At 70.6% G+C, this 56870-nt stretch carries 48 protein-coding genes, 1 tRNA gene and 1 CRISPR repeat array (1 of these 50 only partly in view); of the genes, 18 read left to right on the top strand and 31 right to left on the bottom strand.

Going from position 1 to position 56870, the window contains the following annotated elements; all coding sequences use genetic code 11:
• Positions 1-1977: 1977 nt before the first annotated feature.
• On the top strand, positions 1978-3486 hold the full coding sequence (locus WMF44_RS32895) for a hypothetical protein (protein WP_437294004.1): 1509 nt from the start codon (positions 1978-1980) through the stop codon (positions 3484-3486).
• A 12-nt stretch (positions 3487-3498) separates the two neighbouring features.
• On the opposite strand, the gene WMF44_RS32890 is transcribed toward WMF44_RS32895, so the two are convergent.
• The gene (locus WMF44_RS32890) at positions 3499-4590 is read right to left on the bottom strand and encodes a peroxiredoxin-like family protein (RefSeq protein WP_437294003.1); all 1092 of its coding nucleotides are present in this window, start codon (positions 4588-4590) and stop codon (positions 3499-3501) included.
• A gap of 88 nt (positions 4591-4678) precedes the next feature.
• Between WMF44_RS32890 and WMF44_RS32885 the strand changes: the two genes are divergently transcribed.
• Together WMF44_RS32885 and WMF44_RS32880 are read left to right on the top strand one after the other, a co-directional pair.
• Positions 4679-5593: a LysR substrate-binding domain-containing protein gene (locus tag WMF44_RS32885; protein WP_437294002.1), complete on the top strand. Its 915-nt coding sequence runs from the start codon at positions 4679-4681 to the stop codon at positions 5591-5593.
• 104 nt (positions 5594-5697) lie between these two features.
• Positions 5698-6174: a hypothetical protein gene (locus tag WMF44_RS32880; protein ID WP_437294001.1), complete on the top strand. Its 477-nt coding sequence runs from the start codon at positions 5698-5700 to the stop codon at positions 6172-6174.
• Between the two features lie 566 nt (positions 6175-6740).
• Here the strand turns inward: WMF44_RS32880 and WMF44_RS32875 are convergent.
• Positions 6741-6926: a hypothetical protein gene (locus tag WMF44_RS32875; protein WP_437294000.1), complete on the bottom strand. Its 186-nt coding sequence runs from the start codon at positions 6924-6926 to the stop codon at positions 6741-6743.
• 51 nt (positions 6927-6977) lie between these two features.
• Entirely contained in the window at positions 6978-7193 is a 216-nt protein-coding gene (locus WMF44_RS32870) for a hypothetical protein (RefSeq protein ID WP_437293999.1), read from the bottom strand.
• Positions 7194-7530: 337 nt separating this feature from the next.
• Between WMF44_RS32870 and WMF44_RS32865 the strand changes: the two genes are divergently transcribed.
• Positions 7531-8769, top strand: coding sequence for a tectonin domain-containing protein (locus WMF44_RS32865; protein ID WP_437293998.1), 1239 nt, complete (start codon positions 7531-7533; stop codon positions 8767-8769).
• Positions 8770-8907: 138 nt separating this feature from the next.
• Here WMF44_RS32865 and WMF44_RS32860 read toward each other — a convergent pair whose 3' ends face one another.
• The 14 genes from WMF44_RS32860 to WMF44_RS32795 form a co-directional block, all read right to left on the bottom strand.
• Positions 8908-9561 (bottom strand): FkbM family methyltransferase, encoded by a 654-nt coding sequence (locus WMF44_RS32860; protein ID WP_437293997.1) that lies wholly within the window; start codon positions 9559-9561, stop codon positions 8908-8910.
• A 12-nt stretch (positions 9562-9573) separates the two neighbouring features.
• Positions 9574-10038, bottom strand: a complete 465-nt coding sequence (locus WMF44_RS32855) for a PASTA domain-containing protein (RefSeq protein ID WP_437293996.1) — start codon at positions 10036-10038, stop codon at positions 9574-9576.
• Positions 10035-10622, bottom strand: a complete 588-nt coding sequence (locus tag WMF44_RS32850) for a PASTA domain-containing protein (RefSeq protein WP_437293995.1) — start codon at positions 10620-10622, stop codon at positions 10035-10037. Before WMF44_RS32850 ends, WMF44_RS32855 begins: the two co-directional genes overlap by 4 nt.
• Positions 10622-11530 (bottom strand): PASTA domain-containing protein, encoded by a 909-nt coding sequence (locus WMF44_RS32845; protein ID WP_437293994.1) that lies wholly within the window; start codon positions 11528-11530, stop codon positions 10622-10624. Before WMF44_RS32845 ends, WMF44_RS32850 begins: the two co-directional genes overlap by 1 nt.
• A complete protein-coding gene (locus tag WMF44_RS32840) occupies positions 11527-12207 on the bottom strand; it encodes a hypothetical protein (RefSeq protein ID WP_437293993.1) in 681 nt (226 codons plus the stop codon). The genes WMF44_RS32845 and WMF44_RS32840 overlap by 4 nt, the downstream gene beginning before the upstream one ends.
• Before the next feature lie 4 nt (positions 12208-12211).
• Positions 12212-12886 carry a hypothetical protein gene (locus tag WMF44_RS32835; RefSeq protein WP_437293992.1) on the bottom strand — a complete coding sequence of 225 codons (675 nt, stop codon included), beginning with the start codon at positions 12884-12886 and terminating at the stop codon, positions 12212-12214.
• Positions 12887-12889: 3 nt separating this feature from the next.
• Positions 12890-13402, bottom strand: a complete 513-nt coding sequence (locus tag WMF44_RS32830) for a hypothetical protein (RefSeq protein ID WP_437293991.1) — start codon at positions 13400-13402, stop codon at positions 12890-12892.
• Positions 13403-13419: 17 nt separating this feature from the next.
• The gene (locus tag WMF44_RS32825; protein ID WP_437293990.1) at positions 13420-13917 is read right to left on the bottom strand and encodes a hypothetical protein; all 498 of its coding nucleotides are present in this window, start codon (positions 13915-13917) and stop codon (positions 13420-13422) included.
• Positions 13918-13973: 56 nt separating this feature from the next.
• On the bottom strand, positions 13974-14423 hold the full coding sequence (locus WMF44_RS32820; RefSeq protein ID WP_437293989.1) for a hypothetical protein: 450 nt from the start codon (positions 14421-14423) through the stop codon (positions 13974-13976).
• Between the two features lie 6 nt (positions 14424-14429).
• Complete coding sequence (locus tag WMF44_RS32815) at positions 14430-15065, bottom strand: hypothetical protein (RefSeq protein ID WP_437293988.1); 636 nt, start codon at positions 15063-15065, stop codon at positions 14430-14432.
• Between the two features lie 19 nt (positions 15066-15084).
• Positions 15085-15624: a peptidylprolyl isomerase gene (locus WMF44_RS32810; protein ID WP_437293987.1), complete on the bottom strand. Its 540-nt coding sequence runs from the start codon at positions 15622-15624 to the stop codon at positions 15085-15087.
• Complete coding sequence (locus tag WMF44_RS32805; protein WP_437293986.1) at positions 15621-16727, bottom strand: hypothetical protein; 1107 nt, start codon at positions 16725-16727, stop codon at positions 15621-15623. Before WMF44_RS32805 ends, WMF44_RS32810 begins: the two co-directional genes overlap by 4 nt.
• 35 nt (positions 16728-16762) lie before the next feature.
• Complete coding sequence (locus WMF44_RS32800; protein WP_437293985.1) at positions 16763-18769, bottom strand: tetratricopeptide repeat protein; 2007 nt, start codon at positions 18767-18769, stop codon at positions 16763-16765.
• 493 nt (positions 18770-19262) lie between these two features.
• On the bottom strand, positions 19263-20042 hold the full coding sequence (locus tag WMF44_RS32795) for a hypothetical protein (protein WP_437293984.1): 780 nt from the start codon (positions 20040-20042) through the stop codon (positions 19263-19265).
• Between the two features lie 172 nt (positions 20043-20214).
• Between WMF44_RS32795 and WMF44_RS32790 the strand changes: the two genes are divergently transcribed.
• Together WMF44_RS32790 and WMF44_RS32785 are read left to right on the top strand one after the other, a co-directional pair.
• Positions 20215-20300 (top strand) — tRNA-Leu (locus tag WMF44_RS32790).
• A 705-nt stretch (positions 20301-21005) separates the two neighbouring features.
• Complete coding sequence (locus WMF44_RS32785; protein WP_272095040.1) at positions 21006-21206, top strand: hypothetical protein; 201 nt, start codon at positions 21006-21008, stop codon at positions 21204-21206.
• 82 nt (positions 21207-21288) lie between these two features.
• On the opposite strand, the gene WMF44_RS32780 is transcribed toward WMF44_RS32785, so the two are convergent.
• Both WMF44_RS32780 and hutH read right to left on the bottom strand, forming a co-directional pair.
• Positions 21289-21636: a hypothetical protein gene (locus tag WMF44_RS32780; protein ID WP_231864341.1), complete on the bottom strand. Its 348-nt coding sequence runs from the start codon at positions 21634-21636 to the stop codon at positions 21289-21291.
• Positions 21637-21743: 107 nt separating this feature from the next.
• Positions 21744-23288 (bottom strand): histidine ammonia-lyase, encoded by a 1545-nt coding sequence (gene hutH, locus WMF44_RS32775; protein ID WP_437293983.1) that lies wholly within the window; start codon positions 23286-23288, stop codon positions 21744-21746.
• Positions 23289-23525: 237 nt separating this feature from the next.
• Here hutH and WMF44_RS32770 point away from each other — a divergent pair, with 237 nt between their 5' ends.
• Both WMF44_RS32770 and WMF44_RS32765 read left to right on the top strand, forming a co-directional pair.
• Entirely contained in the window at positions 23526-25307 is a 1782-nt protein-coding gene (locus WMF44_RS32770; protein ID WP_437293982.1) for a hypothetical protein, read from the top strand.
• A gap of 142 nt (positions 25308-25449) precedes the next feature.
• Complete coding sequence (locus WMF44_RS32765; RefSeq protein WP_437293981.1) at positions 25450-26439, top strand: D-cysteine desulfhydrase family protein; 990 nt, start codon at positions 25450-25452, stop codon at positions 26437-26439.
• A gap of 14 nt (positions 26440-26453) precedes the next feature.
• On the opposite strand, the gene WMF44_RS32760 is transcribed toward WMF44_RS32765, so the two are convergent.
• Positions 26454-27230 (bottom strand): NTP transferase domain-containing protein, encoded by a 777-nt coding sequence (locus tag WMF44_RS32760; RefSeq protein WP_437293980.1) that lies wholly within the window; start codon positions 27228-27230, stop codon positions 26454-26456.
• Positions 27231-27400: 170 nt separating this feature from the next.
• Here WMF44_RS32760 and WMF44_RS32755 point away from each other — a divergent pair, with 170 nt between their 5' ends.
• Entirely contained in the window at positions 27401-28174 is a 774-nt protein-coding gene (locus tag WMF44_RS32755) for an acyl-CoA desaturase (protein WP_437293979.1), read from the top strand.
• A 93-nt stretch (positions 28175-28267) separates the two neighbouring features.
• Here the strand turns inward: WMF44_RS32755 and WMF44_RS32750 are convergent, their stop codons facing one another.
• Positions 28268-29362 (bottom strand): hypothetical protein, encoded by a 1095-nt coding sequence (locus WMF44_RS32750; protein WP_437293978.1) that lies wholly within the window; start codon positions 29360-29362, stop codon positions 28268-28270.
• A 128-nt stretch (positions 29363-29490) separates the two neighbouring features.
• Here WMF44_RS32750 and WMF44_RS32745 point away from each other — a divergent pair, with 128 nt between their 5' ends.
• Complete coding sequence (locus WMF44_RS32745) at positions 29491-30408, top strand: TIGR01777 family oxidoreductase (protein WP_437293977.1); 918 nt, start codon at positions 29491-29493, stop codon at positions 30406-30408.
• 581 nt (positions 30409-30989) lie between these two features.
• Here WMF44_RS32745 and WMF44_RS32740 read toward each other — a convergent pair.
• Complete coding sequence (locus WMF44_RS32740; RefSeq protein ID WP_437293976.1) at positions 30990-32846, bottom strand: HEAT repeat domain-containing protein; 1857 nt, start codon at positions 32844-32846, stop codon at positions 30990-30992.
• Between the two features lie 190 nt (positions 32847-33036).
• Between WMF44_RS32740 and WMF44_RS32735 the strand changes: the two genes are divergently transcribed.
• The 4 genes from WMF44_RS32735 (at position 33037) to WMF44_RS32720 (ending at position 37082) form a co-directional block, all read left to right on the top strand.
• Positions 33037-34287: a glycosyl hydrolase family 18 protein gene (locus tag WMF44_RS32735; RefSeq protein ID WP_437293975.1), complete on the top strand. Its 1251-nt coding sequence runs from the start codon at positions 33037-33039 to the stop codon at positions 34285-34287.
• A gap of 108 nt (positions 34288-34395) precedes the next feature.
• Positions 34396-34983, top strand: coding sequence for a thioredoxin family protein (locus WMF44_RS32730; RefSeq protein ID WP_437293974.1), 588 nt, complete (start codon positions 34396-34398; stop codon positions 34981-34983).
• Positions 34984-35418: 435 nt separating this feature from the next.
• Positions 35419-36291, top strand: a complete 873-nt coding sequence (locus tag WMF44_RS32725) for an STAS domain-containing protein (RefSeq protein WP_437293973.1) — start codon at positions 35419-35421, stop codon at positions 36289-36291.
• Between the two features lie 35 nt (positions 36292-36326).
• Entirely contained in the window at positions 36327-37082 is a 756-nt protein-coding gene (locus tag WMF44_RS32720) for an SAM-dependent methyltransferase (RefSeq protein ID WP_437293972.1), read from the top strand.
• A gap of 207 nt (positions 37083-37289) precedes the next feature.
• Here the strand turns inward: WMF44_RS32720 and WMF44_RS32715 are convergent, their stop codons facing one another.
• Positions 37290-38789, bottom strand: coding sequence for a hypothetical protein (locus tag WMF44_RS32715; protein WP_437293971.1), 1500 nt, complete (start codon positions 38787-38789; stop codon positions 37290-37292).
• 2 nt (positions 38790-38791) lie between these two features.
• Positions 38792-40993: an SUMF1/EgtB/PvdO family nonheme iron enzyme gene (locus WMF44_RS32710; RefSeq protein WP_437293970.1), complete on the bottom strand. Its 2202-nt coding sequence runs from the start codon at positions 40991-40993 to the stop codon at positions 38792-38794.
• Between the two features lie 487 nt (positions 40994-41480).
• Here WMF44_RS32710 and WMF44_RS32705 point away from each other — a divergent pair, with 487 nt between their 5' ends.
• The gene (locus WMF44_RS32705; protein ID WP_437293969.1) at positions 41481-42905 is read left to right on the top strand and encodes a porin; all 1425 of its coding nucleotides are present in this window, start codon (positions 41481-41483) and stop codon (positions 42903-42905) included.
• Positions 42906-43181: 276 nt separating this feature from the next.
• Entirely contained in the window at positions 43182-44018 is an 837-nt protein-coding gene (locus WMF44_RS32700) for a hypothetical protein (protein WP_437293968.1), read from the top strand.
• 263 nt (positions 44019-44281) lie between these two features.
• Here WMF44_RS32700 and WMF44_RS32695 read toward each other — a convergent pair whose 3' ends face one another.
• From WMF44_RS32695 to WMF44_RS32665, 7 genes are all read right to left on the bottom strand, one after another.
• Entirely contained in the window at positions 44282-45355 is a 1074-nt protein-coding gene (locus WMF44_RS32695; protein ID WP_437301640.1) for a hypothetical protein, read from the bottom strand.
• Between the two features lie 179 nt (positions 45356-45534).
• On the bottom strand, positions 45535-46617 hold the full coding sequence (locus tag WMF44_RS32690) for a hypothetical protein (protein ID WP_437293967.1): 1083 nt from the start codon (positions 46615-46617) through the stop codon (positions 45535-45537).
• Between the two features lie 83 nt (positions 46618-46700).
• The gene (locus tag WMF44_RS32685) at positions 46701-48053 is read right to left on the bottom strand and encodes an RNA polymerase sigma factor (RefSeq protein ID WP_437293966.1); all 1353 of its coding nucleotides are present in this window, start codon (positions 48051-48053) and stop codon (positions 46701-46703) included.
• A gap of 1259 nt (positions 48054-49312) precedes the next feature.
• Positions 49313-52793: direct repeats of the CRISPR family, unit length 36 nt; unit sequence CTCTCCGCCGCTGAAAGGCGGCGGCCCCATTGAAGC.
• A gap of 19 nt (positions 52794-52812) precedes the next feature.
• Positions 52813-53274 carry a PIN domain-containing protein gene (locus tag WMF44_RS32680; RefSeq protein ID WP_437293965.1) on the bottom strand — a complete coding sequence of 154 codons (462 nt, stop codon included), beginning with the start codon at positions 53272-53274 and terminating at the stop codon, positions 52813-52815.
• Between the two features lie 141 nt (positions 53275-53415).
• Positions 53416-54366, bottom strand: a complete 951-nt coding sequence (locus tag WMF44_RS32675) for an epimerase (RefSeq protein ID WP_437293964.1) — start codon at positions 54364-54366, stop codon at positions 53416-53418.
• 137 nt (positions 54367-54503) lie between these two features.
• Complete coding sequence (locus tag WMF44_RS32670; protein WP_437293963.1) at positions 54504-55007, bottom strand: SRPBCC family protein; 504 nt, start codon at positions 55005-55007, stop codon at positions 54504-54506.
• Positions 55004-55381 (bottom strand): ArsR/SmtB family transcription factor, encoded by a 378-nt coding sequence (locus WMF44_RS32665; protein WP_437293962.1) that lies wholly within the window; start codon positions 55379-55381, stop codon positions 55004-55006. The genes WMF44_RS32670 and WMF44_RS32665 overlap by 4 nt, the downstream gene beginning before the upstream one ends.
• Positions 55382-55640: 259 nt before the next feature.
• Here WMF44_RS32665 and WMF44_RS32660 point away from each other — a divergent pair, with 259 nt between their 5' ends.
• Together WMF44_RS32660 and rsmG are read left to right on the top strand one after the other, a co-directional pair.
• Positions 55641-56099: a VOC family protein gene (locus WMF44_RS32660; RefSeq protein WP_437293961.1), complete on the top strand. Its 459-nt coding sequence runs from the start codon at positions 55641-55643 to the stop codon at positions 56097-56099.
• 97 nt (positions 56100-56196) lie between these two features.
• Positions 56197-56870 carry the 5' portion of a 16S rRNA (guanine(527)-N(7))-methyltransferase RsmG gene (gene rsmG / locus WMF44_RS32655; RefSeq protein WP_437293960.1) on the top strand. It continues 46 nt past the right edge of the window, so 674 of the gene's 720 nt are visible here — the first part of the coding sequence; it begins with the start codon at positions 56197-56199; its stop codon lies off the right edge, out of view.

Genomic DNA, 56870 nt, shown 5'->3' with positions numbered 1-56870 from the left:
CACAGACATGTTCGTTGATTGCCAAGAGATCGGCGGCATGTGCATCACGGGATATCCGGGTTGCGACAGATGGCGCCATGCATCGTGCAGTAGTCGCCTTGAAGAATGCCAGTCGGGTACACCATACCCACCAGCGTGCAAGTGTAGATCATGCGGATTCGGATGATGAATGATCCGATGCAGGGCGCAGTCTACGTTGCCATGGGCAGGGTTGCCGGAGCGGCTCTAGCCAAGGTGGCATCCCCCGTCGTGGTCGACGATGACGAGCTCCTGCTGGGGCCATCAAGAATCGATCCGAAACGTCATCGTGCTGCGCGCGTTAGATACTTGGGTGGAGAGCCGTCTGCCGATCTCAATGAAGAGCTTGCGCGTTCTGATGGGCCGCCGATCTGCGTGGCGCTTCCGCCGACACCAGGCGGCCTGATGAACCTCTGTCGGATCTGTGCCTCCGTAATCGAGCGCGGGCGTACCGTGTTCGTCGTTGACCTCAGCCCAGAGACCGCCGGAACATTTCCGCAAGGGCCCGGCCCAGGCATGGCTATATCCATCTATGTCGCGGATGCTCTGCTACGCAAGCCCCCCGTGGTCCAATGGTCGAAGCTCGAGACAGCTCTCGCGGCTACGCTCTGGAAATTGTGGTGCCGCCGCTCGCCCGTTGCCTTTTCTAGGTTCTGTGCATCTGGGAGCATGTTCCACCCGCAGCTGGCCAACCTTGGGCGTTATCATGCTGGACTCTTTCCCCGACGGGCAGGCAATGGGCTATTACCGTCGCTCTTTGACGAGCTCCTCCTGCGACAGCTATCGCAAGAGTGGCTCTCGCCAGTTAAAGTGTATGCCAACGCACTCAACGCTGGATCTGAGCTCGCCGCATGGTTTCCACACACGGGAGATCTGTACATAGCCAAGCGGCTCAATGAGTGGTATCGCCATTCGCGAGGCCGCATCATCGAACGTCGGGACGCGCATCACCCGAGACCTTCCGAGATGACGAGATGGTTCTTTCGATGGCGTGCGGGGAGCGAGGAGCTCCTCGACGCGCTGCCGAGTGTGCAAGCGGCCCCACCTGTATCTATTGGCGGTGCTACCGCGTATGATCCCGACCACGTATGGGTATGCCGATTCGATGCACGAGGCACACCTTACCTGAGCCGATTTGACACCGCATCATCGGGCGACAGGCTGGAATAGGGCGTATCGGATAGCGCCTGTGACGACGCGAAGTCCTTCGCCAGTGCGTCCGTTGCTGCTGGAACGCTTCTCCCCCTGGCTGTTCGTCAACCAAAACGGTCGGCGAACGGCCAGTCACCAGAACCCGACGTGTCCCCTCGACCTCCGCGACCCACTTCGCACCCCCGGCCAGCTGGACATCGACGATGGCGGCGAGCTCGCCGGCGAGGGAAACTGACGTCGCCTGACGTCGCCTGACGTCGCGTGCGAGCGCAGCCCGTCGCGCGGCGACGTGAACAGGCAGGCGCGAGCGGGCGCCGAGGGTGGCACGCTGCTCTGCATCTCCCGGAACCTGACGGCCAGCCCGCCGTGTTACGCACGGGGAAGGAGCCCGTCGATGCCGCAACGAACCCGTCTGGGCTATCCTCGGCGGGATGACGGTCCAGGAGCTCCACGTCGCGGGATACCGCTCGATCCGCGAGCTGACCCTCCCCCTCGCGCAGGTCAACGTCATCGTCGGACCGAACGGCGTCGGCAAGACCAACTGGCAGAGCGGATCCGGAAGGCGACGCCCTGCCGGCTCATCGAGCTTGACAAGAACGGCGGAGAGACGGTGCTGGCGCACGGCGCGGCGGAGAAGGAATGACGTCCGCCCCCGAGTGAGCCCTGCGAGCGGAGCCGGCGCGGGGGGACGAGATCTCTTTTCCTGGTCAAGCGGAGGGCAGCGACGTGGCCGAGCTCGATCACGTGGCCCGCGGCCGCTCCCCGTTGAACGGTCCTGTACCCGCGGCGTAACATCGACGGAGAACCATGCGAAGCCCGAACCTTACGTACCTGTCCTCTGCGCTGTTGCTCGTCGCGGCCGGCTGCAGCGCCGCGCCGCCAGCGGGCGAGCCGTCGGAGTCCTCCTGTCTCGAGCGCCTCGCCGCCGGTATTCCGGAGGTTGGCTGCGGGGTGTTCGTCGCTGGCTACACCCTGGGGGCGGATGACGAGAACCCCGGCACGAGGTCCAGGCCGGTGCAGAGCCTGGACCGCGGCATCGAGCTCGCGAGTACCGGGCGAGGACGCGTCTTCGCGTGCAACCAGGCGTTCCGTGCTCCCATCTCGCTGCCGTCCGGCGTGGATCTCGTCGGGGGATTCAACTGCACGACGTGGGAGCGTGAGAACGGCGATCCCACGCGGATTACATCGCTGAACTCGAGCTCCCGCTCCTTGACCATCATGCCGCCGGCCCCCGGAGAGACGGGAGCCGCGGACGGGGTATCGATGATCATGGACGTGCAGCTCTGGGCGGAGGGCTCGACCGCGATGCTCGTCCACTCCAAGACGGCGGCGGAGCTGATCCGGGGCCAGATTCACACCGGAGCCGGGAAGGCGGGCGAAGATGGCTACCCGTGGCCCTCGCCGAACCGGGGAAGACACGGACACGATGGGCAGGAGGGGGGAGACGCGTGCTCGGCGGCCACCGTTCCTGGCGGCGCAGCGGTGGAGAACCCGTGCTTCGAAGTCATCCCGAGCAGCGTCCCGAGCATCGGTGGCAAAGGAGGGGATGGGCTGCCCGACGCCGCTGGCGACGGCGAGCACGGGGAGCCGCGCGTGGCGGCCACCTCGACGGACGGACGGGGAGGCGCGGGGGAGGAAACGGACGCCCCTTGCGAAGCGGGTCGAGCCGGGCTCGATGGCGAGCCCGGTGCGCTGGGCACCGTCGATGGGGGCATCGGGGACATCACCCCGAGAGGGTGGGAAGGCGACAGAGCCAGCTACGGAGGTGATGGCACGCCAGGCCAGGGCGGCGGCGGGGGAGGCGGTCGTCGGGGCGGGCTCGCCGTCTGCGATGCGGCGTCCAAGGGAGGCGCCAGCGGCGGCTCCGGGGGCGCTGGCGGCTGCGCGGGCCGAGGCGGCCGAGGGGGCGAGAACGGACATCCGACGATCGGCATCATCGCGCTTCACGCCAAGCTGACCGTGCGCGATACCTCGATCTGGACAGGCGAAGCCGGTCCGGGCGGCAACGGTGGCGCCCCCGAGAAAGGCGGCCGAGGCGGCCGAGGCGGGCCGGGAGGCGCCCTGGGCGACGGCACCCGAGCCTGCGCCGGGGGCAACGGGGGCGACGGGGGCCCCGGCGGCTACGGCGGCCCCGGACGCGGCGGCGACTCGATCGGCATCGCCTACCTCGACGAGGATCGGCTCACGCTGGAGGGGCTCACGGTCGAGCACGGGACGCCGGGCAAGGGCGGTATCAGCTGGGACGTCGACGGCACGCTGGTGAGGGGACCGAGCGGCGAGGCCCACGAGACGCTTCGCTTCGCCGAAGCCGAATAGCCGCGGTCACGTTCACCGCGCGCACACCTCGGCGGCCGCGCGCACGCTCGGCGCCGCAGGCGCACGCGTCAGCGCGAGGACCTCGTCGACCGACCACTGATCGCCCGCGTGCTCGCCGTACTTGCTCGCGAGCACGCGGCCGTCGGGCGCGACGAGGAAGTCGGCCGGGAGCCCGAATCGACCGCCGGTCGGGATCAGCGCGGGCGGCCGCTCGCGTCCGCGCAGGATCGCGATCGCGCTCCGCGCCACCGAGCGGACGATGGTGGGCCACACGCGCGGATCGAACACCGAGAGGAGTGACGGCTCGGCGCCGAGCTCCGCATACAGCCGCTTCTCGGGATCGGGCACCACCGCGAAGGGGAGCCCATCGACGTGGAGCCGGAGCTCGTCGGCGCTCGAGTGGAACACGACCACCTCGCGGATCCCGGCCGCCGCGATCTCGTCGTGACGGACGGTGATCGAGCGGAGGTGGAGGTTGCACACCGGGCAGCCCGCGAAGCGACGGAGCTGGAGGTGCACGATCCGCGTGGGATCGGGGAGGCGGATCCGCTCGCCGTGGACGCCCACGAGCTCGCGCGCGCCGAGCACGGCCCCGGGCGCGAGCCTCGTGACACGGCGGCGCAGGTCGCCGATCAGGCCGAGGGCCGCGATCGCGGTGATCGCCGCGGGGACGATCTGCCCGACGCCGGTGATCTCGAAGAAGGCATCGCTCGGGAGCTCGTACGTGGGCGGCGGGAACATCCGGAGGAGCAGGTCGCGAGGCGCGCCCGCGAAGAAGAGGAGGTTCTTCGCGACGTGGTTGTATGCGCCCTCGAAGAGCCCGGTCGAGGTCACCGGGAACGCGAGGGCGAGCGCCGCGAGCGCGCCCCCGGAGATGCGGCCGGCGCGCGTGCCCGGGCTCCGCCGGTACCCCGCGTACGCCAGCGCGATGGGGACGCCGAGCGCGAGCGCGACGGCGGCGCCGTGGAGGCGCCACGGCGTCGCGTACCGAACGCCGCCGTAGACGTGGTGGATCGCGGTCGCGGCGAGCGTCGCGATCGCTCCGAGGATGACCGCCCTGGCGCGCGGGCTGGGAGAGGTGGCGCCGACGTTCACGGTGCTCATGCAGGGCACCGTGGCTCGTGCGCGCGGCGCAAACCATCGCCGAAGGCGAACAACTTTCGTGCATGATACGCATCAATCGAGGTGCGACATGGACCGGCTCGCAGCGATCGAAGCGTTCGTCGAGGCCGCGGAGCTCGGGAGCTTCACGCTCGCCGCGCGCCGGCTGCGCGTCACGCCGTCCGCGGTCAGCCGCCGCATCACGCAGCTCGAGGGCGAGGTCGGCGTGCGGCTCTTCCACCGCACGACGCGCGCGGTGACGCTCTCCGACGAAGGGCGCGCGTTCTTCGAGCGCGCCCGCGCCGCGCTGCGCGAGCTCGACGACGCGCAGCGCGCCACCTCGGGTCTGCGCGATCGACCGGCCGGGCTCCTCCGCGTGGAGGCGCCGACGGTGATCGGCCGTCACGTGATCGTGCCGGTGCTCGCGCGCTTCGCCGAGCGCTACCCCGACGTCGACGTCGAGCTCGTGCTGCGCGACGACCCGGCCGATCTCGCGTCGGAGCGGATCGACGTCGCGGTCCGGCTGGGCGCGCTGCCGGACTCAGGGCTGATCGCACGCCCGGTCGGCCGCTCTCGGATGCTCGTCTGCGGCGCGCCCGGCTACCTGCGCGAGCACGGCCGGCCTCGCGCGGTCGACGACCTCGAGCGCCACGTGCGCCTCGGGTACGCGCTGCACGGCCGGCTCATCCCGTGGCGCCTCCGCGACGGCGCGAAGGTGCGCGAGATCGCGCCCACGCGGCGCATTGTCGTCGACGACGGCGAGGCGCTGATCGAGCTGGCGATCGAGGGCGCCGGCCTCGCGTGGCTGTGCGACTTCATGCTGGCGCGCGCGGGCAAGGCGCGGGAGCTCGTCGAGGTGCTCCCGGAAACCGCGTGTGATGCGGTCGCGATCTCGGTCGTATCGCTGCCGACCCGCCACGTCCTGCCGAAGGTGCGCGCCTTCACCGAGCACCTCCGGCGCGCCCTCGCGCCCGACGGCGCGGCGAAGCGGCGCTCCACGCGATGATCCGGCGACCAGGTGAGCGGTGAGCGCGGTTCGGCGACCTGGGTCGTCCGGGTAGCAACGCACGCTGCATTCGGAGAGGAACGCTCCGCTTGCTACGCTGGGGCATGCGCTCCTGGCTCCTCCTCGTTGCGTTGAGTGTTTCAGCGGCCTGCGGATCCTCGAATCTCAGCGGTGAAACGACAAGCGGCGCTGGCGCAGCGGGCGGCTCCGACGGCGCGGGCGCGGCGGGCGGCGCGGGCGCGGCGGGCGGCGCGGCGGGCGGCGCGGGCGCGGCGGGTGGTTCCAGCGGCACGGGCATGACGGCCAGCTCCAGCGGCGCCGGCGGGTCGGGCGGCGCGGGCGCGGCGGGTGGTTCCGGCAGCGCGGGCGGCGCGTGGTCCTGCACGACGCCGGCAGCGTGTCAGCCCCTCGAGTGCCCCACGGACAGCGAGGAGCTGCTCATGCTGGACGGCACGGCGTGTCCGGACCACGTCGGCCTCGAGTGCCCCAAGGCGCCCGGCTGCACCTCCGTGCGCTGCACGTGCGCGCTGAATCCGGAGACGGGAACCGCCTTGTGGCAATGCCTCACGTTCCCCTGCTGAAGGAGCAGCGACGCCCCATGGAGTCATCGGCGGCTCAAGGAGCACGCCAATCGTCGCAAGCGCGTCTATCAACTCCTCGTCGCGGAGGACTCCATCCGTCTCCACCACGCAGTAAAAAGCGCGCCGCGGAGGCAGGCGGCGGAGAGAACCCGAGGCGGGCGGCGCAGGTCGAGCGGCTCGGTGGCGACGTAGATCGAGACGCGGCCCGGGATCATCGCACGCCTCCGAGTGCGTGAACGACGCGCGCCAGCGTATCCTCATCGAACGTCGGTGGCACGCGCACGACCGCCCCGGCGAGGGGTTCTACGCAGCGCAGAGGCTCCAAAAAAGCGTGCAGGTCACCGGACGGGTACGGAAGATGCGCGACCGGACGCGATCGGGACGTCGATCATTAGCGCGGCTACCCCGACCGGCGATGAGGGCGAGACGACGACCTCCGAGCGCGTGCGGCGGGGCGACCGGCTAAGCACCGTTGGCGGCGTTGCATCGCTCGCTGCTTCGCGGCGACGCGACGCCTCTCGAGCTCGCGGGTGTGTCGTTCGAGGCGCTCGCCGCCCTGTGCGAGCTCACCACCATGCGCCGAGATCCGCCCCGTCCGCGGAGCGCGTGGGCTCGCGCGGTGACGCGCGCGCGAGCTCCTCGATGCGCGGTTCACCGAATCGATCGCGCTCGACGAGCTCGCCGCCCACGCGCGACTCGACAAGTTCCGCCTCTGTCGTGTCTTCCGCGAGGAGGTCGGGCTTCCCCCGCACGCGTACGTGACCTACCGGCGCGTCGGCCTCGCAGGGGCGGCCGCGCCGCGCCTACGCCTGCCGGATCAGCCTGTCGATCTCCGGCGGGATGCAGCCGTAGCCTTCGGCGGCGGCGAGCAAGGCGGCGTTGTGAGGCAGCCCGAGCAGGAAGCTCCGCGAATAAGGGGTGCCCTTGAGGCTCTTGAGGCGGCGGAGCAAGGGGGCGATCCCGCGGGCCATGGCGTCGCGGGCGCCGCGGAGGTCGCCCGGCCGTCGCAGTGAGTGCAACGGAGGACGTCGATCGCGAACGTGCGTCGCATGAGCTCGCCCATTCGATGCGCGGCGCTGTTGCGAGCAGCAGGCCACCGAGGAGCCTGTCGAGGTGGCGGACGGAGATGCCGAAGTCGGTGATCGCCACTTCCCCGGAAGCAACGGCGGCCGCGCGAGGCGCCGATGGCGTGATCGCGACGTGCGGGCCGGACAGCGGAGCATGTCCGGATCGCCGACCGGATCCCCCCGCGGACGGAGTCAACAGCCCAAGCCCCGTAGCTCCCCACCCTGCGCTCCCGCACCACGGACCGACTACCGGCCGCATCGATATCTGCTGGACACGATGCCGTGTTCCATGAACGCGGCCCGTCTTGATATAGTCGCTGCAAAAATGAAGTCCACCACCCGCGCGACGCTCGTCCTCTGCTTCGTCTCCCTCGCCTCCTGCGGCGGCGCGGAGGGACCCCGCATCGGCGGTGGCTACCAGGAGTACGAGTGCCCCGCCCCAGTCGGCAAGATCGTCCGCGAGGACTGCTCGCAGGTTGCGCTCCGCTACGAAGGCGCATCGTTCAAGGGCACCGTCGGCGCCGGCCCCGTTTCGGCCGAGGCCTCGTACAAGCAGACCGCGATCCGGGAGGCCGACGCGCTCGTCGCGATGCTCAAGGAGAACCGCGTCGCGCTCTGCAACAACTTCAACACCTGCAAGATGAACGTCACCGAGTACAAGCAGGAGCAGGCCGCGATCGATGACTCCTACATGGCGCTCCTCGCGCTCAAGGATCGCATGGCTCAGCTCGACGCCGAGGGCGCCGCCAAGCTCCTCACGGAACTCCAGAAGATCCGGCTCCGCACGCCATCGCCCGTGACGCCGCCTGCCGGGCCGCCCTCGACGCCGCCCGACGTGCGCGTCACGCAGAGCGGGGACTGGACGCAGCTCGACGGATCCGCGTTCGACGTCGGCGTGGGCGCGGGCGGATCGGTGTGGGTCATCGGCATCAACTCGGTCCCCGGCGGATACGGCATCTACCACCGCACCGGCGCGAGCTGGACGTCGATCGACGGCGGCGCCGTGCGCATCGCCGTGGATCCCTCCGGCGAACCGTGGGTCGTGAACAGCGGCGATTTCATCTTCCGTCACACGCCGACAGGCTGGCAGCAGCTCCCCGGCAGCGCGAAGGACATCGGCGTCGGCGCTAACGGCGCTGTCTGGATCATCGGCACCGACTCCACGCCAGGAGGCTTCGGGGTTCATCGCTGGACCGGAGCGAGTTGGACCCGCGTCGAGGGCGGCGCCGTGCGCATCGCCGTGGATCCTTCCGGCGAACCGTGGGTCGTGAACAGCTCCGACGCCATCTTCCGTCACACAGCCGGCGGCTGGCAGCAGCTCCCGGGCAGCGCCAAGGATATCGGCGTCGGCGCCAACGGCGCGGTCTGGGTCATTGGCACCAACTCGGTCCCCGGCGGATTCGACATCTATCGCTGGGCCGGAGCCACGTGGGTCAGTGTTCCCGGAGGCGCGACGCAGATCTCCGTCTCTCCCGAAGGGAAGCCGTGGGTCGTCAACAGCGATCGCGCCATCTTCCGCTGGAACTGACCCGCAGCGGCCCACCCCGAGGGCTAGCACCGTTCGCGCAGGCAGACGCGCAGACACGAAGTACGGATTCACCCTGTGTCTGCCGGCTCCTATTCATCCCTCCAACACCATCACGCTGCGATCCCGCGACGCCCCACGTCAGAACACCTCGATGACGCTCCGCGCGGGCGGGATGTGCCTCTGGCACACGTCGATCAGGCGCTCCACGGTGCAATCGGGCCGCTCGTGGGCGCGGTGGAACTCGGCCGACAGGTAATCGGTGCGGGCCAGGCAATCCAGCCCCGCCGGAAGGATCTCGAACTCGGCCCCCTCGGCGTCGATCTTCAAGAGCCGCGCGCCGGCCGGCGCGCAGACCTCGTAGACCTTGCGCAGGGTCCAGCTCTCGACCTGACTGCGATGGACGAGGCTTGCGTCGCCGGCGTAGTAGAGTGACGCGCCGCCCGACATGGTGTTGGGCGCGGCGATATCGACGCGCCGCCCGTCGCCGGTGACGGCCAGGTGATGCGCGGTGACGTTACCCACCTGGTTCCGCTTCAGGTTCTCGACGAGGTGGCGGTAGCTCACCGCCAGCGGCTCGAAGGCGTGGATGGTCACCTCGGGGTGCAGCTTGGCCACGACGATCGAGAACAGTCCGATATTGGCGCCGACGTCGATGACCACGTCGTTCGCGACGAAGGGAATGCGCGCGAGACCGTAGCAATCGCGCGCCAGCTCGCCGGCGATGTAGGGCGCCGTCACCGATCCTTCGAAGTCGACGACGTCAATGGTATGTCCCAGAATCTGGAATTGCATGTCGCACGGGGATCAACGAACGATGACCTGCACCAGCGTACCCGGAAGCGCCTGCGCACCCGGCGGGGGCTGTTGCTCGCTCACGCGGCCGGCTGAGCCGGGGTGGATGGGGGTTTTCCCCCCATCGCGACCGGTGGCGTTGGCGATCGTGGTCATCGCGATGCTCAACCCGACGGCCTGCAGCTTGCGGCGCGCGAGCGCGGGCGTGTAGCCGCGCACGTCGGGCACCGCGACCGGCTCCCCCGGGTTGGTCGCGCCCCCCGCGGCGTGAAAGCTGAAGTCCATGGCGCTGCCCCCCGCCGGCGCGCTGAAGTCGAGCCCGACTGAGTTATCCACGATCGCTGCCGCGCCCTGAAGTCGAAGTGCGAGACCGGTGAGCCGGAGTTGGCTCTGGCTCGATCGCAGCACGGCGTCCGCCGACGCGAGCTGGCTGCCCACGCTGGCCGCGATCTCGCCGAGGTGCATCTTGCGGCTCAAGTCGTCCCCACCGTCGCCTTCTCGTCGGGGCCGAGCACCGCGCCGGGGGCGGGCGACTGGGTCATCAGCACCGCGGAGCTGGGAGCCTCCGGGAAGATCGCGTCGATACCCAGCATCGAGAGCCGCGCGCGCGCCTCGCCGAGCTGCAGGCCGACGAGCGACGGCATCACGCGGATCGCCTCCGCGGCAGTGCTCGGCGGGACCGGCACGATGCGGAACTTCACGCGGCTCGAGGCCGTGAGCGAGAAATTGTAGCGTGACGTGTACCCGGCATCCATCGGCGCCGCATACAGCTTGATCTTCGAGCGCGGCGCGGGTGTCGCAGCCGTCGACTCGGCGCCGCTGACCGTGAGCGCGACCTGAATCTCTCCTTCTGCCTCGGGGATGTGATACCAGGTCGGTCTGTAGCCGATCGCCTGGAGCTCGCGGAAGAACTCCTCATCGCTCTCGTAGACCTCGCGCAGCGCCGCGAGCGACGCCGAATCGAGCGCGCGCTGCGCGTCGGCGACGCCACGACCCACGGAGGCGATCAGGTCGCCGAGCGGCGCGGAGAGCGCATCATGGAGCTTGTCGTCGATTGCCATCAGGAGCCCTCCGCGGCTTTGCCGATGAAGAGTTGCACGCGCGCGTCGGGGTCGGCAGGCGTACCGGCCTTCGGCGTCTGGCGGACGACGCGGCCGACCGCGCGCGGGTCCGCGACGACCTCGCTCGCGATGGTTGCGGTGAGGCCGGCGGCCGCGAGCTTGCGTACCGCGAGCTCGCGCGTGTAGCCGGAGAGGTCGGGGAGCGCGGGCCCGGGCGGCGGTTTCGTCGGGACGATCACGCCGCTCAGCTCGGGGCGGAGCGCGAACGAGAGCTCGGACAGGCCGTTCCCGTTCTTCGCCAGCTCCGCGTCCGGAAACTGAAGGCCGAGATCCTCCCCCGAGCCCGCCGGCAGCCCGCGCACCGTGAGGGTCGCGCCGGTGAGCTTGAAATCGCGGCTGGCGGTAGCGACGCTGGAGAGCTGTTGCGCGGTGCTGCCGAAGAGCACGCTCAGGGGCACCGGCTTCGAGAAGTCGACCGCAGTCGTGAGCGGAGGCACCGTCGTTCCCCTGTCGATCAGCGGCGGGGTGACCTCCGTGTTCGCCGGCGGCTTCGCTGCCGTCTCGCGGAGCAACGCGCCCGGCGCTCCGAAGACGCGCCCCTCTTTCGCATGGAACGCGTTCCACGCGAGCCCGTTCGGCTGCATCACGATCTCGCCGAGGTTGGCGCTCTGCTCATCCGCCTTCGCGGGAAATGCCAGCACGGGCTGCCCATCGATGGTCAGCGCCCAGACCGGCGGCACCAGGTCGGGCGTGCTCAACGAGAGCGCGCCCTGGCGCACCACGCCGCTCGCGAGCACGCGGGCGGGGACTTCGAGGTCTCTCTCAACGTGACCGGGCGCGACCATGTCGACCTTGGCGCTCGCCAGCGGAGCGCCATCGGCGGTGATGACGCGTGCCGTGATCTTCACGTCTTCACCTCGTAGACGAGGGTGTCCGTGCGCGAGAGCACGTCGACCACGATCACCAAGAGCCCCGGCTCCTGCCCCTTGCCGATGGACAGCGACGCGTGCGCGACGCCGCGATCGTCGGTCGTGAGCTGGCCGCGGTCGAAGGCCGTGCCCGCCGCCACGCTGAAGGGGCGACCGGCGGCCTGATTGAGCGCGACGCTCTCCTCGCGATCGACGTTGATTTGCACCTCGACTCCCACGAGCGGCTCACCGGCGGCGTTGCTCACGGCGACGCGCACGATCGGCGCCTCCGGGGCGGTCGCGTCCACCGTGCTACGGATGAGCGGCGCGGGGAGGCCGCCGTTGGGCGGCACCGCGATGAACGCCCCCTTCACCGTCGCCGCGATCTCGAGCGTCGACGACGCCTCCTCCCCCGTCAGCGGCCTGAAGAGCAGGTGCTTGTCGCTGGGTCGTATCGGCCGCAGGGCCCGGTACCGCTGCGAGAGCGCCTGGTCCTCCACCACCGTGAGGTTCATCTTCAGCTCGAACTCGACGCGCGGGAGCTGGTAGACCACCGACGCGCCCGGGGGCCCCGAGGCGGCAGCGCGCGTGAGCTCCGCCTGGGCGTGCGAGATCCCGTCGGCGAGGCTGAGGAGGAAGTCGTCGAGCGTCGAGAACGCATCCTTCGGGTCGGCCATCGAATCAATCCTCGGTCCCGGCGCTCCGCCTGCGGCGGCCGCGCGCCGCGCGGCGATCCAGGCGCGCGTGCAGCTCGGCGCGCTCGCGGTTGCGCGCCTCCGACACCGCCGCGGCCAGCTCGCGGAAGCGCTCGCTGCGCTCGTCGAACAGCGTCCACTCCGCGCGCCGCGCGTTCTCGCGCACCTGCAGCGCAGCCCGGCGCTGGTCGGCCCAGCGCTTCTGGATCCCCTCGCTCACGCGACGTTCCCGCTCGATCTGCTCTAGCAGCTCGCGCCGCCGGCGCTCGTCGGCGATCCGCAAGAGCTCGCGCTGGACCGCGGCGCGCTCCTGCTCGTGCTTGCGATCGGCGCGCTGCTGCTCCTCGAGCATCCGCAGCCGCGCTCGCTCGAGCGCCCGCCGCCTCGCCGTGCTCGCGCGCAGCTCCTCGATGGTGATCCGCCGGTCGTCCATGCGCGATTGGGCCGTGTGGATCGGCATGGGGAAGCGCGCGTTCTCGCGCTTGTCCTCTTCGCTGACCGGCTCCTTGCCGAGCAGCCGGCCGAGCTCACGCTCGAGGCGCGCCCGCTCGGCGAGCAGCGCCGCCAGCCGCTCGTTGCGCGGCAGCGGTGGCGCGGGCGGCTCGCCGGCCTCCTCCTCCTCCTCGAGCTCGTCCCACGCGATGTAGGCGCCGTCCGACATCGGCTATCCCGCCGCCAGGAGCGCCCTGATGCGCTGCTCGAAGATCGCGGGGGTGGGCACGGGCTGGATCTTGGTGCGGATGAGGCTCGAGCCCTCCGCGCTGTAGTTGTACTTGTTCGCGTACGACGCGCTCACCGAGCTGCAGCTCGCCCCCGCCGCGAAGAGCGCGAAGTAGCTGTTGAAGCTGCCGCGGAACGTGCTCAGCGACGACGAGATCTCGTTCGAGATGGTGATCGAGATCTTCACCTCGATGATGGTGTCGACGAAGTGGTAGAACGAGGGGGTGAAGCCGAGCTCCAGCATCGAGAGTTGCTGGCCGCCGAACTCCACGAGGAGCCGCTCTGAGTGCGTCCCGTCGCCGGTGGCGTTGGGCACGTCGTAGGGCTGCCCCGCCATGATCTGCGCGATCTTCATCGAGGTCGTGTCGAGCTGAAGCTGCGCCTGCGCGATGGCCTGCCCGAGGCTCGTGACCATCTCGCCGAAAGGCACGTTCAGGAGCTCTTGGCCGATTGCCATGGTGGTCTCTCCTCTGGCTAGGTGTTGGCCGGCTCGATGAGCTTGCGAATGCGCTCTTCGAGGATCGCGGGCGGCGGCACCGGCGTGAGTTTGGTGCGGAGCAGGCTCGAGCCCTCAGCCGTGTAGTTGTACTTGGAGCTGTACGTCGCGTCGACTGGCGTCGTCGTGACCGACCAGTCGAGAGCGCCGTTACCGAAGACGAGGCGAGAAACCTTGCGCTCACCCTTGATGGTGTTGGTCGACGCGTACTCGCGGCTCATCTTGATGGCGATCTTCACCTCGATGATGGTGTCGACGAATTGATAGAACGTCGGCGTGAAGCCTAGTTCGATCATGCTGAGCTGCTCGTTGTTGAAGGAGACGCGGGTGTCGGTCACGACACCGCTCGGGGTGCCGTCCGGGTTGCGCTCCACTTTCTTGCCGCTCATCATCTCGGCCACGCGCAGGCTCGACTCGTCGAGTTGGACCTGCGCGTCCGCGATAGCGAATGCCATCTGCCGGATCATGTCTCCCATGGGGACGTTCAAGATGTCATGTCCGATAGTCATTCTGCGCCCGCTCTACTGTGGGTTCACTTGGGGAGGGTTGACCGCAAGGTCTCGTTGAAGATGGACGGCGGCGGCACCGCGACGAACTTCGCGCGGATGGAGCTCGAGGCGCTCGCATCGAACGAGTATCGGTTGGAGTAGTGCGCGTTCACGGAGGCCGCGAAGAAGTACACGTTCACGCCGATCGACCCGCCGACGCCGAACTCGGTGGTGTCGCTCGAGCTGAAGGCGACGCGCGCTTCGATCACCGCCTCGGTGATCTGAAAGAACGTCGGCGCGAACCCGAGCTCGAGGAGCGACCGCGTCCCCTGGCCGTTCAAGTCGACGCCGTTCTCCGGGTTGGCAAGCAGCTGCGCGATGGCGAGCGAGTTCTGGTCCATCGCGAGCTGCGCCTGCGAGATGGCGACGCCGAGCCGCTGCACCAGCTCGGGGAGCGGCGCCTGCATGAGCTCGGTCGTGACCTGGGTGGGCATGGCGCGCTACGGTCCCGAGCCGATGCCGAAGTTCGTGCGAAGCGCCTCGAGAAATGCGGGCGGCGCCGGCACGGCCACCATCTTGGTCGTCACCTTGGAGGCTGCGCTGCTATCGAAATCGTAGCGGCGTGTGTAGTCCGCGCTGAGCGTGAGGCCGAACATCGTCGAGCTCGCGGACGACGCTGCGGTGCTGAGGATCTGCGTGCCGAGCGGCGCCGCGTTCGCGGGGAGCCCGGAGCTGCCGCCCGAAGGCCCGGTGGGCCCCGCGGCGCCGGTGCCCGTCAGCGAGCTCGTGCTCGTGCCTGTCGCGCCGGTGCCGCTCGTGGAGGTGTTGCTCACGCTCAACGTGGCACCGACGTGAAAGGTCTCGCTCGTGCGTATCGACAACGCCACCGAGACCTCGATGGTGGTCTCGGTGAAGTGATAGAACGTCGGCAGGAACCCGAGCTCGAGCAGCGATCGGGTAACGACCGCTCCCCCTGCGTTGGTCAGGTCGAGCGTGCTCATGCCGAGCTCCATCGCCGTCTGGATGCTCATCTCGTCGAGCGAGCGCTGGGCAATGGCGATGGCGCGCCCCATGCGCTCGACGATCTGGTCCATCGGGACATCGAGCAGTGCTTGGCCGAGCTGCGTGTCGGGCATGATGTGCCTCTCGATACCCTCAGGGCTTCGGTGGTAAAGGACCGTCCTGGACGGTGTCGCGCCTTACGGAGAAATATCGCAAGCGGCGTTGCTCGTCAAGCACCCGCTCGGCGCTGATCGTGAGCCCGCGCTTGAGCCAGTCGAGCAGCCGCTCCGAGAGCGGCAACTTCGCGGGCGCGCGCGCGGCCGTCGCGACGGCGAGCTCGAGCGCGGACCGCGCCGGCCCCGTCTCCCCGAGCTTGAGGAGCACTGCCGCCTTGCGCTGATGCACCGACGCGAGATCGAGCCACGCCACCGGGTGCGCCGGGGGGTGCGATCGATAGTGCTCGATGGCGCGCTCGCAGTAGTCGAGGACGCTGTCGTGGGCGCCCATCAACTCGAGCGATTCCATCGTCGCCTCGAGGTAATGGCGGAAGAACACCTCGGGTGCGCCGGAGCTCACGGCGAGACGCATCGCTTCTCGGTAGTGGCGGAGCGCGGTCGGGTAATCCTGCCGCAGCGCGGCCTGCTTGCCCGCCTCCGCGATCGTCAGGTGCTCTCTCGCGGGGACGGGCGTCATCGCTCGACGAGGTGGCTGGAGACGCCGTACCTGCGCAGCTCGTGCTGCAGCCAGCGTGCCTGCGTCTTGGTCAATGGCCCCCGCAGCGCGGCGCAATCGGGCTTCTCGAACTCGGCGGCGGAGGACTTGCCGGCGATCGCCTCGACCCACGCGCGCGCCGCGCCCCTCTCGCCGCCGGGCTTGAGCGCGAGGCCGAAGCTCATGAGCGAGAGCAGCGTGCCAGTCGCGCGGCCTCCGCGCGCGTGAGCGGCCTCGAGCAGCTCGACCATCCGCGGCGCACGCACGTTCTCGGCGAGCACGAAAGGGAGCCTCTTGAGCGCCTTGGCCGCGGTCGCCTCTTTCAGGCCGGTCGTCGAGACGAGGAGCTCGATCATCGCGGGGGTCTCTGGTGCGGCCACGAGCTTGACGTCGAAGCGCTGGAGATCGCGGTTCAAGATGCGCACCTTCGCGGCCGTACGCGACAGCTCGCTCCACAGCTTCTGTGCGGCCTCGGCGGTGAGGCCCGCGGCGAGGAAGTGGCCGCTGGCGCCGGAGACGCTCGCGCTCGTCGCGCCCGGGAGCACCTCGGCGAGGATCCTGCTGGTCGCGTCGTCGCCCGCCTCGGCCGCGACGTCGAACGCCGCCGAGGCGACTCGCGATACGTCGACCTCGGCCCCGAGCGGGGCGAAGCGCCGCTCGAGCGCGGCGACGGTGGCGAGCGAGACGCCGCCGATCAGCACCGCCGGGATCCCGCACACCATCCGCTTTGCCGTTTCGAGATCGACGCCGAGCACGCGCGCGCCCGCCTCGATGATTCCGAGCACGTTGTCGAAGCGCTTGATCGCGATCGCGACCTCCAGATCGCCGACGCCTGCGTCGAACGGCTCCCCCATCGGCACGAGGTCGACGTCGACGCCGGTGCCGCGCAGCACCTCGACGAGCTTCGAGCCCGTCTCGCGAGTGACGTTGGCGAGCAGCTCGGAGGGGGCGCGAAAGAGGAGCGCGGCGAGCTCGGCGTCGCTCCCGCGGCCGAGCGGCCGCAGCGAGGAGATCACCGAGGCGTCCGCGGTGCCGATCGATCGCACGAGCAGGCGATACCCTTCCTCCGCCTCGATCGCCGTCATGAGGGCAGCGAGGATGCTCTCCGCCCGATCTTTTGTCAACCGGGGCTGAGCCGCAGCGAATCGAGCGCCTCGCGCCATTCGAGCTCGAGCCAGCGCGCCTCGCGGTCTTCGTAGCCGTAGGTTACGAGCAGCTTGCCGTCGCCGAGGTCGCAGAGGCCCACCGCGTACTCGATGCCGACGTGATCGAAATGGAATGGCCGGCTTGCCGCGACGATGCCATCGCGCTCGTCCACCTCGACGAAGCGGTGGGCGTATGCGTTGCCTTGCGGTCGATAGGCGACCTCGTGCGTCATCAAGAGCCAGCGCCCCGCGCGCCCTGGGATCGGCAGCGGCGGGGCGGAGCCGCGGAAGCCCGCCGCGCGAAACGACGGCGTGCTCGAGTGCGCGATCACCGTCTCGCCCGTCGCCGCGTCCACCCGGCGTACCTCGAACGGATCGTATGCATAGATGACGAAGAGCTCGCCGTCCCGCGACCAAGGGAGCCAGTTCTTCTCCTGCGGGCGCAAGACGTCGCGTCGCAGGAGCACCAGGTGCTCGACGGCGTCGAGCTCCTCGCTCATGCGGCCGAGCACCACGCGGCACTGATCGACGGCGTCGGGCGCCTGGTAGCAGGTGGCGGTGAACCAGACTCGGCCGTCGTGCCGCGTCCACCGCATGTCCTCGAGGCCGAGCTTGTTCGTGGCCGTCGGCCAGGTCGCGGGCGCGCCTCGGCTCTCGCGCGCGGCGAAGGCGCGCCCCGACGGCGCGTCCCACTCGACCGTGCAGTTGCGCGTCCGGAAAACGTCATCCCCCGCCGGCGTGTAGCACTGGCCGCGATCCTGGTCGTAGTTGACCAGGCGAACGTTGACGAGCACCCGATCGTCGATCTTCACGACGGTGGGATTCGTGCCCTTGTAGTCGATGCCTCCCGCGCGTAGCACCGCGGGGTCCAGGTCGAACGCTCCCGAGCGCAGGCGGGGGAGGGGAGAGTGATAGAACGACTCGTTGGAGGCGACGTAGTTGTAGAACTCGTCGTCGTGGCCGCGGCGCAGGAACAGCCGCTCGCACGCGGCGAAGCCGAGCTCGCAGCGGCCGCGCACGTACCAGGCGCTGATCATGATCTCTTCCCAGATCTGCCACTCGTAGACCGCCTTCTCGATGAAGAGCACGTCCTCCGACGGGAAGGGGATCTCGAGCGCCCTCTCCGCGAACAAGAGCGCCGCGTGGTTGAGGCTGCGCTCCCGCTGGTGGCGCGCGAGCGCCCAGAGCGGCTCGGCGCGCGTGGGGCGCACGTCGAACGCCTCCAGCAGAAGACCCGAGGCGCGCTGCGAATCGCCGAGGCGCAAGAGCGAGAGGCCCTGTTTGTAACGCGCGTACCAGCGCTCTTCCTCCCAGCCGCCCATCGCCCAGCGGCGCGCGTAGAGCTCGGCGGCCTCCGCGAAGCGGCCGCCGTCGAAGCACGTCTGCGCGAGATAGAACACATGGCGCGGGTTTTTGGGATCGCGTGCCACCTCCTGCTTGAGCAATCGATAATCGCGTATCAATTTGTCGCCTTTGCTCCCGCCATCCCCCAGATCGTGGATGAAGAGCGTATCGAGCCGCTCGCCCCGCCCCTCGCCCGGTGCCTGCCAGTATTCGTGCGTCGCGCCCACGGCCTGCCAGTCGTGCGACAAGCAGGCGAGCCTCGTATTCAGGTACGAGAGCGCGCCTGTGTCTTGCACGACCTGATAGTACGTCGCGTCGAGCTTCTGCTTGTCGAACTGAGGGGATGCCTCGAGCACCATGTCCGCGTCGAGGAAGAGCAGATAGGTGCGCTCCCGGGGCCAGCCGCGCTCCTCCACCCAGGCACGCGCCTCGCGCGCCGAGAGCGTGCGGTTGAAGCCGAAGTTGCGCCACGCGTGCCGCACGAGCTTGCCCGGCTTCCCCCAGCGCTCGGCGGCGGCAGTCACGAACTGCACCGTCGCGTCGGTCGAGCCGGTATCGCTGATGGCCCAGCCGTCGACGATGGGGAGCACACTGTCGAGGCAGCGCTCGATGATGCGCGCCTCGTTCTTCACGTTCATGCACAGGACGACTCGCACCTGCTCCGGCACGCCGCGAGCTTAGCAAGTCACCCGCGGTGATGGCTACATTCACGCGCGGGCGCGGGCGCGGGCGCGGGCGCGGGCGAGGCGCGGCGGACGCGGAGCGGGGCTGTGCTCAGTCCCCACGAGCAGGAACGCTTCGGTGGCCCGCTCCTCGGCAGCGCTGGCAGTCGCGTCCTTTCGTCTGCACCTTCGCGTAGCCGTCTTCGAACGCGCGCATCGCCGCTGCCGGCACGTTGGGCGCGGGGACCGCGTTCTTCACCGCGGGCACGCTCTTCAGGTACGCGAAGATCGCGTGGAGATCGTCGTCCTGACGCCGTCGGACTTGGACGCATCCTTGGACGTGCACGCGAGCGCCGTGGAAACGAGGGACACCGATGGAAAACCGACGACCGTATTTCGAATGGCCATGACTCTCTCCTTCGGACGATGAGGGGTTGGGGCGCGAGCGCGTGGCGTTCCCCGGCTCCTTTCATGGCGCTTTCCCAGGCGTGAGCGTGGTCGCGAATCGCGGTGATCGCGGTGATCGCGGTAGAAGAGGGCTGCCATGCCCCGCTCGCCTACCGGCACGCTGTTCCGCAGCGCCTGGGGAAAGCTCTACGTCCGCGTCCTCGCCGGCGACAACGACCGCGAGAGCTTTCCGCTCGATCCGAAGCTGACCACGGAGCAGGCCGAGCAGCGCAAGGAGCTCGGCGCCGACCTGGCCGCGCGGCTGCGCGCCTCGCGCAACGTCACGCGCGACGCGCTCGTCGCGCTGCTCGAACGTGCTGTGGTACGTGAGGGCAGGGCGCTCCGCGACGTCATCGAGGCGGTCGAGGTCGTCTGCAAAGGCGGCGTACAAGCGAAGCTCGTCCCCGGCGGCAGCTCGGTACCGAAGCAGGTCACCCTCCGGCAGTTCGGCGAGCTCTGGACCTCGGGCGAGCTCGCGCGCATGTACCCCGACCACGTCGAGCCGAAGCGCAGCGTGGAGCAGGACGTCTACCGGTTCGACCGCCACATCTACCCCATCGCCGGCCGCGTCCCTGTCGCGGCCTTCACGCTCGACGACGCGGAGCGCGTCATGCGCGCGCTCCCGCCGATGTCCCCCGCGTCGCGCCGTCCCATCGCGCGGCTTCTCCACCGGCTCATGGCGATGGCCGTCTTCCTCTGCCGTCTCGTCGCGACGAACCCGCTCCCCCGTGGCTTCCTCCCGAAGCTTGGTCGCCCCGGCGAACGGCCGGAGCGAGACCTGCGGGCCGACAGAACCGGCCATCGATCGAGCGTGATGATCCAGAGATGCCGCCGAGCCGCCAGGACGTTTGCAGAGCTGGGCCTTGGCGAGCTAGCTTCCCTTGCCCAGGCGATCCCCGGGCTCGCCGGAAACGGCGCAGACGAAGGCGAGCGTGGGCTCCCAAAAGTAAAAATCAGAGTAGTATCAAAATCTTGGCCCCGTGGCGAAATGGCAGACGCGGTGGATTTAAAATCCGCGGCCCTCGCGGGCGTCCCGGTTCGAGTCCGGGCGGGGCTACCAGGCGGGGGAGGTGCTCGTCGGCGGGGTCATGCTCTCCGGCGAGAGCAGCGGTCGTGCCTGAGCAGCTCGTTGCGAGGAGGGCCCGGCCAGAAGGGGCTGCTCGGCAGACCTGGGCGATAGACCGGTCCGCACGCGCCCTCTGCACCCGCTGGCAGACTCCGCCGGCATGTTGCCCCGTTCTCTCTTTGTTGGATTTTTGCTTTTGAGCCGGACTATCCCGTCGTCTCCGACCGTTCGCGGACCTATGGCCGGCCGTATTGTTGCGCATTCCGTGATCTAAATTACGTTCTAGGGCTGTCGAGAGCCTCCCCGGAGAGTTGAAACTCAACCCGGAGGCTGTCGAGAGCCTCCCCGGAGAGTTGAAACTCAACCCGGAGGCTGTCGAGAGCCTCCCCGGAGAGTTGAAACTCAACCCGGAGGCCGGCGGGAGGTTTTCCCGCGGCGTGGCGTCGTCTGCCCGTGCTCCGAGGCGCCCTTCTCCTGCCTGGGACAGTCGGCCAGGACCACGGCGGCTACACCCGCTGCGCTCCGGCCATGTCGGCTCACACGGTCCGATGCTCGCCGCGCCGGCCTGCCCTGAACGCCGCGCGCCCGTCACGGGCTGATGGAACCCTATGGCAGTGCGATGAAAGACAAGACCCCGCTCGTCTCCGCTCCTCTGGGCTCGACAAGCCGAGTGGATTCGAGTAATGGGAGCGCCACTCCATGGATCTGGACATCGACTGTTTGCGTGAGGCGAAGGTAGAGAACGTAGAACGTCTCGCACACGCTCTGGGCGTCAAGCTGCCCGAGCACAAGCGCCACGACAGGCGCGCCTACAACCGTGAGCTCATCCGCGTGGTGATGCAGGGCATCCGGCGCGACGCCGAGCGGTCGCGTGGCCGCAGGTTCTTCGGTCGCAGCTGACGATTCCAGCCCTACAGTAGGCCAATAGGCCACTGAGGGGGCTGGCCGCCTACCGCCACCGCCCATCGCCTACCGCCCCCGCCTACCGCCCCTGCGGCTTGCTCCGCAGCGTCAGCCGGCTCCCGGTCACCCGGCTCCGCGCCGCCATCAGCAGCGGCGCCGCCGGCGTCAGCGGATCCACCAGGTCGTTCACCTGGAGCATCGCCCTGTCCGCCACCTTCCACGCCGCCGACAGCCCCGACGCCCCCTGCTGGGGCGACCCGGCCAGATCCAGCGCCCGGCTCAGCTCCTTGCCCACCTGCGCGATGCGAGCGAGCTCCTCCCGCGACGAGCCCCCCTCCTTCGCCGCCGCGTAGATCGTCCGCACCACCCCGAGCAGATCCCGCACGGCATCGAAGGGAAACGGCGGGACGCTGACCGGAATCGGCACTGAGCCAATGTACAGCAACTCGCCCCGCGATGGACCGATCGCATTCCCTTATCTCGCGTAAGATTTCCTCTAAATCGTCTCAGATGTAACTTTAGTAACAGAAATAATCAGTTGAGCGGCCCCACCGCCTCCTCCACCGCGGCGAGGAGCGCCCCGCTCTGGATGAGCTCCGCGGCCGCCGCGATGTCGCGGTAGAGGGGGCGGTCCTCGGTGAGCCGGGGCACCACGCGGCGGATGGCGGCGTGGGCGGCGGCGACGCCCGCGCTGGGGCGGAGCGGGAGCCGCTGGTCCACGCCCTGGGCCGCCGTGATGAGCTCGATCGCCAGCGAGCTCCGGACGTTCTCGATCACCTGCGCGAGCTTCCGGGCGCTGATGCTGCCCATGCTCACGTGGTCCTCGCGGCCGGCGCTCGACGGGATCGAGTCGACGCTCGCCGGGTGGCAGAGCACCTTGTTCTCGCTCACAAGCGAGGCGCTCGCCACCTGGGCGATCATGAACCCCGAGTGCAGCCCGCTGTGCGGCGCCAGGAACGGCGTGAGCCCGGTCGAGAGCGCGGGGTTGACCAGCTGCTCGACACGCCGCTCGCTGATGTTCGCGAGCTCCGCCGCCGCCATCGCGGCGAGATCCAGGGCGAGCGCGACCGGCTGCCCGTGGAAGTTGCCGCCCGAGATTAGCTCGGCGCCGCCATCCGGCCCGTCCCCGAGGAACACCGTGGGGTTGTCCGTGACGCTGTTGACCTCGCGGGTCAGCACCTCGGCGGCCCAGGCGACCGCGTCGCGCGTCGCGCCGTGGACCTGGGGCATGCAGCGGAGCGAGTAGGCGTCCTGCACCCTGGGGCAGTCCGCGTGGCTCTGCATGATCTCGCTGCCCCCGAGCAGCGCGCGCAGGTTGCCGGCCGTGCCGGCCTGGCCCGGGTGCGGGCGGACGCGCATCAGCCGCTCGTCGAACGGGCGCTTCGAGCCCATCAGCGCCTCGAGGCTCACCGCGCCGGCGATGTCCGCGACCGTGCAGAGCGCGGCCGCGTCCCGCAGCGCCAGCGCGCCGAGCGCGGTCATGTACTGGGTCCCGTTGATCAGCGCGAGCCCCTCCTTCGCCGCGAGCTCGATCGGCGCGAGGCCGGCCTTCGCGAGCGCCACCGCGCTCGGCAGGAGCTGCCCCTCGAAGCGCGCCTCGCCCTCGCCGATGAGCGTCAGCGCGAGGTGCGCGAGCGGCGCCAGATCGCCCGACGCGCCGACCGAGCCCTGCGCCGGGATGCGCGGGCTCACGCGGCGCTCGAGCAGGGCGGCGAGCAGATCGAGCACCTCGGTGCGCACCCCCGAGTGCCCCAGCGCGATCACCTGCGCGCGCAGGACGATCATGGCGCGCACCTCGGCCTCGCCGAGCTCCGGCCCGACCCCGCAGGCGTGGCTCCGCACGAGGTTGCGCTGGAGCGCCCGGATGTCGTGATCCGCGATGCGCGTCTCCGCGAGCGCGCCGAAGCCTGTGTTGATCCCGTACACCGCCGGCGCGGCGTCGCCCGCCGCCGCGATCGCGTCGATCGCCCGGCGCGAGGCCGCCGCCCGCTCGCGCGCCTCGGCGCAGATCGCCACCGGACGACCGCGCCGCGCGATCCCCTCGAGATCCGCGAGCGAGAGCGGGCGGCCGAGGAGCAACGGACGTGACGGACGTGACGGATCTGACGGAGGTGACGAAGGCGGCGAAGAAGGAGAACCAGCGGCGTCGCTCGGCGTGGAAAGGGTCACGAAGGCGCACGCTAGAGCGGCGGATGCCCCGCGAAAAGCCAGCTGCTCGCCGTTGGCGGAAGAATCCAGTGCCCCGCGGGGATCGATCCGCCTATCCTTCGGGCGCGCGTTCCCGGCCGGGCGCTGGTGAGCGGCTGCTTGCTTCCGATGCGCTTCGCCTTCGTCCCCCTCGCCCCCCTTGCGTTTGCTGTCGCGCTCGCCTCGCCGAGCGCCGCTCAGCCCGTCGAAGGAGCGAGCTCCGACCAAGGCTCGCCGAGCGCCGCTCAGCCCGCCGAGGGGGCGAGCTCCGAGCAAGGCTCTCCGCCAGCCGCTCCGGCCGCGCCGGCCGCTCCGGCCATCGACGACTTCGAGGAGCGGCTCGTGCTCGACACCGGCCGCAAGCCGCCGCCCCCGCCGGATCCCACCCGGTCGACGTTCTCGCTGCAGGGCGAGTACCAGCTCCGCTACCGCGCCATGAGCGATCTGCCGCTCCGGGCGCCGCCCCTGTCGGCGCCGGGCGCGGCGACGCTCGGGCAGAGCCAGTACATCGCCCACTGGCTGCGCCTCTCGCCGCGCTTCCACTTCAAGGACAAGGCCTCGATCGTGGCGCAGATCGACGTCGTCCGGGGGCTCATCGCCGGGGACACCACGCGTGACGTCGAGCAGGTGCGCGACGCGCGCGCCGCCCTCGCGTGGTACGAGATGCACCCGCGCACCCTCTACCTGGAGCTGCCGTGGGCGCTCGGCGTCGTCCGGGTGGGCCAGCAGAGCGCGCACTGGGGGATGGGGCTCGTCGTCAACGACGGCGAGCGCGCGAGCGTCTTCGGCGATTACGAGCGCGGATCGCTCATGGAACGCGTCCTCTTCGCGGCCACGCCGATGGGGAAGGGCGGGCCGCTCCACGTGACCGTCGCGGCCGACCTCGTGTTCGAGGACAACGCGGCCGACCTGCTCGGAAACGACGTCGAGGGGCAGGACGAAGGCGAGGGCGATCGCGCCGTCCAGGCGGTCGTGTCCGCGCTCTGGCGAGAGCGGTACGGCGAGATCGGGATCTACGGCGCCATGCGGCGGCAGGCGCGCGAGCGCCGCGCGAAGACGAGCTCGGCCCGGTTCAACGAGGTGCTCACGGCCGGCATCCTCGACGTGGCAGGCAAATTCAACGCGCCCGTGCCGGGGGGCGGCGCCCACGTCTACGGCGAGCTCGAGGCCGCGGTGATCCTCGGCGCGGCGTCGTTCGCCCCGAGCGGGCCCCCGCCGCCTTCCGGCCACGGGTTCGGGCGCTCGCCCGTGGTGGTGCGCTCGGTCGGCGGCGCGGCGACGCTCGGCGCGGTGCACGTCGCGGGCCGCGGAGGGCGGCCAGGCGGGCGGTGGGGGCGCGTCGTCACCGAGATCGAGGCCGGCTACGCCTCGGGCGACGACGACCCGACGGACGGCGTCTCGCGGCGCTTCACCTTCGACCCGAGCCACAACGTCGGGCTCCTCCTGTTCGACGAGGTGCTCGCCTGGAAGACCGCGCGCGCCGCCACGATCGCGGAGCGGGAGCTCTTCGCCGCGTCCCCCGAGCCAGGCATCAGGTCGCTGCCGTCCAAGGGAGGCGTGCCCGGCGCCGCCTACGTGAACCCGCGCATCCTCGTGCGGCCGGCGCGCTGGCTCGACCTCAAGGCGGGCGCGGTCATCGCCGAGGCGACCTCGGATCTCGTCGATCCTTACGGCGCCCCGCGGGCGGGCGGCAGCCTGGCCAACTACGACGGCGGCGACAGCCGCCGCCGCGATCTCGGCGTCGAGCTGGACCTCGGCGTCGACGCGCGCATCGCGATGGGCAGGCTCGTCACCCTCCAGTTCGGCACCGAGGCCGGGGTCCTGTTCCCGGGCGGCGCCTTCGACGACGCCGCGGGCGCCGAGCTCCCCGATCAGTACCTGCTCACGCTCAAGCTGGGCGTGATCCACTGAGCCGGCCAGGGCGCGCCGGGCCCTCGGTCGAGCTCGCGCGCGACACAGCAGACGAGGGCCGCCCAGGGTGCTAGAGGGCGGTTGGGAGGGCCGCCCGCCCGCGCGCAGCAGCGGGCGCCCCTGGCAGACAGAGGGAGAAACGATGCGCAAACGACTCGCGCTGAGCCACCTTCCGACACCGATCCAGCGCCCGCAGCGGCTCGCCGAGGCGCTCGGCGTCGACCTCTACGTGAAGCGCGACGACATGACGGCGGGCGCGGAGGCCGGCAACAAGATCCGCAAGCTCGAGTACCTGCTCGCCGCCGCGCGGGAGGAGGGCGCCGATCGCGTGATCACCTGCGGCGGCCTCCAGTCGAACCACGCGCGCGCGACAGCGCTGGTGAGCGCCTCGCTCGGCCTGCGCTCGGTGCTGTTCCTGCGCACGAGCGACCCGTCGGCGGCCGCGCCGCTCGAGGGCAACGTGCTGCTCGACCGGCTCGCCGGCGCGGAGATCCGGCTGATCTCGCCCGAGGCGTACAGGGACCGCGGCGCCCTGATGGCCGAGGCGGCCGCCGAGATCCGCGCGGCGGGCGGCCGGCCGTACGTGATCCCCGAGGGCGGCTCGAACGGCCTCGGCGCGCTCGGCTACGTGCGCGCGATGGAGGAGATCCGGAAGCAGCTCGATCTCGGCCTCGCGGGGGGCAAGCCGTTCGACGTCATCGTGCACGCGTGCGGCTCCGGCGGGACGGCGGCGGGCACGGCGCTCGGCGCGGCCCGCTACGAGGTCGCCGGTGAGGTGCGCGCGATGGCGGTCTGCGAGGACAGGGCGACGTTCGCGCGGATCGTCGTCGGGATCATGGACGACGCGCGCGCGCTCGAGCCGCGCCTCGGCTCGCCCGCCCACCTCGTGATCGACGACGCGGCGAAGGGCCCCGCCTACGGGGTGTCCACGCCGGAGCAGCGCGCGCGGATCCTCCAGGTGGCGCGGCTGTCGGGCCTCGTCCTCGACCCCGTGTACACCGGCAAGGCGTTCTCCGGGCTCTGGGACCTGGCCGAGCGAGGCGAGCTCTCGGGCAAGCGGGTGCTGTTCCTGCACACAGGCGGTCTCCCCGGGCTCCTCGCCCAGGGGGCGACCTTCGCCGACGCCCTCTAGAACGGATCAGCGCCTCAGGGCGCGCCGCGCCACCACGCGTCGGCCATCGACGCGTCTTCCAGGGTGTCGATCTCCATGTAGCCGCCGTGGGTGTCGAGCTTGCGGAGGTCGGCGCCGGACTCGATCATGTGCTCTAGCAGATCGATGAGGTAGGCCCGCTGGAACGAGCGGCCCTCGCGGAACTCCGGCCGCTCCGAGAAGGCGTCGCGCGCGGCGTCGAAGGCGGCCAGGAACTGCCCGGCGCCCCGCGCCGAGAGCTTCATCACCCCGATGAACTCGCCGGTCGCGGCCTCCGGAGGGATGCGGCGCGAGATCTGGAGGACGCGATCCCCCCCGGCGCCGCCGGCGCGGAGCTTCTCGGCGTCGGTCTCGGGGTGCTGCGAGCGGCCCACGTAGCGGCGCCGCCAGTCCGTGTCGCAGGCGAGCGCGATGTCGTGCGGAGAGCGGACCAGCCCCGCCACGATCTCGGGCCGGTAGACGATGTCGGCGTACGTCGAGACGAAGCCGCCCTCGAGGTGCTCGCGCGCGCAGAGGAGCGAGAGAAGGATGTTGTTCTGCTCCCAGTCGCGGTTCTCGACGTACGTCAGATCCGGGTAGGCGGCCCGGATGACGTCGGCCTTGTAGCCGCAGACGAACACGATATCCGACCGCCGGAAGCCGCCCGCGGCGAGCGCCTCGAGGATGCCGTCGAGCATCGGGCGCCCGAGGATCGGGACCAGCGTCTTCGGCAGCTCTTCGGTCAGGTGACGCAGCCGGCTGCCCCGGCCCGCACCGATGATCACGGCCTTCACGACACCGCTGTTACCATGAACGGACTCGGTTTATCACGGACAATCACGGGGATTCCCGCGGAATCTCGCGAAGATAGAGGCGCCCAGAGGCCGCGCGGACCCGGGGCCCGTTACGGAATCGTGACCGTGAGCTGACCCCCTGCCGCGTGGCCCCGGGTTAGGAAGCGAACATGGAGATCGCGATCGTCCTCATCGCCCACTCTACGCTCTCGGTCTTTTTCCAGACCTTCTTCCTGCACCGGTACGCCTCGCATCGGATGTTCACGATGTCGAAGCCATGGGAGCGGATTTTCCACTTCCTCACGTACCTCACGCAGGGCTCGTCGTACCTCGTGCCCTGGGTTTACGCGATCTTGCACCGCATGCACCACGCGTACAGCGACACGCCGAAGGATCCGCACTCGCCGCGGTACTACTCGAATGTCGTCCGGATGATGCTGGACACCGCGCACCGCTACGACGCGATCTACGACCGCACGGCCGACGTGGAGCCGCGCTTCCTCGGCGGCTACCCCGAGTGGCCCACGCTCGATCGCATCGGCAACGCGTGGATCGGCCGGCTCGCGTGGGGCACCGGCTACGTGCTCTTCTACGTGGCCTTCGCCTCGCACTGGTGGCAGTTCCTGTTCCTCCCGCTCCACTGGACCATGGGCCCGCTGCACGGGGCGATCGTGAACTGGTGCGGCCACCGCTACGGCTACCGCAACTTCAACAGCGACGACGACTCCCGCAACACGCTGGCCCTCGATCTCGTGACGCTCGGCGAGCTCTTCCAGAACAACCACCACAAGTACGCGATGAGCCCGAACTTCGCGGTGCGGTGGTACGAGATCGACCCGGCGTATCAGGTCATCCGCGTGCTTGCCTGGGTCGGGATCATCCGGATGTCCGACAAGGTCCAAGTCGCCCGGCTCGAGCCCGAGGTCGCGCGGGCTGAAGGCTGAAGGGTAGAGCGGTCCGCCGGCCGAGCGCGCAGCGCGGCCGGCGGTGAAGCGCGGAAGCGCGGCGCGCGGAGCCGAGGCCCCGCGCGCGAGGGCTCACGCGAACAGCTGCCGGAACGCGCCGGGGACGTCCTTCGGACCGATCTGCTCCTTGCGCTTGTTGAACTCCGGCAGACACGCCTGGTAGGCCGCGTCCACCCGCAGATCGCTCCCGTCCCAGCTCGGACGCCAGATCTCCATCGTCTCGCCCGCGAGATCGATGACGTCCTTGAACTGCCCGCGCTCCTTCAAGATCTGCGTGCTGAGCCCGTACATCAGCAGCCCGCCGGGGATCGCCCCGAGCGCCGTCGTGGCCAGGGCCGGATAGCAGATGCGCGCCGTCTTCGCCCCGAAGCGCTCCCGGATCTCCGCCATCGTCTTGCGCTGGAGGATCTTCGCGCCGGCGAGCGGGCCCATCGCGTAGACGGGATCGTCGCTCGGGTAGTCGTAGTCGCAGAAGGACACCACGCTCTCGCCCTTCGCGATGAGCCCCGCCGCGGCGAGCGGCTCGACCCACAGGAGCGACGACGTGCCCATGAACTTGTTGGTCCGCTCGATGTCCGCCTCGTTCGCGACGTCCACCTCGACGAGGCCGAGCTTGCGGATGTTCTCCGGGCGCGAGAAATCAGGGATCTGGAGCACCGGATCGAACGCGACGTCGAGGTCCTTCACCTTGGTCGGCCCGTGCTCCGCGTACCGCTTCATCGCGCCGGCCGCGATGCCGTTCACGAGGTGCACCGCCCGATACCGCTCCTTCAGCGCGGCGACGACCTCGTCGATCACCTGCGGCCTCGTGGCGTCGTTGTTCCAGAAGCGCGCGGTGAGCCCCTCGGCCGCCGCCGCGTCCGAGATCGCCTTCACGTGGTGCGGGCCGATCTGCATCTTCTCGCTGTCGAAGTGCACGGCGAAGACCGCGGCGCGCTCCCCGAAGAGCAGCTGCAGGGCGAGCGCCCGGGTCATGCCGTTCGAGCCGCCCAGGATCAGCACCGCCGTGTCCGGGGCGATGCGCGCGCCCGCCGGGCGGATACGGGCGCGGTGCGCCGCGAGCTGCTCGGTCGCCACGCGCGCGCCGTGCTCGGCCAGCGAGCCCACGAGCGCGCGGCGATCGAGGCCGCCGAGAGGAAGCTTCTTGAAGGTCTCTAGGTCATCCATCACGTCCCGCGTCTTACCGTCTCCAGCGCTCGGCGTCACGACTGGACAGCTGCAGGCCGTCCGAGCGCTCCCCGGGCGGCGCTCGAAGGGGAGCCCCGCCTCCGTCCGAGCCGTGATAGATAGATCGCGTGAAGACGGTTCTTGTCACTGGCGGCAGCGGGTTTATCGGGCGCGGTCTCGTGAAGGATCTGCTCGCGCGGGGTGATCGGGTGACGGTGCTGACGCGCGACGTGGCGCGGACGCAGGCGGCGCTGCCCGGGGCGCGCGTCGTGTCGTGGAGCTCGGACGCCCCGGGGCCGTGGTTCGAGGAGGTCGACGGGGTGGACGCGGTCGTCCACCTCGCGGGCGAGACCATCGTCAAGCGGTGGACCGAGGAGGCGCGGCGCGAGATCCTGAGGAGCCGCGTCGACACGACCCGCCTCATGGGCGAGGCGATCGGCAAGGCCAGGCGCAAGCCCGGCGCGTTCCTCTGCGCGTCCGCCGTGGGCTACTACGGCCCGCAGCCGGGCGACAAGGTGCTCGACGAGGACGCGGCGCCCGGCGAGGGCTTCCTCGCCGACGTCGTCGTCCGCTGGGAAGAGGCGGCCCGCGCCGTCGAGGAGCAGCACGGCGTCCGCTCGGTGCAGCTGCGCATCGGCGTCGTGATCGGCGAGGGCGGCGGCGCGCTCGACAAGATGATCGCCCCCTTCCGGTTCTTTCTGGGCGGGCCCGTCGGCGACGGCAAGCAGGTCATCTCGTGGATCCACCGCGACGACGTCGTGGGGATGACCCTGCTCGTCCTGGACAACGACGCGGTGCGCGGCCCCTTCAACATGACCGCGCCGTACGCGCAGACCGGCGACGAGGTCGCGCAGGCGATCGGCGCGGTGCTCCACCGGCCGTCGTGGCTCCGCGTGCCCGAGGCCGTGGTGAAGCTGGGCATGGGCGACGCCGCCGAGATCGTCACCACCGGGCAGCGCGTCTATCCCAGGCGGGCGGAAGAGCTCGGATACACGTTCCGCTACGCCCGCATCGTGCCCGCGCTCGAGTCGATCCTCCGCGGCTGAGCGCCCGCGCGCGGCCGAGCGCTGGCTGCCCTGCGCCAGGGCGCGGCCGCGCTTCAGCCGCCGCGCCGCCGCCGGAGCGGCGCGCTCGAGGCGGGCAGCTGGGCGCCGCGCCACGGCGCCCAGCTGCTGCCTACACGAGACAAGAGCCGCCGGTGGCGCGCTGAGAAGTCGACCTGTGTCGAGCAGCGCACCATCGGGAGCCCGGACGGCGGTTTCCCAGCGCTCCCCCAAGCGCTCCGTCCGCTTCCATGCTTACGTCATCGCGCTCCGAGAATCTCTCGGGATGAGTTGGATTGGCGCGTGCAGGGTATCCCGACTGGATGTCGACGTGCACCCTCCAGAAGCGCCGCGACAACCAAACTCGTTAGGGGAATCCCTTTGCCGCAGCGCACAATCGCGGGGTTGCTCGTCCTCCTCGCGTGAGGCTCGTCCGAGGCGCGGTTTCTGGCGCGTGAGAGAGGGGAGGAGCCAGGCGCAGTCTGCGCTCGCTGCCCGGACAGCGGATCACCCCCGAGCAGCTCCGTTGTGGTTCGTCGTGGAGCCCCGGCGCGGCGGGCGGGCGCGTGGTCGTGCAGGCGCGCTCAGGGGCTGAGGCCACGGCTCTGGAGGATCTCTCGCACAACCGCCTGCGCGGAGCCTGTCAGCTCGGAGAGCGAGCCGCGGGCGAGCTCCACGAACTTCATGCCGCGCACGCGCTTGAGCGCCTCGACGGCCACGGCGCGCTCCTCGGCGCCCTCGTGCTGGAGGATGCCGAGGAGCATCTCGCCGGCCTCGAGGGTGTCGATCTTCGCGATCGCCCGCACGGCGCTGGCGCGCACGGCGGGGGCCTGCGACTCGCGGTAGATGCGGGCGAGCGGATCGAAGGCGTGGGCGAAGCGCAGCTCTTCCAGCGCCCGGGCGGCCTCATGGACCACGGTGGGATCGGGATCCACGAGCGCGTCGCGGATGGTGATGAACGTGCGCTTGTAGAGGAAGTGGGACAGCGCGCGGACGACGGCCACCCGGATCTTCGGCTCGGCGCGGCGGAACAGGCGCTCGAGGGGCGAGAGGATCGTGTAGAGCTCGACCGTCGCGAGCTGCTCCGCGAGGCTGATGAGCTGCTGCGCGGGGGCGGCCTCGGGCGTCGCGCCCTCGACGGCGAGCGCGGTGAGCCGGGCGAGCATGGCGCGGCGGCGGGTGACCTCGGACCACTGCGCCGGGTCGAGCACGATGTCGCCGCACGCCTGGGCGGCGCTGCCGGCTTGCTCCCACTCGACGAGGTCGATGTGCCAGACGTCGGGGAAGCCGAGCTCGTGGCGGAGGTGCGCCGGCAGCGGCGCGGCGTCGATCGGCAGGTCCTGCGCGTTCACGTAGCGGCGGCCGGCGCGGGCGTAGTGCTTCTTCCGGGTCTCCTCGAGCGGCAGCTGCGTGAGCGCGCGGTAGACGCCGCCCACCTTGCTGTACTGCCCTGCCTCGCCGAGCGCGATCACGGCGGCGAGCAGCGCGTTCTCGGCGATCTCGGGCGGGGCGGCGCGCTTCTGCGAGACGGCGGACACCTCTTGCCAGAGGCGGGCCTGCGCGAGCACGGCGAAGTTGGCGACGGCGGCGAGCCCCTCTTTCCGGGCGTACGCGGCCATCTCGCGGGCGAGCGTGGCGGCGGCGGAGACCTCGCCCTGCTTCTCGGCCGCGGCGACGGCCTCCTCGTAGGACTGGAGCGCGTAGTAGCGCAGGTGGTCCTCGCGCAGGATGCGGATGACGTTCACGTAGCCCTCGAGGACGTGCTCGAAGGCGCGGCTCTCGCGCCCGACGGCGATGAGGACCTGGTAGCAGTCGAAGGCGCGCTCGCGCTGGCCGATGGTCTCGTACCTGTCGGCGGCCTCCTCGAGCAGGTGGACGGAGGCGAAGACGGCCTCGCGCGCCGCCGCGGCGTCGCCCGTGCGCAGCGAGGTGCGGGCGAGGTTGAAGCGGGCGAGGCCGGCGGCGTAGAGGTCGCTGCCCGACGAGGAGAGCAGCTGGGCGAGGCGCGACCAGAGGGCGCGGGCGCGGGCGAAGTCCTGGCCGCGCTCGCGGGCGATGGCGGCCTGCGCGACGAGGCCGGCGGCCTCGTACTCGTCGGCGGCGCGGCCGTAGAGCCGCTTCTGCCGCTCGGGGTCCTGCTCGCGCTCGGCCCAGGCGAGCACGGTGCGCGCGCGGTCGATGGGCGGGACCTTGGCGATGAGCGGGCGCTGGCTCTGCTCGTTGCCGCCGTACCAGGAGACGGTGAGCGCGCTCCGCGCGTCGCCCAGCCGGACCAGCACGTCGCGGAGCTCGTCGGTCATGGCGACGTACTCCTCCTCGCGGGCGATGGTGTGCTGGAGGGCGCTGAAGAGCGCGTCGCGCGCGCGCGTGAGATCGCTCCTGGCCAGCGCGGAGCGGGCCTCGTCGCGGAGCTCGTGCAGGGGGCGGACGCCTTGGGTCATGCCGGGGGCGAGCGTAGTACACCGGCCCTGGCCGAGGGAGCGGCGGGCGGCTGCAAAATGAGGGGGTTCCTCAGGGCGCGGGGATGGAGCAGCCGTCAAACGGCGCATCGCGGGCGCTGCGTGAGGCGGCCCGCGGAAGCGTGAGAACCGGGCTGTCGGCGCGGCGGCGGGCTGCTAGAGCGCGGCCGATATGAAGCTGTTTCACCAGACTCTGATGCTCGCCTTCTCCGCCGCGTTCTCCATCTCTTGCGGTGGCGCGGCCGAGCGCGCGCTGCTGCTCGACGAGGTGGGGAGCGCCGAGCTCTCGGCGTCGACCGCGCCCGGGGCGCGGCGCGCGAGCCAGGCGACGCGCGCGCCGGGCGAGGAGGCGCCGGGCGATCACCGCTTCTGCGGGTGGCTGCACGAGTTCCTTGGAGATCCCGAGTCGACGGAGCTCGGATACGACACCTTCGCGGCCCACGCGGGGGCGTTCGACGCCGTGCACCCGAAGTGGTGGCGCGTCGCCTCGCCGACCCGCTTCGAGAACCACCCGCGCGGCCGGGAGGCGCCGTTCGCCGGTTTTCACGACCCGCGCGTCCTCGACCGCACGACGGCCGGCGGCGCGCGGACCCGGCTCATCCCCCTCATCGCCGCCATCGACCGGCCCGACGTCGTCGCGGTGCACGCCATGCTCCACGATCCTGCGCTCCGGGCGAGGCACGTGGAGGGCGTCGTCGCGCTCGTGGTGGAGAACGGTTATGACGGGATCGACATCGATTACGAGCACCTCTCGTCCGTCCTCGGGCCGGGCGAGACCGTCCGGGCCGAGCGGGCGGCCTTCTCGGCGTTCATCGACGAGCTCGCGCGCGCCCTCCACGCGCGTGGAAAGGAGCTCTCGCTCGCGGTGCCGGCGGTCGCGTCCGCGAACGGCGTATTCGACTACGAGGCGCTGAGCGCGTCGGCGGATCACGTGCACGTGATGGGCTACGACTACCACTGGCACGGCGGAGCGCACGTGGGCCCCGTCGCGCCGCTCGGCTGGCTGCAGGAGACCGTCTCGTACATCGGATCGCTCGACGGCGGCGCGCGCCGCGAGAAGTTCATCTTCGGGCTGCCGAACTACGGTCTCGTCGGGCCGGAGGCGCCGGGGAGCGGGGGCGCCGTGGTGGGGTGTGAGCCGCTCAGCAAGTGCCTGGAGCTCGCGGGCGACGGCTACGAGACGAGCTCCGAGCACATGAGCCGGTGCCCGGACGACGAGGGCGGGCGGCTCGCGGCGGGGAGATCGCCGAACCGGCTCCTCGCGAGCGGCGAGCGCCTCTTCTTCGAGGACCTCGCGTCGCTCGAGGAGAAGGTCGCCGTCGCCGAGCAGGGTGGGCTCGGCGGGGTGACGTACTGGAGCATCGGCGGCGAGCCGGGCGGGGCGGCGTTCTTCTCGATGATCGAGCGTCACTTCCCGAGGTGATCGCCGCGCCCTCGGGCCGCCTCGGCCGCGAAGGCGGGGGAGGTGGTCAGCGGCGGGGGCCGCGGCGTGGTAGGGTGCGCGCCGTCACAGCGAGAGGAGAATCCTGTCATGGCACGCACCCCGTCCACGATGCTTGAGCTGGGCACCCCGGCGCCCGACTTCAGGCTGCCCGACTTCACAGGAAAGCAGGTCGCGCTGTCGGATTTCAAAGCGCAGCGGGCGCTCCTCGTGATGTTCATCTGCAATCATTGTCCGTTCGTCAAGCACATCCGCCACGAGCTCGCCCGGCTGAGGCGCGATTATGGCGCTGACGACGTGGCCATCGTGGCCATCAACTCGAACGATATCGTCGCGTATCCAGCGGACAACGCCGAGGCGATGGCCAGAGAGGCGCGCGAGGTCGGCTACACGTTCCCTTATCTCCTCGACGAGGCCCAGCAGGTCGCCAGGGCGTACCGGGCCGCCTGCACGCCGGATTTCTACCTCTTCGGCCCCGATCGCCGGCTGGTCTACCGCGGTCAGCTCGACGACAGCCGTCCTGGCAACGACGTCCCCGTGACGGGCCGCGATCTCCGCGCCGCCATCGACGCGGTGCTCTCCTCGGCGCCCGTCCCCTCGGAGCAGCGCCCGAGCATCGGTTGCAACATCAAGTGGAAGCCCGGCAATGAGCCGGGGTATTACGGCAGAACTCCGTAACGATCCCTGGAAGTACGCGCCTGACCGGACCCGGCGGAAGCGCACGCTTCACGCCGGCAACGTGGTGCCGGGTGCGGGTTCAGGCGACATGGACGTGCTGGAGCCGGTCGGCGGCAGGCCCAGGAGCGCCGAGGCGCGGGCCACCCCTCGTGCGGTGGTCGCGCCGCAGCTGCGCGCTGCTGTCGTCATGGAACATGGACAGTCAGGACACTGATCCTGTAGGTTCACAGTACGGGGAGTGAGACCTCGTCTCGGGGGCGCGTTCCTCGCGAAGCCATACATTCGCCTGCATGGTGAGTGGGTTGAGGCATGAGGCCGAGGTCCACTCCAGTCTGGATCTCGGAACGACGAGCGCGATCCGAAGGCGGCCTACTCTCCCACTTCGTGAGCGCCCATGCGACACAACACGGTCAAGGCCAAGGAAGGGGACCTCCTATGCAGAGCTGGATCGGCCCGGAGCGCCAGGCGCTGGCGAAGAGCGCGGCGAAGGTGCTCAAGGACAACGCCCTACACAACCGCAGCGGTCTCCCGCCATTTCGATTGCCGCAGGTCGCGCAGCAGATCCTCGACGCGCTGTTCCATTTCTCCTCCACCGTCGACGCGGCGCCCGTCATGTCGCTCGGGCAGAAGCTCGGGCAGCAGGGGCTCGGGCTGCGAGCCCTCCTTGGACTGAGCCGCTTCCTCGTGCGCGAGGTGCTGGCGCGCCTGCCCGGAAGTACGCCCGAAGCGCTGGAGGCGGCGGCGCTGGTGAACGACTACCTGACGCTGCTCGTGGACGCGGTGGCAGAGCAAGAGAAGCGCGAGGTCGGCGTCCAGCGCGACGAGATGCAGCTCGCGCTCGAGCGCGCCATCCACAACCGCGAGCGCGAGCTGCGCCGGGTGATCATCGAGCTCTCGACGCCGATCATGCCCGTGTACGATCATATCTTGGTGCTGCCGCTCATTGGAAAGCTCGATACCGAGCGAGCGGGGAGGATCACCGAGTGCCTGTTGCGAGAGGTGGTGGACCGGCAAGCGCGCACCGCGATCATCGATGTGACCGGCGTGCCGGCGATGGACGCGGAGGCCGTCGACGCGCTCGTGCGCACCGCGCGCGCGCTCGACCTCCTCGGCACCCACCCGGTGCTGGTCGGCATCCGCCCCGAGGCGGCCCGCGTGCTGAGCGATCAGGACGCCCACCTCGCGGGCATCGTGGTGCTGGCCAATCTGCAGAGCGGTATCCTCTATGCGCTGCGGCGGGAAGGGCTCGAGGTGCGTGGCGGTCCGCGTCCGCAGCGAGGAGCTGCTGGCTCGTATCGCGGCCGTTGACGAGCGCGCAGTGAACTCACTCTAGGGAGGAAACCATGGAGATTGACACGACCAAGCCGCACGTCGGTCGGGTGTACGACTATGTTCTCGGAGGACACCACAACTACGAGGTGGATCGCGCCGCCGCCGCGGCGATCATGAAGCTCGTACCCACCTATCCGAAGGTCGCGAAGCTCAACCGCTGGTTCATCCAGCTCGTGGGGCAGCGATGGTCCGAGGCGGGTATCACGAACGTGCTCGATCTCGCCTCGGGGCTACCGACGCAGGGCCATCTCAACGACTACCTGCCTGATGCGCGCATCCTGTTTTCGGACGTCGACCCGGTGAGCGTGATCTACGGCGAGCAGATCCTGGCTGACAGGCAGAACATGCGCTACATCCAGGCCGATGTGCGAGACCCGTCGCCGTTGCTCGCGGCGGCGGCGGAGTTCTTCGGCGCGGAGCGCCGCATCGCGGTCGGAGGCATCGGCATCTTCTACATGATGGACGATGAGAGCTCGCGCGACATCCTGCAGAAGCTGCATGCGTTCTGCGCCTCTGGCAGCGTGCTGGCGCTCAGCTTCATCATGTCGCGCGGCGCCGCGGCGGCGGGCCAGCTGAGCAGCGCCGGATCCCTCGCCGGGGTCAAGGTCTATCCGCGCACGCCCGAGGAGATCGCGGCGCTCGTGGCCCCATGGAAGGTGGATGAATGCCGGCCTCTGGCGGAGTGGCTCGGCATCGACGACTTCATTACCGAGGAGGAGTACGCGGTGAACCCGTTCGAGATGCGGGGCTTGATAGCGCATCACTGAAGGAAAGCCCGCTCTCCACCTCCCATCAATTTCGGCAAACCCGGTCCCGCTGCACAGCGCCTGGAGGATGGTCCGTTCCCCATCTCCCCATCTCCCCATCTCCCCATCAATTCCCGTAGGCCCGAGGAGGGAGGTTCTGCCGCACGGCGCCTGGGGGATGGGCCGATGTTTGAGCACGTGGCCTGAGCCTTGCCCAGCGGGCAAGGCTCAGGCCACGTGCGAGTTCGGCGGGGCCCCCAGGCGCCGTGCGGCAGAACCTCCCTCCTCGGGCCGGTCCTGTCGGTCTTTCTCCCCGAGGATCGCCTTCGCCGCGCTGGCCCGAGCCGCCCCGCTCGCCACCGTCGCGTGGTCGACAACCCAGTGCGCGTCCAGCAGATCCAGGTAGTCGAGGTCCAGCTCCCCCCCCGATGGCAGCATGAACACCGCCGAGATGTGCGCGTGGCTCTGCACCGCCTGCACCATCTCCCGCGGGATGTAGAGCGCCGCGTGCGTGAAGAGGTGCACCACCGGCGTGCGCGGATCGTGGTGCCGCGTCAGATCCAGATCCGTGGCGAGCTCCGCGAACACGCGCGCCGGGTTCCTGCCCCGCTCCCCCTTGAACGACAGGAGGTGCGCCGTCGGCAGCTGCCCGTTCTTCGCCCGGTAGAGCTCGTACAGCCGCGCGTCGAAGAAGCGGAACGCCACGTCCTCGCCCTCCAGCAGCAGCCGCTTGCCCGTCGCGATCGCCATCCCCCGCGCGAACGTCTGGCGATCGCCGCGCATCGACGCCGACGCGTCGATGAGCAGGTAGTGGATGCGCCGCTGCTCGTCCCGGCTCTGCTCGCGCGCGAAGTACAGCACCTCGTTGTCCGCGATGCGGCGCGCCAGCTCCATGTCGTCCCACGCGAGCTCCGTCAGCACCATGCTGTCGATCGAGCCGCGCGTGCCCAGCCCCGAGTAGCCGTGCGCCGCCGTCGTGCCCGCGGCCGGGCGCGTCTTCGTCTCGAGCACGCTCGGCAGGATCTCCAGCGAGAAATTCACGATGTCGTTCGCCTCGGGCGACGAGAGCGCCGCGAGCAGATCGACCTGGGCGAGCGCCCCGGCCGACGCCTCCGAGCCCAGCATGCCGAACAGGCGCAGCGTCTCGATGTCGAGCGCGTCCGACATCGTGAGCACGTACAGCCGGGAGACGTCGAGCGCCTCCAGCGCCCGCTGCTCGAACTCGCGCCGCGCCGACAGGAACAGCCCGCGGAGCTGCGGCTCGATCCCGTCGAAGAGCGCCGCGTCCGCGGGCAGCATCGCGCGGTAGGCCGGCGGCGTGTGGGTCCGCGCCGCGACCGCGCCGAAGAGGCGCGACAGCACGACCGTGACCAGATCGTCGCTCATCCGGAGCTGCGCCGCGCACCGCGCGGCCTCGCTCTCGGCGAGCTCCCGGAGCACCGCCCGGTAGCCCTCCACGACGCGCTCTGCGTCCCGGAGCCGGCCCGCGAGCTCCCTCGGGTCGCAGCGCGGGCCGAGCTCCAGCTGCTCGCGCGGCGTCGAGAAGAGCAGGCCCGCGTCGTGCACCAGCGCGAACGGCAGGACCACCCCGAGCCGCTCCAGGCTCTGGTGCCACCGGATCGCGCGCAGCGCGAGCGACGAGCTCAGCGGGCGCACCTGCGAGAACGCCAGCGTGCCGAGCGGGCCGGCGATGGCGGGGTTCGCGAGCTGCGACGTCGGGACCGGCACGGCTACAGGCGCGCGGCGCAGCGGAAGCCGATGCCCGGCGCGCTCGCCGTCGCCAGCTGGTGGTAGCGGAACGCCGGGTTGAGCCAGAGCGCGAAGCCGCCGTTGTAGGCGCCGCCCCGGATCGCCTTGCGATCGCCGGCAGGCGCCCCCTTCGGGTTCACCTGCTCCTCGTCCTTGTAGGTCTCGAACCAGTCCGCGGTCCACTCCCACACGTTGCCGACCACGTCGTCGGCCCCGAACCTCGTCCTGCCGTTCGGGAACGAGCCGACCGGCGCCGTGCCGGAGAAGCCGTCGTCGGCCTCGTACATGCGCTCGCTCGGCGTGAGCCCGCGCGCCTTCTCCCACGCCGTGCACTCGGTGCCGCACGCGTTCATGAAGGTCTGGTCGCCGGGCTTGTCGCCCCAGGGGAACTTGCGCCCGTCGGAGCCGCGCGCCGCGTACTCCCACTCCGCCTCGGTCGGCAGGCGCTTGCCGTTGACCTCGCAGTAGGCGTTCGCGAGGCTCCACGGCAGGCAGTTGATCGGGTGCTTCTCGAGCTCGGGCTTGCCGAAGGTGCACTGCTCGGCGAGGGCCGCCAGCGTCTTCTTGTGCGCGGCGGCGGGCGCGCCGCTCGTGTTCGGGAAGTCGGGCGCGGCCGGGGGCCGCTTGCACTCTCCCTTGTCCGAGCACGCCTTGTAGTCGCCCGCGGTCACCTCGTGGACGTCGATGCAGAACGTGTCGATCGTCACCTTGTGCGCGGGCTGCCACAGCTTGAACTCCGGCTCGTCGGAGCCCATGAAGAACTTGCCGCCCGGGACGAGCACCATGCCTGCAGGGCACTCGGTCCGCCGCTCGGGGAGCGCGGCCGCCGCGGCCGTGGCGCTCGCCGTCGGCGCCGCCGCGGTGGCGGACGCTGTGGCGACCGGCGCGCTCCGCGACGCGTCTCCCGCGGGCGGCGCGCCGCGCAGCAGGCTCCAGGTGATCGCGCCGCCGGCCGCGAGCGCGAGCGCGACGCCGCCGAAGAGCAGCGGGCCCTTCGACCTCGGCGCCGCCGCGCCGCCCGCGGCGCTCGATCCGGCCACGGAGACCGGCTGCGACGTCAGCGCGGGCGGCGGCCCCGGGGCCGTGGAGGGCGCCGCCATCGTCGGCGCGGTCTGCGCCTGCAGCGAGATCCGCGGCGAGGACGCGAGCCGCGGCGCGGACGTGCGGGGCGACGGCGCGCCGGACGGGGGCGCGAGCGAGCCGCCGCCCGCGGAGAGCGCCCAGGTCGGGTCCTCGGGGAAGACCGCCCGGTGCAGCGCCGACCAGAAGCGGCCCATGGTGGGGAAGCGGTCCGCCGGCGCGACGGCGAGCGCCTTCGCGAAGACCGCCTCGACCTCGTCGCTGACCGTGAGGCCGAGCGTCCGCGGGGTCGGCCGGCGCGACGGATCGCGGCTCGCGACAGCGAGCTGGAGGTAGTCGTCGCCTTGCAGCGCCGGCGCTCCGCCGAGCATCACCTCGATCATGATGAGCGCCATCGCGAAGACGTCGGTCCAGGGCCCGGTCGCGCCGTGGGTGCGGCTGAACTGCTCGGGGGCGCCGTAGCTCGGCGTGAACGCGGTGATGTCCTTGCCGGTCTGGGCGAGCGCCGTCGCCGCCGCCGCGTGATCGGCCATCACCTTGGCGATGCCGAAATCGAGCACCTTCACGAACGTCGAGGCGTCGCGCGGCTGGCCGATGACGAACAGGTTCGCCGGCTTGATGTCGCGGTGCGCGATGTTCCGCGAGTGCACGAGGTCGAGCGCGATCGCGGCCGACTCGAGCAGCGCCATCGTCGCGCGCAGGTCGCGCGCCGGCGCGCCGTCGGTCGTCTCGTCGAAGAGGACCCGATCGAGCGGCCTGCCGTCGAGCCACTCGAGGACCATGTAGGGCAGCCACTGCCCGTCCGGCGCGTTGAACGTGCCGATGTCGCGGGCCTGGACGATCGCGGCCGAGCGGCTGGACAGCTCGGTCATGAGCTTGCCCTCCTGGATGAACGCCTGGAGCAGCTGCTCCCGCTGCTCGGCCGGCGCGCCCCCGAGGAGGGTGAAGCACTTGACGGCGACGGGCTGCTTCCAGATGACGTGCTCGGCCCTGTAGACGACGCTGAAGCCGCCCTCGCCCACGGCGTGATCGATCCTGTACTTGTCGGCGATCAGGCTGCCGGCGATGTTGAGCGGATCGCTGCGGTCCGGGTTCTGGCTCATGAGATCCCTACGCACCGCGGCGGGGCCCCCGATCGGCGCCTCGTGCGTGCGTCGGGGCCATCTTAGTTGCCTCGCCGTCGGTTGGAACCCTTTCGCGCGATCCGGCGCCCTCCCCGGGCCGGAGGCGCCGCCCGCACCGGGCGTCCGATATGGCGGATGTTCCAAGGCCCGTTGGATGGTGGGGGAGCCCGCATTCATGGATCATTGTGGGCGCGATCCATCTCTTGACAGAGATCTTCGTCCGTTATATTGGATGACACATTCGGTGGTTCCCTGCTGGCGTCGCTGCTGCCCAGCCGGGTGCTCCTGACCGCGGCCTCTCGTCTGCGTTTCGTGCGTGGGACGTCGAGCGCAGGCCGGGGAGCGATGGTCCGCTGCCTGCGAGGGCTTTGTGTGCCTTTGCGCCGGCGGCCGGTGTTGGCCGTGCGCGCCGCGCGTAGAGCGCCGTGCGCCGTCAGCAGCTGGTTTGATTCGAGGAACAACGCGCTTGAAATCGATCAACGGAAAGAAGTCGCACACGGTCCGCGCGGCAGCGGCGCTCTGGCTCGTCGCCGCCGCGCTCCCCTCCCAGGCGTCGGCTCAGCAGCCCGCGGCGCCGCCCCAGGCCCCGGCGCCGCCCCAGGCCCCGGCGCCGCTCCCGGCCCCGGCGCCGCAGGAGACCGGGGCGGCGGACGGCGTCGAGCCGCTGAGCCGCCGGGTCGCGGAGCTCGAGCAGCAGCAGCGCGCGCTGATCGAGCGCCTCGAGGCCGAGCGCAAGGCGGCCGCCGAGGAGCGGGCCAGCGCGGCGAAGGACAAGGGCAGCGCCGTCAAGGTGACGGCGGCTCCTGGAAAGGGCTTCACCGTCAAGACGGCGGACGACAAGTTCTCGTCCACGATCCGGGCCCGCGTGCAGCTCCGCGAGACCATCACGCACACGGCAGAGGACGACACGAACGAGATCAACGTGAAGACGTTGCGCCTCACGACGAGCGGGCATGTCCTCTCGCCCGATCTCAAGTACAACGTGCAGCTCGCCTTCGGCGGCAACGACTTCGAGAAGGACAGCGCCTCTCCCGTCTTCGACGCCTTCGTCGAGTACACCGGGATCCGCGATCTCAACGTGCGTGTCGGCCAGTTCTTCGTCCCGTTCGACCGGGCGCGGACCACGCGCGAGTTCACCCTCCAGCTGGTCGATCGCCAGATCGCCGTCCGCGAGCTCACGCTCGATCGCGACGTCGGGCTGATGCTCTCCTCGCCCGATCTCTTCGGCCTGGGAGGCAAGCTGTCGTACAACCTCTTCGTGGGCGGCGGCGAGGGGCGCAACCGCTTCGGCGGCCAGAAGCACGGCCCGCTCGCGGTGGCGCGGCTCGCGGTCCGCCCGTTCGGCCCGTTCGACGACGACCAGGAGGGCGACCTCTCTCGCGAGGCGCGGCCCCGGCTCGCGGTGGGCGTCGCGGGCGCCTACAACCACCAGACGAGCCGCCAGAGCAGCACGTACGGCGCGACGCTCGCGCACGGCGCGGCCGACTACCTGCATGGCGCGGCGGATCTCGTCTTCAAATACGCCGGCTTCTCGCTCTCGGCCGAGGCCGTGGTGCGCCACGCCGAGCGGGATTCCTTCGAGGGCGAGGTCGACGGCGCGCCCGTGCGGGAGTGGACCCGGTCGGGTTACGGCTACTTCGTCCAGTCGGGCTTCCTGCTGACCGAGCGGGTCGAGGTCGCCGCGCGCTGGGACCAGATCTTCGCGGAGCGCGGCACCGATCCGAAGCTCGTCAATCTCGTCGACACGCAGGGAAAGCAGGTCGGCGGCGGGCTCAATTATTATGTGAACGGGTATGCCCTGAAGATCCAGGGCGACTATTTCTACATCTTCGGCAAGGACACCGCCGACGCCCGCCACGTCGGTCGGCTCCAGCTCGACGCCACGTTCTGAAGGGGAGGGGGCGCGCCAGGGGAGCGCGCTCTCCCGATACGGATCGCAGAGAGGGAGAGGCGGGCGCGGCGCGCTGGTGGCGACCTGCGCGCTGGCGAGCGGCGTGGCCGGCCAAACCAGGCCTGGCCGGCCACGGCAGTCCAGAGCAGGTCGGTACAGCAGCGTGTGCAGCGCACTGGAGAGAGCGAAACCACGGGGGCCTCGCGCGGCCCCATTCTTGCCATGGCGTTCGTCCGCGGCGCAACCGATTGTGCCGTTTCAGGGAAGGAGTTCACCATGGCTCGTTCATTCACCTCCCAGGATCTCGTTGCTCTCCCGCGCCTCAACGCCGCCGAGTCGGTCGTACTGGGCACGGAGCTCATCACGGTGGCTGACGCGAGGGAGCGGCAGCTCAAGCCGAAGAGGCTGCCGGAGGCGATCGGTCGATCGAAGGGGCGCCTCGCGGCGGCGGTCGACGCGCTCGAGACGCTCACCCGGCCGCGGGGGGGCGAGCCGGTGGAGACGAAGACCAAACCGAAGGCGGATCGCACGCTCGACAACGCGTGGAGCGGGACGTTCGACTGGCTGGGCGGCTGGTGCAAGCTCCCGCCGGAGCGGTTCCCGGAGGTGGGTGAGGCGAAGGAGCTGTTCCAGCTGCTGTATCCGGACGGCCTGTCGTTCACGCGGCTGCCGTACAAGCTCGAGTGGAAGGAGTCGAAGGCGCGCCTCGACGCGGTCCGGAGCGGGCGTCACGAGCGGACGTTCAAGAAGCTGGGCGGCGAGGCGTTCCTCGCGCACCTGGAGGAGGCGCACGAGGCGTATGGCCGGGCGCTGCACATCACGGCGCCGAAGCCGGCGAGCGCGCCGACCGGCGACGTGCGCGCCGCGTTCCTGACGGTGCTCGCCGCCCTGCGCGACTATGCGGCCCGGGTCGCGGCGCACGCGGATCCGGACGTGCGCGGCAGCGAGGAGGTGAGCGCGGCGCTGCTGGAGCCGCTGGCAGCATGGCAGTCGAGGGCCTCCGGCGGGAACGGCGGGGCCAGCGAGGGCGAAGAGGCAGAGGCGGAAGAGGCGGGGGAGGAGGGGGGAGGGGAGGCAGAGGCGGAGGAGGAGCCGCCGGGCGATCCGGCGTGAGCGGCGCCTCCGGGGGGAGCGGCGCATAGGCGTCAACCAAGCTCCGCGCCGCGCTTTGCTACATTCGAACGTTGATGTGGTCGTGGTCGTCAACGTTCGGCCGTGAACGACGACGTGAACGTTCACGTTGATGACCGATGGGTGGGGTCAGGCGGGCGCGTCTGACTCTGCAGCGGCGCACCACCGGCCACGGAGATTCAAGCACTCCTCTCGCTAATTCCAAGGCAGTGCCAGACATCGGCCGCCGGCCGGCGCCGGCACGCTCAGGCGATGCAGCAGAACGTGGACGGCTCGGCCGGCTGAAGCTCGCCGACGGGCTCGCCGCCCTGCGGTACACACGCGCCCGGCTCCACCGCCACGACCGCGGCCGACTTGCTCCCCAGGCCGACGCCGGGCGGCGTCACCCCGCAGAACGGGACGCTCGAGTCGACGAGGGTCGACGCGACCATGTCGGTGCACGCCGCGTCCCGGTACACGGACGCCATGATCGTGCACGAGGCGCCGGTTGGCTCGCCGCAGCTGCAAGACGTGCAGTCGCGGCCGTCGAGCACGTCCTTGTAGAAGACGTGCTTCTGGGCGTAGCCGTCCGGACAGGCGGCGTCGCCCTCGTGGTAGACGCACGTCAGGAACGCGGGCGGCGCTGCCGGCGCGCACGTCGTCGCGTCGGCGCACGCCGTGTGCGCCCCGGCGACGCAGGCCAATGCGCCCGTCGCCCACCAGAGCGGGCTCTGGGGGATCGGCTGCGGGACTTCGATGCGCGGCGTACACCCGCCAGCCGTGCTCGAGGGTGCCGCGATCGCCAGCGACTGCACGCAGGGCTCGCCGTCGCAGTCCTGATCGGCGGGGATCGCGCTCTCGGCGGTGCAGGCGCCGTCCCATGCGTCGGGCGCGGTGAACGGCGTCGCGATGGCGTCGGGCTCATCGCCTCGGCACGAGGACGACGACGCGGCCCACGCGGTCGGGAGCGCACACGACACCTCGGGCGGGTCGCACGCGCAGGTCGGGCACGTCGTCGGCACCTGCTGGAGATCGGCGAAGCCCTCGTACCCGATCGTCGGCGCGTCGGCGGGGCAATCGGGGGCGGCCTCCGGCGGGCCGAACCAGAGGAGCGCAGGGCCAGACCAGCCGAGCGGTGCGGGAGGGACGCACTGGCCGGAGCACAGGGCGCTGTGCTCCTCACCGCCGGCGCCGCCCTCACCGCCAGCGCCGCCCTCACCGCCGGCGCCGCCCTCACCGAGGTCTTCCGAGCACCACTCAGGATAGTGGAGGAGCTCTTCCTCCGAACATGGGCCTTCTATGATGATCGGAGCCTGGCTGCAGCTGGCAGCCAACAGCACTCCGGCAAGGGCAAAGCCCGGCACGCGCATGCGTCGCAACTTATCTGAACGATGGTCCTCCGCGCAAGGAGACGGTTTCCCACCGGGCCTCGTGCGCATTGAGCATTCACTGAATCGAGGAAAATTTCTCATCCTTTTACCTCGGGGGGGAGGGCGGATATTTCTGCCGCCGGACCCCATCATAAGTTCAGCTGTAAACCGATCCCGAACGCCACACCGAGCGCGGGAGCGCTCCAGGCCGCGCGATCCGTTCCGGCGATGCCTCGACGGCGGAGGAGCGACGCGTCGACCGTGCGCCAGACCGGCTCGGCAGTTCCGTACCCAGAGAGGCCCTCCGAGATCGGCCACCGGACGCCGGCTCGCGCGCCGAGCCCGGCACGAAGAGTCAGCACGGTTCTCGCCAGCCTTGGAGCTTCGGGCACGGCACGGAGCACACCCAGCTCTCCGACCCCGCACGCGAAGAGAGCATGCCGGTGAAGGCACAAGGCGGCGTTCGCGGTGAACGCCGATGTTGCCACACGCACGTCGTCCACGTTGGTCGACAGCGATGAGAGCCCGCGCGCTTCCAGCGCGACCGACCATGCCGGCCAGCGGCCGGCGACCGACAACGTCGGACCCACCGCGACGCCGGGCGTCAGCCCCAGCGCCATCGCGGCGCCGGCGCCGACGGTCCAGTGGAAGCGCTCCGCCGCGGCTTGCCCCGCGCTGCCCGGGGGCGGCGCCCGCAAGGGCGGCCGCTCGCGCGCGGGCGGCGCCTTGCTCGGCGGTGGAGGTGAGCGCGGCGCCTCGTTCGGCGGCGGCGCCGGCCGGCCCGCGCACGGGTGCTCGGGGGAGCACGGCGCCTCCGCCTGCGTCGCGCGCTCGTTCTGCGGGGCCGGCGCCGGTTGCGGCGGCGGGAGCTCGCCCATGTCGTCGAGCTGCACGGCGATCAAGAGGGCCGCCGTCGAGACCAGCGTCTTGCAGTCGCCGCGGGTCCTGTGGCCGTCGGTCCAGAGCACCACGCCGCGGCGATCGCGGAGGTAGATCGACGCGATGAGCTCCCCTCGGTCTCCTTCTATCGACGCCTCCATCAGGAGCGGAGCCTCCGCGTCGAAGGGATCGAAGCCCATGCGCCGGGCGATCGCTGCGCGCAGGAACCGCCCGTCGGGGCAGCGCTCGGTGCCTGGGCCGCGCGTGAGCTCGATCCGCACGCGGGCCCGGGGCGGTCCGGTGTCGGCCCGGCTCGGCGCCGCCGCGCGCAGCGCGACGAGGGCCGCGACCATCGAAGCGAACGCCGTGTGCCGAGCCCGCTCTCCCCATCGCGGGGCGCGCGACGCGACGCGCCCGTGACGCGGTGGACTTTCGCTCATCGCTGCGCGTCCCCCGCCGTGCCGCCGGTCGCTGTCACCGGCAGCGCCTCGGCCCTCGACCGGAGCCGCTCGCGCACCAACGTCAGCCGGCTCGGTGGAAAACGCCGCGCGTGCGCGTCGAGGTGCTCGAGGGCGGCGGCGCGCTCGCCGCGCGACAGCGCCGCCCTGGCCGCGTCGAGCAGCGCGAGCTCCTCGCCGAGCGGATCCTGGCTCTCGGCTGCGAGCGCCGGGGCGCGCCTCGACCCGGCGGGCTGGCGCTGGCCTTGGGCCTCGGTCGCCCGTGCCGCGGGCGCTCGGAGGCCCGGGATGTCGTCGGAGGGCGTCGAGCCGCCGGGGCGCGGCGCCCCTTCGAAGACGCCTCGGGGTCGCGGCGCCGGGGCCAGGTTCGTGCCCTGTGCGAGGAGGAGGGGTAAGGCGAAGGGACCGAGGTGGCGCGCCCAGTCCACCGGAGCTCGAGCGAGCTCGGTGGCCAGGAGCAAGCCTCCGGCGATGCCTGCCGCTCCCCACCCGAGCGCCGGGCGAGCGGTCCGGGCGAGCGGGCGCGCGAGACGCGCAAGACGTGCTCGCCACCTCGTGCCGACGACGCGAGCTCGGGCGCTCGGCGCGGCCGGGTCGCTCGCGGGCAGGAGCGCGTCGCGGAGCGACCGCAACGAGGTCTCGGAGAACAGCAGGAGCACGAGGAGGCTGGACCGGAGCGCCTGTCTCTCCTCGGGGCGCAGCCGCTTCTCGGCGGCGCGGTAGTCCCGGCGCGCGCGGCGCAGCCGGCTGGCGGCGGTGTTCTCGTTGAGCCCGAGGGCGCGCGCGATCTCGCGCACCGGGACGTCGTACGCGTCGGCGAGGACGAGGATGGCGCGGCGCTCGGGCGCGACCGCCGACAGGAGGCGGATCGCGAGCGCGATCCGCTCCTCCGCGGCGATGTGGCGCTCGCTGCTCACCGCGGCGTCTGCCCGCTGGAAACAGGAGGCGTCGGCAAGGCCTACCGGGACTTCACGGCGCCGGTAGGCGCGCTCCAGGTGATGGCGGACCTTCCGCCAGGCGATCCCGAAGAGCCATGACGCCTCCGCCCTCCAGTGCTCGCCGAGGTGCGCTGGTCGAGATGGCCTGGGCGCGCCCGCGGGAGCGTCATGCGGGCGAGGACGTGTGTCGCTCGGCGCGCTGTCGGCGGCGACGGCGGGCTGCGCGGGCGCCGGGGCGGATCCCGGGGCGTCTGGCGAATCGAGCAGGGCTGCGCAGGGCGCGCCGCCGGAGCGCATGGGGTCGTACCGGGGGAAGCTGCGGTAGGCGTTCAGGAGGACGTCCTGGCACACGTCGTCGAGGTCGCCCTCGGCGATGCCGAGGAAGCGGAGCATGCCTGGGAGGACCTGAACGGCCGTTGCGTGCATGGAGGTCCAGGTGCCGTGCTGGACCGGGGCGGTCGGAGGATGAGAAGGGCTCATGCTCAGAATTACGTCGCGTTTCTAGGGACCGTCCCGGAATCGTGCCGGGCCGGACCGGGGCCGGAGCGAGCCGGGGCGGTGGCGGAAGGGGCGGCTGGGGCGATCGGAATCCGCAGCATCTCCCGGCCAGAGACGCCCGCCGGGCCCGGAGACGGCGCCAGGACCGGGACCGGGGAGGGGATCTGCTCGCCGGCCGATCGAGCGTGCGGCACCCAGATGCGTGATGCAGCTCACGTCGACCAGAAAAGTGGAGTGATCTTCCTGGGGTACAGATCTGCCCGACCACGATGCGTTGTGGTCGCGGACAAGCGCGCTCGGGAGGGGACCAGGTCGCGCTGTGGTCGGAGGCGAGCGCGCTCGGGAGGGGACCAGGTCGCGCTGTGCTCGGAGGCGAGCGCGCTCGGGAGGGGACCAGGTCGCGCTGTGGTCGGAGGCGAGGGCGCTCGGAAGGGGGCCAGGTCGCGCTGTGGTCGGAGGCGAGCGCGCTCGGGAGGGGGCCAGGTCGCGCTGTGGTCGGAGGCGAGCGCGCTCGGGAACGGCGTCTTCGTGCCTGCAGATCGACTCCATCGCCGTTGTAATGGGGGCGGCAGGCCGTCCCTCCGGCCCCGAACCGGATGACATGAGGAAGTAACGAGCGCCGGCTCCGAGGGAGCGCGTCTTCCGCGAGGGACGGCGGCCGCGAGGGACGGCGGCGACCCGCCGGGGAATCACGGCGAACGACGGCAGTACGCCGGAAGTGCGAGCAGAGGTGGGTTGGGTGCTACCAAGGGCCGCAGCCATCTCAGCTCCACGTCGTGAAATCCACCGTGGGCGAGCGAGGGCGAGCAGCTCGCCAGCGCGAGCGGCAGGGGTGGCCGCACCCTGGGCAAGGCGGGTGGACGACCGGAAGAGGCAGGGCCGGAGCGGCACCGCTGCCAGCAAGGACGAAAGGCAGGCTCCCGGGAGGCGGGGGTGTGGTAAAAGAGGGGGGACGGGCCCGCTGCGAGCGGTGGAGTGACGCGAAAATCCCGGGAGGCGCTCGCAACGCCGGTAGGTGTTTGAAATAACGATGGTTTTCGAGTGCGAGGAGGGCCCCCGGAGGGTCCCCGCGAGCCGGCAGAGGGGGGTCGAACGGGAACCTCTCGCAAACCGGCTTGCAAGTACGCGAAATGTCAGGTACGTCTGGGAGGCCTCTCTCCGCCGCTGAAAGGCGGCGGCCCCATTGAAGTATAGTATCACGTAGTTCGTACGTGTCAACAACCGCGAGCTCTCCGCCGCTGAAAGGCGGCGGCCCCATTGAAGTAGAGCCTCGGCGAGGATGGCGAGCGGCTTGTCTGGCGCCTCTCCGCCGCTGAAAGGCGGCGGCCCCATTGAAGTGTGGCGGAAGGTCACATCGCGTGTCGGAGCCTGGCTCTCCGCCGCTGAAAGGCGGCGGCCCCATTGAAGCAAGAACCTCAGCACGTGGCACCTCCAAGACCCGGGCAACGTCTCTCCGCCGCTGAAAGGCGGCGGCCCCATTGAAGCGCCATGTCACGCACGCTCTGAACACCCACGTCGTGGCTCTCCGCCGCTGAAAGGCGGCGGCCCCATTGAAGCGAGGCGAGAAGAGCGGAGGCTAGGGCCAGGGCGATAGCCTCTCCGCCGCTGAAAGGCGGCGGCCCCATTGAAGCATGCTCACCTAGGACCCCTGACAAGCGCCCACTCTTTCTCTCCGCCGCTGAAAGGCGGCGGCCCCATTGAAGCATCTTCGTTCGCCGCAGCCCGTGGCCCGCTCTGGCTGGCTCTCCGCCGCTGAAAGGCGGCGGCCCCATTGAAGCATCTTCGTTCGCCGCAGCCCGTGGCCCGCTCTGGCTGCTCTCCGCCGCTGAAAGGCGGCGGCCCCATTGAAGCGTCACCCAGGACCGGATCGCTCGGCATGCCCTCTGGCTCTCCGCCGCTGAAAGGCGGCGGCCCCATTGAAGCGCGGTGATGGTGCCGGCGCTGCTCTTGGGCGCCATGAGCTCTCCGCCGCTGAAAGGCGGCGGCCCCATTGAAGCATCTTGACTCAGGTACTCGACGAGCAGCACCTCCTTCTCTCCGCCGCTGAAAGGCGGCGGCCCCATTGAAGCGAGCTGCCGTGGAGCGTCGTCGCCGTCCCACGGTGGCTCTCCGCCGCTGAAAGGCGGCGGCCCCATTGAAGCTGGGAGCACGCGTTCGCGCTCGCGATGGACGCCGCGTCCTCTCCGCCGCTGAAAGGCGGCGGCCCCATTGAAGCCTCCTATGCCCGCTATCAGGCAGGCTGTGGCGATGGGTCTCTCCGCCGCTGAAAGGCGGCGGCCCCATTGAAGCAGCGCCCGGTCAACCCCGGCGCGTCGTGGCTCGGCCTCTCCGCCGCTGAAAGGCGGCGGCCCCATTGAAGCGTGCGAGCTCTGCGGCGCCGACTGCGCGCACCCCGACCTCTCCGCCGCTGAAAGGCGGCGGCCCCATTGAAGCCTTCGCGGCGGCCGTGGGCATCCGCGGCACCAAGTCGCTCTCCGCCGCTGAAAGGCGGCGGCCCCATTGAAGCGGCGCCTGGGGATCGACCCTGCGGCGCTCGCCCGGCATCTCTCCGCCGCTGAAAGGCGGCGGCCCCATTGAAGCGCAGGCTCCTGCGAGGGGTGCAGACCCGCTTTCATCAGCCTCTCCGCCGCTGAAAGGCGGCGGCCCCATTGAAGCCGGTGCCGCTCCAAGGAGCCGCCGCGACTCGACAATCCTCTCCGCCGCTGAAAGGCGGCGGCCCCATTGAAGCCGGAGACCGGGAGTTCGAGATCCTCCTCGGGCATGCCTCTCCGCCGCTGAAAGGCGGCGGCCCCATTGAAGCACGTACCAGGCGGCCTTCTTGAGATCCTCGACGGGAGACCTCTCCGCCGCTGAAAGGCGGCGGCCCCATTGAAGCGGCCCGTCGACCCTGCGCGCGCCCTTCGGGCACTGCCTCTCCGCCGCTGAAAGGCGGCGGCCCCATTGAAGCGGAGACGTGGTTGACGTCTGCGTGGAGATCCCGAGCTCCTCTCCGCCGCTGAAAGGCGGCGGCCCCATTGAAGCACCAACCAGTTGGACGCGTCCAACATGTTGCCCACCTCTCCGCCGCTGAAAGGCGGCGGCCCCATTGAAGCTGGGGCTCCTTCGGCTCGGCGCGGAGCCGCTCGACGTTCCCCCTCTCCGCCGCTGAAAGGCGGCGGCCCCATTGAAGCGGGCGGTCCGCGGCCATCCCCGGCTTCGAGCTCGTGACTCTCCGCCGCTGAAAGGCGGCGGCCCCATTGAAGCAGGTTGAAGCCGACCGCGTCGAGTGCGTCGTCCGGCTCTCCGCCGCTGAAAGGCGGCGGCCCCATTGAAGCGAACTCCTGCCCGTAGGCAGAGGCGGCGAGTGCAAGCACTCTCCGCCGCTGAAAGGCGGCGGCCCCATTGAAGCTCAATGATCTCTTCGAGAGTTTCCTCGACTTCATCGCTCTCCGCCGCTGAAAGGCGGCGGCCCCATTGAAGCCACAACTCCAGGCAGAGCTTGACGAGCGGCGCATTCTCTCCGCCGCTGAAAGGCGGCGGCCCCATTGAAGCCAAGGAGCCTGACGCCCGCCGGCCACGTGCAAGATCCAGCTCTCCGCCGCTGAAAGGCGGCGGCCCCATTGAAGCATGTGATTGGACTGCGATAGGGTGGGACGTGATGATCCTCTCCGCCGCTGAAAGGCGGCGGCCCCATTGAAGCCGGTTGCGTCAGAAGGCCGGCGTCCGTCCAGCCGTGCTCTCCGCCGCTGAAAGGCGGCGGCCCCATTGAAGCGCACGCCGTGAGGCGTACTTATCCTGTAAACTCTTGGGCTCTCCGCCGCTGAAAGGCGGCGGCCCCATTGAAGCAGGGTGATGATGTCCCTCCCCGCGTTCACCTTCCGAAGCTCTCCGCCGCTGAAAGGCGGCGGCCCCATTGAAGCCGGCGATGAGGCGGTCGGGATGAGCGGCAGCGTGGAGACTCTCCGCCGCTGAAAGGCGGCGGCCCCATTGAAGCGCCCGAGGCCAAAGGCCATTCGGGGCCGACGCTCTCTCTCCGCCGCTGAAAGGCGGCGGCCCCATTGAAGCTCGAGCATCTCCTCGAGCGTGAGAGACGACCCCTCCGCCTCTCCGCCGCTGAAAGGTGGCGGCCCCATTGAAGCCGTGGACATGTCCACCCCTTCAGACTCCACATTGATTGTCGGCTCTCCGCCGCTGAAAGGCGGCGGCCCCATTGAAGCGAGCAGCCCCGTCACCGCCTCGACGGGCACGCCGGCGCGCTCTCCGCCGCTGAAAGGCGGCGGCCCCATTGAAGCTGCGTCAGCGCGGTGGCGCGCGCCTTCGACCCTGGGTCTCTCCGCCGCTGAAAGGCGGCGGCCCCATTGAAGCGTGGCGTACCGGCCGACGCCCACCGACGAGATGGTGCTCTCTCCGCCGCTGAAAGGCGGCGGCCCCATTGAAGCCCGGCGGGCGTGCATCGACCTTGACAGATGGCCGCAACTCTCCGCCGCTGAAAGGCGGCGGCCCCATTGAAGCGCTGGCGCGCTGTCCCAGGCACGCGGCGCAGGAGTCGCTCTCCGCCGCTGAAAGGCGGCGGCCCCATTGAAGCGCGCTCACGCCGTGCCCGCGCGCCGCGCTGGCGGGCTCTCCGCCGCTGAAAGGCGGCGGCCCCATTGAAGCCTGGACCCTGCGCGCCCGCTCAACGTGGCGCTAGAAAACCGATCACGTTGATCGAGCGAGAAGTGAACCGCCAAGGCGCCATAAGACGCCAAGATTTTTGTGATTTTCTTGGCGTCCTTGGCGCCTTGGCGGTTCGAATTCTGCTCTCTTCTGGCGGTTTCAACCCGTTTGTCGTTCTAGCGATCGCGAGATCGAAGTCGGACTTCGCGCGCCCCGTCTTCCGCAAGTCGGCCTTGATCTCGGCGAACCGGCGCGCCGCCGCTTCGTCGAACGGATGCAGACGAAAGAAAGTGAGAAGCCGATCCACCCGCGCGACGTTCTCACGCACACGGAGTGAGGCGCGAGCCCCGAAGTAGAGCTCGGCGATCATCGGTGCCGGGAGAAGGATATCGGCCGCATCGACGGCAGCAAGCCTGGCCGGCACCGGCGGCACCCCGTTCAGCGCGGCGACAACGGTGTTGGTGTCAAGCGCGTACTTCATCACAGGGCTGACGGTTCCCCGCTGCCACCACGGCGTCGCTCCTCCTCGAGCCGCTTCCAGAGCTCCTCCGTTGACTCGCCCTCCCAGGGACCAACCTCGCGGAACAGATCCGCCGCCGAGCGCGGCGCCTTCACCCGGACCTCAGCGCTCGGCGCGCCATCGCGCCACGAGGTCGCGCGCCGCCGACGACCACTCGGTGAAGGCGAACGTGAACCCGGCCTCGCGCAGGCGCCCGGGGACGACGCGCCGGCTCTTCAGCACGAGCTCGGTGTCCGTGCGCATCACGAGCGCGCCGACCTCCAGCATCCATTTCGTCGCAGGCAACCCGAAGCCGATACCCCAGGCCTCGCGCAGCGCGCGCATGAAATCGCCGTAGGGGAGCGGCCCCGGCGAGGCGAGGTTGACCGGCCCGGAGAGGTCGTTCCGCTCGATCAAGAACCTCGTCGCTCGCACGAAGTCGCGATCGTGGATCCATGACACGAACTGCTGCCCTCCGCCGGCCGGACCGCCGAGGCCCCGCCGGGTGAGCCCGAGCAGCACGTCGAAGATGCCGCCGCGATCAGGGCTCATCACCATGGATGCGCGGATCGCGATCTTGCGCGTGCGCGGCGTCCTGGCCTCGTCCAGCGCCTGCTCCCACGCCCGGGCGATCTCGACGCTGTTGCGCCAAGTCGAGGGGACGCCCGGCTCGTCGCCGCCGAGGAGCCCGGTCGCCTCGTCGTTGGGCGCGTCGTGGCGGTGCGCGTAGATCGTGGCCGTGCTCATCTGCAGCCATACGCGCGGCGGTCGCGAGGCGGCGGCGATCGCCTCGCCGACGGCGCGCGTCGAGTCCACACGAGAGCTCCTCATCGCGCGGAGGTTCTCGTCCGTATAACGGCAGTTCACGCTCCGGCCAGCGAGGTTGAACACCACGTCGGCGCCGTCGAGCTCGCCCGCCCACGGGCCGAGCGTGCGTCCATCCCACGGCACGACCCGCCCCGCGGGCACGCTCGCGCTGCGGCACAGGACGATCACCTCATGTCCGTCGGCCGCGAAGGCGCGCGCAAGGATCTGACCTACCTGTCCGCTCCCGCCCGGAAGGACGATCTTCATGCCGCGAGCCTATCCCGGGCCGCCGCGAATGCACAGCCCGCTCCTTCTCCTCGTCCAGGGCTGGAGCGCCGCGAAGGAGATGGAGAAATCATGATCTCTTCGGCCGAGCGCCCGCGCGCGCTACGCCTGAGTACGCGCTACGCCTGCGTGCGCGCGTCGCCAAGGTAATAGTCGCGCTGCGCCGGATAGTAGTCGGCGAAGCTGGGCAGCGGCTCGCCGAGCCTGGAGGCGACGAGCATGTCGAGGTAATACTCCCAGCCCGGCCCGACATCGCCGGCGAGCGCTGGATCGGCGAGGCGCTGGATGAAGGTGAGCTCGGTGATCTCACCCTTCGCCGCGAGCGACAGCTCGAGCCGCCACTCGCCGTGATCGTCCTTGGCCGAGAGCGCGAGGCGATGCGGCGGCTCGCACGTGTCGATCGAGAAGTCACACCACGGCGCCCCCTGCTCGAACGCCATCTGGAGGCGCACCGTCTTGCCGGGCCCCGCTTCGCCCTCCCACGGGCCGATCCAGCGCGCCGTGCTCTCGGACGCGGTGACGCTCTGCCAGACATCCTCGATGGGGGCGCGAAAGCTGCGCGTGATGACGAGATCGGCGCCTGTCGCCGTGCTCCGGACGCGGCCTGTGGGTCGGGGGCTCATGCGGTCTCCTTCCTTCGTTTCGCTTCGTTGCGGGACGGGGGGGCGGTCGCCATGCGCCGCTGCCGGCCGACGCGGTGCACCTCGGTCTCGAGGGCGTCGAACCGGCGGTGCCACGGGCTCGCCGCGTGCAGCTCGCGCAGGAACGCCTCGAGCTCGGCGAGCGCACCGAGCTCGAGGCGGTACTCGCGCTCGCGACCGCACTGGACGTCGCGCACCAGGCCCGCCTCGCGCAGCACGCGCAGGTGCCGGCTGACCGCCGGGCGGCTGACCGGAAACGCGCCGGCGATGGCGCCCGCGGTGGCGGTGCGATCGCGCAGCATCCGCAGGATCTCCCGCCGGATCGGATCGGCCAGCGCCTGGGCAACGGCGTCCATCGGCATGATGCGTAACATGTATGTTACGCGTTCGTCAAGCCGCGCGGCCGAGCGCGCAGGTGAATTTCTTCCAATACGCGCTCGGCGCGATGCTCCAGGATGAGCGCCGACCCGGATCGCCGAGGCGACGGGCGCCAGGAGAGGCTCGCCTTCCTCGTGGCGCACGGGCGCGCGAGGAGCGCCGCTCGACCGTCGAGGCGACTCCCGCCGTTGCCCCGGGAAATGCCATGATCCGATACGAGCACGAAGGAGCGCGACGATGACGAAGAGCAAGGTCCACCCCGTCCCGGATGGTCAGACGTGCTTCCCCTACCTGAGCGCGCGGAGCGCCGCGGAAGCCATCGAGTTCTACAAGCGCGCGTTCGGCGCGCGCGAGGACTCGCGCATCCCGATGCCCGACGGGCGGATCGGCCACGCCGAGCTGTCCATCGGCCGCGCCCGGTTCTTCCTGTCGGACGAGTATCCCGAGCTCGGCGCCATCAGCCCCGAGACGCTGGGAGGCAGCAGCCCGGCCGTCGTCGTCTACGTGGAGGACGTGGACGCGCTCGTCGCGCAGGCGGCGGCGGCAGGCGCGACCATCGATCGCCCGCCGCAGGACAAGCCGTTCGGAGACCGGACGGCCTGGCTCCGCGATCCGTTCGGCCATCGCTGGTCCTTCGCGAGCCGGATCGAGGACGTCTCTCCCGAAGAGCTGCAGAGGCGCCTCTCGGCGATGTAGCGACCCGTCACAAGGGCGCCCCGGAGCGGGCGGGGAGGGCGAGCGCGAGAATTGCGGCGCTTCACGCGGGGGAGCTTGCTAGGGTGCGCGGACGTCCATGCCCCCTGACGAACGCGCTCCTCTCCCGCTGCCGGCTCCCGCTCCGCTCACGCCTCCGGAGGGCTTCGCGGAGCGCCTCGCGGCGATCGGCGTCACCCTCGACGCCGCGGTGATCGCCAAGCTCGGCGATTACCTCGCGCGCCTGCTCGCGATGAACGAGCTGATGAACCTCACCTCGATCACGGATCCGGTCGAGGTCTGGGAGAAACACATCCTCGACTCGCTCACGCTCGTGCCGCTCCTGGAGGAGCTGAGCGCGGGGGCGCGCCTCGCCGACATCGGCTCGGGCGGGGGCCTCCCCGGCCTTCCGCTCGCCATCGCGCGGCCCGATCTGAAGGTGACGCTGGTGGAGGCGACGCAGAAGAAGGCTTCGTTCCTCACCGCGGTGGCCGCGGGCCTCGGGCTCACCAACGTGTCGGTGCGCGCCGAGCGCGCCGAGCAGCTCGGCAAGGGCGATCTCCGCGGCGCGTTCGACGCGGTGACGGCGCGCGCGGTGGGGCGCCTGGTCATGCTGATCCCCCTGACGGTGCCCTTCCTGCGGCCGAGCGGGATCGTGCTGCTGGTGAAGGGCCAGCGCGCCGAGGAGGAGCTCGCCGAGGCGAGCTGGGTCCTCGGGCGACAGCGGGCCACCTTCGTGAAGACCGTGGCGACGCCGACGGGGAAGATCGTGAT

This window comes from Sorangium sp. So ce426, assembly GCF_051475585.1.
In the GTDB taxonomy this organism is placed as follows: domain Bacteria; phylum Myxococcota_A; class Polyangia; order Polyangiales; family Polyangiaceae; genus Sorangium; species Sorangium cellulosum_B.
The sequence above is the reverse complement of the archived record's forward strand: the minus strand, read 5'-3'. Positions and strand labels throughout refer to the sequence as shown.

Bases quoted from the DNA above. Each gene is read 5' to 3' on its own strand.
- WMF44_RS32725 (WP_437293973.1), top strand. From the start codon at position 35,419: ATGCAGAGCTGGATCGGCCCGGAGCGCCAGGCGCTGGCGAAGAGCGCG.
- WMF44_RS32825 (WP_437293990.1), bottom strand. From the start codon at position 13,917: ATGGGAGACATGATCCGGCAGATGGCATTCGCTATCGCGGACGCGCAG.
- WMF44_RS32865 (WP_437293998.1), top strand. From the start codon at position 7,531: ATGAACGCGGCCCGTCTTGATATAGTCGCTGCAAAAATGAAGTCCACC.
- WMF44_RS32660 (WP_437293961.1), top strand. From the start codon at position 55,641: ATGACGAAGAGCAAGGTCCACCCCGTCCCGGATGGTCAGACGTGCTTC.
- WMF44_RS32890 (WP_437294003.1), bottom strand. From the start codon at position 4,590: ATGAGCACCGTGAACGTCGGCGCCACCTCTCCCAGCCCGCGCGCCAGG.
- WMF44_RS32750 (WP_437293978.1), bottom strand. From the start codon at position 29,362: ATGGATGACCTAGAGACCTTCAAGAAGCTTCCTCTCGGCGGCCTCGAT.
- WMF44_RS32770 (WP_437293982.1), top strand. From the start codon at position 23,526: ATGCGCTTCGCCTTCGTCCCCCTCGCCCCCCTTGCGTTTGCTGTCGCG.
- WMF44_RS32710 (WP_437293970.1), bottom strand. From the start codon at position 40,993: ATGAGCCAGAACCCGGACCGCAGCGATCCGCTCAACATCGCCGGCAGC.
- WMF44_RS32680 (WP_437293965.1), bottom strand. From the start codon at position 53,274: ATGAAGTACGCGCTTGACACCAACACCGTTGTCGCCGCGCTGAACGGG.
- WMF44_RS32830 (WP_437293991.1), bottom strand. From the start codon at position 13,402: ATGGCAATCGGCCAAGAGCTCCTGAACGTGCCTTTCGGCGAGATGGTC.
- WMF44_RS32800 (WP_437293985.1), bottom strand. From the start codon at position 18,769: ATGAACGTGAAGAACGAGGCGCGCATCATCGAGCGCTGCCTCGACAGT.
- WMF44_RS32885 (WP_437294002.1), top strand. From the start codon at position 4,679: ATGGACCGGCTCGCAGCGATCGAAGCGTTCGTCGAGGCCGCGGAGCTC.
- WMF44_RS32835 (WP_437293992.1), bottom strand. From the start codon at position 12,886: ATGTCGGACGGCGCCTACATCGCGTGGGACGAGCTCGAGGAGGAGGAG.
- WMF44_RS32795 (WP_437293984.1), bottom strand. From the start codon at position 20,042: ATGGCCGGTTCTGTCGGCCCGCAGGTCTCGCTCCGGCCGTTCGCCGGG.
- WMF44_RS32895 (WP_437294004.1), top strand. From the start codon at position 1,978: ATGCGAAGCCCGAACCTTACGTACCTGTCCTCTGCGCTGTTGCTCGTC.
- WMF44_RS32675 (WP_437293964.1), bottom strand. From the start codon at position 54,366: ATGAAGATCGTCCTTCCGGGCGGGAGCGGACAGGTAGGTCAGATCCTT.
- WMF44_RS32810 (WP_437293987.1), bottom strand. From the start codon at position 15,624: ATGACGCCCGTCCCCGCGAGAGAGCACCTGACGATCGCGGAGGCGGGC.
- WMF44_RS32720 (WP_437293972.1), top strand. From the start codon at position 36,327: ATGGAGATTGACACGACCAAGCCGCACGTCGGTCGGGTGTACGACTAT.
- WMF44_RS32730 (WP_437293974.1), top strand. From the start codon at position 34,396: ATGGCACGCACCCCGTCCACGATGCTTGAGCTGGGCACCCCGGCGCCC.
- WMF44_RS32735 (WP_437293975.1), top strand. From the start codon at position 33,037: ATGAAGCTGTTTCACCAGACTCTGATGCTCGCCTTCTCCGCCGCGTTC.
- WMF44_RS32860 (WP_437293997.1), bottom strand. From the start codon at position 9,561: ATGCAATTCCAGATTCTGGGACATACCATTGACGTCGTCGACTTCGAA.
- WMF44_RS32685 (WP_437293966.1), bottom strand. From the start codon at position 48,053: ATGCTCCGCTTCCTCGGCATCGCCGAGGGCGACCTCGACGACGTGTGC.
- WMF44_RS32700 (WP_437293968.1), top strand. From the start codon at position 43,182: ATGGCTCGTTCATTCACCTCCCAGGATCTCGTTGCTCTCCCGCGCCTC.
- WMF44_RS32785 (WP_272095040.1), top strand. From the start codon at position 21,006: ATGGATCTGGACATCGACTGTTTGCGTGAGGCGAAGGTAGAGAACGTA.
- WMF44_RS32850 (WP_437293995.1), bottom strand. From the start codon at position 10,622: ATGGCAATCGACGACAAGCTCCATGATGCGCTCTCCGCGCCGCTCGGC.
- WMF44_RS32765 (WP_437293981.1), top strand. From the start codon at position 25,450: ATGCGCAAACGACTCGCGCTGAGCCACCTTCCGACACCGATCCAGCGC.
- WMF44_RS32740 (WP_437293976.1), bottom strand. From the start codon at position 32,846: ATGACCCAAGGCGTCCGCCCCCTGCACGAGCTCCGCGACGAGGCCCGC.
- WMF44_RS32820 (WP_437293989.1), bottom strand. From the start codon at position 14,423: ATGCCCACCCAGGTCACGACCGAGCTCATGCAGGCGCCGCTCCCCGAG.
- WMF44_RS32815 (WP_437293988.1), bottom strand. From the start codon at position 15,065: ATGCCCGACACGCAGCTCGGCCAAGCACTGCTCGATGTCCCGATGGAC.
- WMF44_RS32665 (WP_437293962.1), bottom strand. From the start codon at position 55,381: ATGGACGCCGTTGCCCAGGCGCTGGCCGATCCGATCCGGCGGGAGATC.
- WMF44_RS32690 (WP_437293967.1), bottom strand. From the start codon at position 46,617: ATGGTCGCGGCCCTCGTCGCGCTGCGCGCGGCGGCGCCGAGCCGGGCC.
- WMF44_RS32880 (WP_437294001.1), top strand. From the start codon at position 5,698: ATGCGCTCCTGGCTCCTCCTCGTTGCGTTGAGTGTTTCAGCGGCCTGC.
- WMF44_RS32805 (WP_437293986.1), bottom strand. From the start codon at position 16,727: ATGACGGCGATCGAGGCGGAGGAAGGGTATCGCCTGCTCGTGCGATCG.
- WMF44_RS32670 (WP_437293963.1), bottom strand. From the start codon at position 55,007: ATGAGCCCCCGACCCACAGGCCGCGTCCGGAGCACGGCGACAGGCGCC.
- WMF44_RS32840 (WP_437293993.1), bottom strand. From the start codon at position 12,207: ATGGCCGACCCGAAGGATGCGTTCTCGACGCTCGACGACTTCCTCCTC.
- WMF44_RS32755 (WP_437293979.1), top strand. From the start codon at position 27,401: ATGGAGATCGCGATCGTCCTCATCGCCCACTCTACGCTCTCGGTCTTT.